Consider the following 57,671-nt stretch of genomic DNA (forward strand, 5'->3'; position numbering starts at 1 on the left):
GCGGGGTGTTTTTTTATGCGTATTATTTTTAAGTGTTTTATTATTTTTAAAGACATAAATATAAAATCTAGACCAAGAATTTTTTATCATTAAATGATAAATTAATTGCTTTACCTAACGTGAAAAAAATATAGGAATATAAAAAATGTCAGAATACACCTTGCCGCATTTTGGAACACTGAAATTAGAATCCCTAGAAGAATATTATCAAGTGGATATTGAGCTTAATGGCAAAGCCGTTCAAGTTGATTTAAATTTTGAAGCGAACACTTTGGACGTAGAAACTTTTCAACGAATTAAGTCTTTTATTGAAAATATAGAAAAATTTGATCAAAAAAACCAAGATTATATTCAGCAAGATCTTGAAAATGAAAAGGAAGGGACTGTTAAAGAATATGTGGATTTTCATATTGAAGAATTAGGCGATGATTTCTTAGAAAAAATTGGGATTGCTAATCCAATAGACAAAGCACAGCAGTTTTTAACCAAATTATATTTAACAAGAGTTGGGCTTTATCCAGATGAAAAGTATGATACATCGTATTTTGCTGTCTTTGATTACACTACAAATAGAGAGTTAACTGATCAGTTAATCGTCGTTAAAACAGATCATTACGGTAATTTGGATCATTTAAGTTGGGAAAGCTAACGATGCAGTGAAGTGAAGCAACGGTATTCAACAGTCTATAGATTTTAAAACAATGTAGGTATAAAAAAGAAAACCCCATCACGATGACGGGGGCTTCATATTGATGCGTTAGATCTAGCTTTTGTTAAATTTCACACCTTATCTTTAAAGTTTCAATCCAGCAAACTCATGACATCATCTTCAGATAATTTCACTTCATTTTCATGATCGATACTCAGAATAGATTTGGCAAGATCAGCTTTATTTTTCTGTAAGGCTAAAATCTTTTCTTCAATACTCTGGTTGGTAATCAACTTATAAACAAATACAGGTTTATCTTGACCAATACGCCATGCACGATCAGACGCTTGATCTTCAGCCGCTGGGTTCCACCAAGGATCATAATGAATCACAGTATCAGCAGCAGTGAGATTAAGCCCAACACCGCCTGCCTTTAAACTGATGAGGAAAACAGGAATATCACCTGCTTGAAATGTCGTGATCACTTCATCACGTTTCTTGGTTTGTCCAGTAAGTTTTACATTTCGAATATTTAAGGTTTTTAAATGCTCTTCAATGAGTTGTAGCATCATGGTGAATTGAGAGAAGATTAAAATCTTACGTCCTTCCTCAACCATATCTTGAACCATTTCCAATAAATGATCTAATTTTGCTGATTCAACATTTTGATTTTTGATTTGATCCAGTTGTAAAAGGCTTGGATGACAGCAAACTTGTCGAAGTTTAAGTAATGCACTTAAAATTTGAATCTGACTACGATGGAAGCCTTTAGCTGCAATCAACTCACGAATATTCTTTTGCATTGTTGCACGAACAGCTTCGTAGAGCTTAGATTGCTGTTCATTCATATCAATATTGACTTCAATCGTGGTTTTTTCAGGAAGCTCTTTCGCCACCTCTGTTTTTAAACGACGCAACATAAACGGTTTAATACGAGAAATGAGTTTGGTTTTAACCTGAAGATCTGCATATTTCTCGATAGGATTGCGATATTTTTTATTAAACAATTCCTGACTATATAAAAAACCAGGCATTAAGAAATGGAACAATGACCATAACTCACCCAAATGGTTTTCCATCGGCGTACCAGTTAAGCATAGACGATGTTTTGCTTTGATTTGTCGTACAACTTGAGAGGCTTTGGCACGTGGATTTTTAATGTTTTGTGCTTCATCCAAAATCAATAAATGATATTGATAAGGCAGTAAAAACTCTTCATCACGGCCCAAAAGTGGGTAGGTACTGAGCACAATATCTACATTTTTAATCTCTTGAAAATGCTCAACTCGATCATGCCCTTGTAAGACCAAAACTTTTAATTCAGGAGTGAACTTCTCAGCTTCTTTACGCCAGTTATGCATTAAAGATGTTGGTGCAATAATCAAGGCAGGTCGTTGATTTAATCTGCCTGCTTGCTTTTCTAATAGAATATGTGCAAGTGTTTGTGCGGTTTTACCGAGTCCCATATCATCTGCAAGGATACCACCATGTTCAGTTTCACGTAAAAACTGTAGCCATGCTAAACCTTGTTGTTGATATGGGCGTAGTTCGCCTTGGAAACCTTGTGGTGTACAGATTTGATCTTGATAACTATTTTGAAGCTTTTCAGCAAATATTTTCAGGCGTTCGTTGGTGCGCCAAGGCATGCCCAAATGATGCTGTAAGTCTAAGAATTGAGCGGCATCGTATTGATCTAATGTTGCAGATTCAGGATGTCGTAAAATTTCTTTTAAATAGATCAGGATGGGCTTAATTTCTTGATTTCTAAGTGCCAGTTGTGTTTGAGCTTCTCTTAAATGAACAATTAAGAAGCTGTCACTGTCCATTTTTTCAATATAGTCATCTTCTAAAAGATGTGGATTATGCTGTATCGCATAGCCAAGAAGATCAATCAGGTTATAGGTGTTGCCATTCATATCCTGAATCGTCGCACCGACATTAAACCAGTCTTGTTTTTTTTCAGATTCATTTAATGAGAGTTGCAGGTTTTGTGTTGCACTTAAATTGAACTGACTATCTAGGGTATGTTCAACTTTCCAGCCAAGACCTTCGATTTTATTTTCAGGAACCAGTTGCTCAACCCAAGCCATGGGATCTGCATACACAATTGAGTTTTCAGTGATGTCATCAAAAGCAGGGCGTTTGCTCTTTGGTAGCTTGCTAATCCGTTGCATGGATTTAACTGAATGAATTAATTCATCAATATGTTTCTTTTCAGCAACTAAGTCGCGTTGTTGGCGAACTGCTTTTTCATCAATATTGATAATGAAGCTGTCATCAGGGAAACCCGCTTTAATTCGTCCAGCTGAGTATTCAAATTCAATTTCAGCAATTGCATAATGATGCATATGACCAAGACGATCATATTGCGGATGTGTTCCAAAACGTAAAATAGGTGTGGGTTTGCCTTTTAATATTTCTATACTTTGTGTAAATGGCGCTTGAGGTAAATCTTCAAAAAATGCATAGGGTTGAATCACTTGCTCAAATTCAGCCATTAATTCCACAGGCATTTGTGGCATATTCAGCAATTCTTCGATCATTTCACTAGAATATAACGACTCAAGTACACCGACTTGGTTTTTAAGGGTATCGAGATAACTTAATGGATGAGAATGAATAATATAAATTTGTTCAGCATGGTCAGGTGAAATTTCTAGATGATTTTCATCAAAAAATTGTGCCTTGAGTTTTTCTGTTTGCTGTTCTGTACGCGTTTGCCAGTTGAATTCAATTTTATAAGATTGATCAGACCATGTTAAAGGTAATCTTTGTACATCTAGTGCAAAACAAGCGCTACTTTGAATAGCCGTTCTTAGATGTTCTTGATAGATTCCTGAAATATCCCATGACGCTGGATAAAAATGAACATCGCTAAAATTTAGCTTAGCGAAAAAGTACAAATGACTAAAGATTTTCTTTTCTTCTTTACTCACTTTAAGACGTTCATTTAATACATTGTCATAGCTGGTGTAGAGTGCAGTATCTCTAATTTTTCCATCTTTGTTACGACGAACTTTAAAAACACTAAGTTGTAATTTGGCGGTGTTATTTTTTGGTTGGAAAATATAAATAAGTTGGTGCTGTACTGGCGTTTCAGTGCGTTGAACTTGTGCCAATTGTTGTTTAAATTGAGCGAGCCAAGCTTTTGCCGTGGTGTGGGTAGAACTATTTGTTGTGGTTTGAGCTTGGTCTAATGGGTTTAGTTTTTGACGTGCGGCTGGGTTGGAAAGCTGTTGATCATAAAAATAACGTGCAAGTGCAGCCGAATGCTTACAATCGTAACCAACAGGGCAACTACAGTCGGTATCCACAATTTTATTGGTTAAAGGATTATAGATAACAGCCGTTTCATAATAATCCGTTCCCTGAATTTGTGCTTCGATGACTAAATTATCCCGATCAGGGTAGACCTCTAAGGATTTTAGATCAATTTTTTTGACATAACTCAAGCTTCTTTGAATGGTTGCAGGGTTAAAACGTGATAAAAATTGATTCAATGTCGCCATTATTTATAGAGCTAAAAATTAAAAGGAAATTACTAACAGTGTAACGGATTTTTGAGCATGAATCTGAAATTAATATAGGAGTTTTGATCAAAAATGACATGTTTTTAAATACAAATTGATCGTTTCTGCAACTTTAAATTAAATAAAATCTGTCAGTATAAGTTTTTCAAAATAATGCTGGGAAGCAAATCAATATGAAGCATAATCCAATTTACTATACAGATCAGCATTTTGCATTTGCAGATTCCATTCGAAAGTTTGTTCAAAAAGAATTAATGCCACATATCAATCAATGGGAAGAGGCAGAAACCTTTCCAAAAGAACTTTATAAAAAAGCCGCAGATATTGGCTTATTGGGGATAGGTTTTGACGAAAACTATGGGGGAATTCCAGAAACCGATGCTTTTCATGTGTTGTTGTCTTCGATTGAGTTAGCCAAAACAGGTTCAGGTGGTCTATGTGCTTCCTTATTGTCACATTCGATTGGCGCACCTCCAATCAACCATTTTGCTTCAGATGAGATTAAACAAACTGTACTGACTCAAATCTTGGCAGGTGAAAAAGTTTCAGCGTTGGCGATTACTGAACCTACGGGTGGTTCTGATGTGGCAGCACTTAAAACCAAAGCTGTAAGGGATGGTCAAGACTATATTGTTAGTGGTGAAAAAACCTTTATTACATCGGGCATTCGTGCGGATTATTATACCGTTGCGGTACGTACAGATCCTGATGCTAAAGGCCCGAATGGTATCTCGATGTTATTGATTGATGCACATAGTGACGGCATAAGCAAATCAAAACTCGATAAAATGGGATGGTGGGCTTCGGATACGGCTCATCTCCATTTTGATCAGGTTCGTGTTCCTGCAAGCAATTTGTTGGGGGCAGAAAATATGGGTTTCCTTGTGATTATGAATAACTTCAATATGGAGCGTTTTTTCCTTGCTGCCAGTAGTTATGGTTTTGCATTAACCTGTTATGAAGAAGCATTGGAATGGGCACGAGAACGAAAAACCTTTGGTAAACGTTTAGTTGATCATCAAGTGGTTCGGCATAAATTAGTTGATATGGCGACTCGCTTAACCACAACACTTGCTTTGTTGGAGGATACTGCTTATCGCTTAGGGAAGCCTGAAATGCAGGGCAATGAGTTAATTGCACAAATCTGTATGCTTAAAAATGTGGCCACTCAAACTATGCAGTTTTGTGCAGATGCAGCTGTACAAACTTTAGGGGGCATGGGCTTTATGCGAGGTACCAAGTCTGAACGGATTTACCGTGATGTTAAAGTCAATATGATTGGTGGTGGGGCAGAAGAAATTATGAAAGACCTCGCGAGTCGTCAATTGGGCTATTAGAATATCGAGAATGGATTAAACTAGAACTGTACACAATAAATCGCAATAAAAATAAGCAGGGAACAACAAGATATGGATCATTTAAATAACCCGATTTACTACACCGCTGAGCATCGTGTATTTGCAGAGAGTGTGAAGAAATTTGTTGAAAAAGAGATTTCTCCTTTTGTGAATGAATGGGATGAGGCTGAAACTTTTCCTCGTGCGCTTTATCAAAAGGCTGCTGCAATTGGTCTATTGGGCTTAGGCTTTGATGATGAGCATGGGGGAATCTCAGATGCAGATGCATTTCATGTGTTCTTAGCAGCAGTTGAAACAGCCAAAGCTGGCTCTGGTGGTGTACATATTTCTTTGATGATTCATACCATAGGTACACCTCCCATTCATCATTTTGCCCAGCCACATATTCGTGACAAGGTGATGCCACAAATTATTTCAGGTGAAAAAATTTCTGCACTTGCGATTACCGAACCAAGCGGCGGTTCTGATGTTGCTGCACTACAAACCAAAGCAATCCGCGAAGGTGATTTTTATTTGGTGAGTGGTGAAAAAACCTTTATTACTTCAGGTATGCGCGCAGATTATTATACGGTTGCAGTGAGAACCGATCCTGAAAATAAAGGTGCAAATGGTATTTCGATGTTATTGGTTGATGCACACAGTTCTGGCATTACTAAATCACCTTTAAAAAAAATGGGCTGGTGGGCATCGGATACTGCTCATTTGCATTTTGACCAAGTCAAAGTTCCTGTCGAAAATCTTCTTGGTGAAGAAAATGCTGGGTTTAAGGTCATTATGAAAAACTTCAATATGGAACGCTTTTGGTTGGCTTCTATGGCCTATGGTTATGCCTTGGTCTGTTATCAAGAGGCTTTAGAATGGTCTAAAGCGCGTAAGACTTTTGGAAAACGCTTAGTTGATCATCAAGTAGTACGTCATAAGTTAGTTGATATGGCGACGCGTTTAACCTCAACACGCGCATTATTGGAAGATACTGCTTATCGTATGGGGCAAGTTGAACTACAGGGCAGTGATTTAATTGCCCAAATTTGTATGTCAAAAAATGTCGCAACCCAAACTATGCAGTTCTGTGCAGATGCAGCAGTGCAAACCTTGGGGGGGATGGGCTTTATGCGAGGGACTAAATCTGAGCGTATTTATCGTGAAGTCAAAGTAAATATGATTGGTGGTGGTGCTGAGGAAATCATGAAAGATTTGATTAGTAAGCAGTTGGGGTTTTAATGAGGCATTTTTAAGTGATAAAAGCTTACAATGCTGCTTTCTGTAAAAAATAACCATAGGTGCGCTATAGACCTATTGGTTATTATCAACTTAAGGAGTTCTTATGAAAGTAACAAAGACTTTTCAATCAGGACAGAGTCAGGCCGTTCTTTTACCTACGGCATTTCATTTTAAGGGCAAAGCAGTTGTGGTTAAACACTTTGGTAATGGTGTTTTGCTATTACCTTTAAATCATCCTTGGGAAATTATGCAAGAGGCTGTGTTTGAGTTTGAAGATAGTTTTTTTGCTTGAGCGGGAAGATCAAGGTACTTAAAGTTGAGAAAAATTGTTGTAACTTCTCAAAAGTTTTCACTTTTAGAACAACTCAATGCCTAAATCTAATGCTGCTCTTATTGTGTGATTTTTAAATGATTCCGAAGTTTAATTTTACGTAGATATTGCGTTATTCTCCAACAAAGATTGTAAGCTGAATTTCCACATGCCCAATAACAAATGATCGTTGCATGAATGTCTAGATTGTCTTGTAAAATTTGAAGAATCGTCATCCATTGTCGATCTGAGCCTAGTATTTTCGATGATTCCTCAAACGATTGTAAAAGTGTTTCCATAAGTGCAAATTTTTCGTCATCGTTAAGTTCATTTGAAAGATAAGCATGCATAAATTCATCAATACGACTGGGATCTGCTACTTCGTATTGCCAATCTTGCATATAAGGATCAGTGGGTAAATTGAGACGTTGAGCTAATGCGTTAATTGCCGAAGCTATAATGTACCGTTGAGGGTATATTTTATAAATTATTTCTGTCTGTTTTATCATGCAAGCAAATGTTAAGTTATTTTGGTTCTATAGAACTTAGAACAAGTGAAGCTGAGAAATTAACCATTGCTTGTCAATCTTCGGCCCAATCCTCATTAATTATCGCCCAACGTTGATGATCCATCCATTGCTGACCACCAATCCGCAAATATTGTCGAGAAAAGCCTTCCTGAATAAAGCCAGCACCCGCAACAAGGCGAATGGAAGCAGTATTCTCAGGTTGTATATTTGCCTCTAAACGATGCAAATTTAAAACATGGAATGCTTCATTCAACAATAAATTGATGCCTAAACGCATGTAGCCATGTCCTTGAAAAGGCTCAAAAACCTCATAACCTAAATAAGCAGAATGAAAATAACCGCGAATGATATTGGAAATGTTAAAGGTACCTATAATTTGATGGGTTTCAGTCAGACAAAGGAAATATCTGCCTTCTTGTTGTAGGTAATGTTGAAAATCATTAGGAGGATATGTCCAAGGATGATGAAGTATTTGGCTTTTTTTATAGGCCTTTTCGATTTCTTCAAGATCTGAAATGTTGGGCTTGCGAAGATAAACTGTGCTCATTTCAAAGCCATTTCCAAAACGATTTCAGTCAGTTCATCTAAGCTCATTTTACCATTGGGATTATACCAAGTGACGGTCCAAGCAATCGCACCGCCCAGCAAACGGCGCCAAATAAAAGCATCATGCTGAACTTTACCGAGGTCACGTAATTTTTCAATCACAGCGAACCAGATGTCCTCATAATCATTTCGCAGTTTAAGGAGTTCTTCTTGCCGTTGTTTTGACAATGCAAACCATTCATAAACCAAAACAGCCATGGCTGAACCCGTATCTCCCGTAATCGAAATTAACTCAGCTTTGATTAAGTGTTTTAACTGTTGTTCAGCATCATCCGATTTTTGGATCGCATCAAGCATACGGGCATGATTGTAAATAATGGTTTCATGCATGACATGGGCAAGAATATCATCCTTGCTTTTAAAATGATGAAACAAACTACCTGATTGAATTCCAATAAAATTTGCTAACTCACGAACTGTGGTTTTGGCATAACCTTGCTTATGAAATAAATAGGCAGCACCAAGTAATAAACGACCTTTAGGGCTGTCATCAAAACATGCGATTGGTTGGATATCATCGATTGAGTGAGCAATCATCGGATCATTTTTTCCATAAAGTTAAGCAAATTATTCATTGTTAGAAACGCGTTTTAACACATTTGCCAATTCAGGATAACATTTTGCTCTTTACAAACCAAGCGCTTGCTTGGTAGATTGGAGTATAAATTTTATTCAGAACAATGAAAACAAGATAGGTGTGAAAATGGAAGATCAGCGTATTGTAAAAATTGGATGTGCTTCAGGTTTCTGGGGGGACACCAATACTGCAGCATTTCAGTTGGTACATTTATCTGACATCAATTATTTGGTTTTTGATTACCTTTCAGAAATTACCATGTCTATCATGGCAAAAGCGATGATGACCAATCCAGAACATGGTTATGCTTTGGATTTTGTCAGTCGGGTGATGACACCGCTGCTTAAAAAAATCAGTGATAAAAAAATAAAAGTGATTAGCAATGCTGGTGGTGTAAATCCATTGGCATGTCGTGATGCCTTACAGAAAGTGCTTGCAGCACAAAGATTGGATTTAAAAATTGCAGTGGTATTAGGGGATGACCTATTGCCACAACAAGCCGAATTAAAAACACAAAATATTAAAGAAATGTTTAGTGGCGAAGATTTACCCAGCCAATTGGCCAGTTGTAACGCATATCTAGGAGCTGTTCCAATTCGAGACGCACTTGATCAAGGTGCAGATATTGTCATCACTGGGCGAGTGGTGGATTCAGCTGTGGTGCTTGCACCTTTGTTGCATGAATATCAATGGTCCTTAGAGGATTATGACAAGCTGTCCCAAGGTTCTTTAGCAGGGCATATCATTGAGTGTGGTGCACAATGTACCGGTGGCAATTTCACGGATTGGCGCTTAGTACAAGGCTTTGACAATATGGGGTTTCCAATTGTTGAGGTGAAAGCAGATGCATCATTTATTGTAACTAAACCCAAAGGAACCGGTGGACTGGTTTCGGTTGCAACTGTTGCTGAACAAGTTGTCTATGAAATTGGCAATCCGCAAGCGTATTTACTGCCCGATGTCACTGCAGATTTTAGCCAAGTGAAATTAGAACAAGTGGGTGAGGATCGAGTTTTAGTGACTGGTGCAAAAGGTAGAGCACCGACACAACAATATAAAGTCAGTGCAACCTATCCCGATGGTTATCGTGTTTTGGTGAGCTTCCTGATTGCAGGACGCGAAGCCCCTGAAAAAGCCCAAGTCATTGCAGATGCGATATTAAATAAGTGTGAGCGTGTTTTAGCATTACGTTCAGTTCCGCCATTCTCAGAAAAATCAGTTGAAATATTGGGTATTGAAAGTACCTATGGCGCAAATGCGCAGCAGATTAATAGTCGAGAAGTAGTTGTCAAAATCGCTGTAAAGCACATGTTTAAAGAAGCATGTATGTTCTTTGCTTCTGAAATTGCCCAAGCATCTACCGGAATGGCACCTGCATTGGCTGGAATTGTTGGGGGGCGTCCCAAAGCTTCCCCTGTGATTAAGTTGTTCTCATTTTTAGTGGATAAATCAAAACTAAGTGTTGCGATTGATATCAATGGTCAGCGTCAAAATATACAGATTCCATCAGGTTGCTCAGATCAATCTTTTGATGCTGTTGCAGTGGGTGAGGTTGCTCAATTTACGGGGCAGGAGATTGAAGTTCCTTTAGTTGAAATTGCCCATGCTCGGAGCGGTGATAAAGGCAATCACAGTAATATTGGAGTGATCGCACGTCAGCCTGAATATCTACCCTGGATTCGCGCCAATTTGACTGAAGAAAAGGTCAAAGAATATATGCAGCATGTTTTAGACCCTGAAAAGTCTAAAGTGATTCGTTATGAAATCACGGGATTTAATGCCTTAAATTTTATGCTGGAAAACGCATTAGGTGGTGGAGGAATTGCCAGTTTACGTATTGATCCACAAGGTAAAGCTTTTGCACAGCAGCTTTTAGATATGTCAGTCAAAATTCCAGCGAGTTTAAAGTCCCTCTAATCCTTCTTTAAGAAAGTAGGGGGAATTCGTCGCTTTTTAAAAGGGAGCTTGGAGTGGTATTTAAGCAAGTTAAACGACAACAATTTGGATATAAAAATGCATTATCACTCAATATTTAGATCGGATGCTTTTCAGGGCCACGTCATCATTGTGACCGGTGGTGGTTCGGGTATAGGACGCTGTACTGCTCATGAACTGGCTGCTTTAGGGGCTCAAGTGGTGATTACAGGGCGGAAAATTGAAAAGCTGGAAAATGTCAGCAAAGAAATCATCGAAGATGGTGGCAAAGTTCATTTTATCGTTTGTGATAATCGCGAAGAACAAAACGTGAAAGAGATGATTGCTGAAGTGATTGAAAAATTTGGCAGACTCGATGGCCTTGTCAATAATGCTGGTGGTCAGTTTCCCTCAAATTTAGAAGGGATTTCTGCCAATGGTTTTGATGCAGTGGTGCGGAACAACCTGCATTCGACCTTCTATTTAATGAAAGAAGCCTATAACCAATGGATGGCAAAACATGGTGGCAGTATTGTCAATATGGCAGCTGATATGTGGGGTGGCATGCCGGGGATGGGACACTCTGGTGCAGCCCGTGCTGGGGTAGATAATTTAACCAAAACAGCAGCGGTGGAGTGGGGACGTTCCGGCGTACGTGTTAATTGTGTTGCACCTGGCTGGGTTGTTTCTTCAGGAATGGATAATTATACCGGTGATTTTGCCAAATTTATTATCCCAAGTTTGGCGGGAAATGTGCCATTGAAACGGATGGGCACGGAATCTGAAATTTCTTCTGCCATTTGTTATTTACTTTCAGAAGCCGCAGGTTTTATTTCTGGCATGACGATTCGTATTGATGGTGCTGCATCCTTAGGTACTCGAATGTACCCATTGGCAGATGCTTCAAATAGTGAGTCGTTTAATGGCTTCCATCGTGCCTTTATTCCAGATGTATTAAAACAACAATTGAGTGATCAAACCAATAACCAACAGACAGGAGAAAACTCATGACTGTTCTCCAATCCGAAATTACAGTTGGTAGTGAGCAATTTGAACAGAACAAGCAGGCATTACTTGCTCAAATTGCCGAAGTGCGTGCAGTACAAAATAAGAATATTGAAAAATCTTATGCAGCCAAACCTAAGTTTGACAAGAAAGGTAAAATTTTACCGCATGAACGTGTCCGTTTAGCCCTTGATGCTGATTCGCCATTTGTTGAACTGTGTGGCTTGGTGGGTTATGCCATGCATGATGACAAAGATGGGTCAGATGCAGGTGGTGGGATTATTTCAGGGATCGGTTTTGTCAGCGGTGTTCGTTGTCTGATTTCAGCAAGTAACAGTGCAATCAAAGGCGGAACAATGTCACCGATGGGGGTACAAAAAACCTTACGTTTGCAGGCGATTGCTTTTGAACAAAAATTACCGATGTTGACTCTCACTGAAAGTGGGGGTGCCAACTTAAATTACGCAGCTGAAGTATTTACTTATGGTGGAATGACCTTTGCCAATCAGGCACGACTGTCTGCCGCAGGTTTACCCCAAGTCTCTGTGGTACATGGCAATGCAACAGCGGGTGGAGCGTATCAACCGGGTCTATCTGATTATGTGATTGCAGTTCGTAAGCAAACTGAGATGTTACTCGCAGGGCCACCTTTACTTTTGGCGGCAACCGGAGAAGTGGCAACAGCAGAGGAACTCGGTGGTGCAGAGATGCATGCACAGGTTGCTGGAACAGCCGAATTCTTAGCCGAGAATGATGCTGATGGGATTCGTATTGCCCGTGAGGTTTTTGAGCATCTTAACTGGAAAGAGCAAACTCAAAAGTTAAACTTAAGCTATAAAGAGCCACGTTATCCTGCCGAGGAGCTGTTAGGGATCATTCCTGCAAGTCCGAAGCAGCCTTTTGACATGAAAGATGTGATTGCACGAATTGTTGATGACTCTGAATTCTTTGAAGTAAAACAAGAATATGATGCATTGACCGTGTGTGGCTGGGCAAAAATTGGTGGATTACATATCGGAATTATCACCAACAACGGACCGATTACCCCACAAGGCGCCACCAAAGCTACACAGTTCATTCACCTCTGTGAACAGACCAAACGCCCATTACTTTTTTTACATAACACCACAGGCTTTATGGTCGGAACTGATGCTGAACAGAACGGCATTATTAAGCATGGTTCGAAATTGATTCAGGCCGTTGCCAATACCACTGTGCCGAAAATTTCTATCGTTGTAGCGGGTTCCTATGGTGCGGGTAATTACGCCATGTGTGGACGTCCATTATCACCGCAATTTATTTTTGCATGGCCAAACTCGCATGTGGCGGTAATGGGTTCAGCTCAGGCAGGCAAGGTATTACGTATCGTGGCAGAAGGAAAGCAAAAAGCTTCAGGGATGGAACCTAACCAGCAGATGCTGGATTTCTTAGAGCAAAGTACAGCAGCAAAATTAGAACAGCAGTCAACCGCCTTATTTAATACGGCCATGTTGCATGATGATGGAATTATCGACCCGCGTGATACACGCAAAGTCCTGATCTTCTTATTAGAAACAATTTATGAAGCAGAACATCGCAAACTAAATCCAATACGATTTGGTGTATCGAGGCTTTAAAAGTCCTTCACCCTAGCGAAACTCATTATTCCTCATCTTTTAAAAGTGAGGTGTTCTCCGCTTTATTAAAGCGAGTGAGAGAAGATTAAATTTAAGGAAAAACAATGAAATTTACAACAGAGCATGAAGCACTACGTCGTACTACACGTCAGTTTGTTGAGACTGAACTCAATCCTTATATTCCGACATGGGAAGCTGAAGGACGATTTCCTATTCATGATGTGTTTAAAAAACTGTCTGATTTGGGTTTGCTGGGGATTTGTAAGCCTGAAGAAAATGGTGGATTAGGCTTAGACTATTCTTATAACCTTGTAGTTGCAGAAGAGTTAGGACGAGCCGCCTGTGGTGGAGTACCTTTGGCGATTGGTGTGCAAACGGATATGGCAACACCAGCTTTGGCACGCTTTGGTAGTCAAGAATTACGAGATGAATTTTTAACACCTGCAATTGCAGGTGAATATGTTGCTTCAATTGCTGTATCGGAAGTACATGCAGGTTCAGACGTTGCAGCCATTAAAACCACTGCAAAAAAACAGGGTGATGATTATGTGATTAATGGTAGCAAAATGTGGATTACCAACTCCCTGCAAGCTGACTTTTTTTGTTTATTGGCCAATACCTCTGACGATAAACCGCATGTCAATAAGTCCATGATTATTGTTCCTGCAAAATCCGCAGGCATCTCTTTCTCTGAACCCCTTAATAAACTGGGAATGCGTTCAACCACGACAGCAGAAGTCTATTTTGACAATGTTCGTGTACCACAACGCTACTTGGTGGGTGCAGAAGATATGGGCTTTATGATGCAAATGATGCAGTTCCAAGAAGAACGGATGTGGGCTGCTGCCAATGCAATTGGTGGTTTGGAAAATGTGATTCAACAAACCATTCAATATACCAAAGAACGAAGCACCTTTGGGCAACCGTTGATTAACAACCAATATGTACATTTCCGTTTTGCGGAGTTGATGACTGAAGTAGAAGCTTTACGTGCCTTAACCTATCGTGCCTGTGAAATCCACATTGACGGGGGGAATGCAACAGAAATTGCTTCTATGGCAAAACTTAAAGCAGGTCGTTTAACTAGAGAAGTTGCAGACAGTTGCTTACAGTTTTGGGGTGGAAATGGTTTTATGTGGGATAACCCCGCTTCTCAGCTGTATCGTGATGGCCGTTTAGGTTCGATTGGTGGTGGTGCAGATGAAATTATGCTTGGAATTATTTGTAAGTTGATGGACATTCTTCCATCTAAACGTAAATAACAAGGAGAATAAATATGGCACTTTCGCAATCTCTAACAATACAACAATTTGATCGCAGTATTGAGCTTGAGCAAGAAGGTAGCATTTTAACCCTATGGCTCAATCGACCTGAGAGTCGCAATGCTATGAGTTTGAATATGGTCAAAGCGATTCAACAGGTGTTTAAAACGATTCAAGATGACATCTCCATTCGTGCAGTCATTTTACGTGGCAAAGATAGACATTTTTGTGCAGGCGGTGACATTAAAGATATGGCTCAACTGCGTGGTGAGGCCACCAGTGTCGGTTCTAATCAGCCTTATGTTGATTTCAATCGTCAATTTGGACATATGCTGGAGCAAGTGGATCAAGCGCCACAAACCGTTGTTGCGGTTTTAGAAGGTGCGGTGTTGGGTGGTGGTTTTGGCTTGGCATGTGTTTCAGATATTGCAATCAGTCTTGCCGATGCCAAATTTGGTTTACCTGAAACTGGATTAGGGGTTATTCCCGCACAGATTGCACCATTTGTGGTAAAGCGAATTGGCTTAACTCAAGCGCGCCGTTTGGCTTTACTTGGTGCACGTTTTGAGGGGCATACCGCATTGAAGGTTGGTGTGGTACATGAAGTGGTTGAGAATGAAAAAGCACTGGAAGTTTTATTGATCGAAACCATTCAGCAGATTAAACGTACCGCTCCGCAAGCGTCTCGTGTGACTAAAGCTTTATTGCATCGTACTTTAAATGAAGCTTTGACGCCTTTATTGGATGATGCTGCGCAGCAATTTGCCAATGCTGTGGGTGGTGAAGAAGGCATAGAAGGCACAATGGCCTTTATCCAAAAGCGTCATCCAAATTGGTTTGATGCATAAGTCTGACAATGCGGATCACTGATCTTGATTGAGATCGGTGTGATTCAACCAAGATAATCAAGTGAATAAAAACCAAAAATAGGGAAAACGAGAATGGCATTTTCAAAAATATTGGTGGCGAATCGTGGTGAAATTGCTGTTCGCGTGATGAAAACAGCAAAAGCAATGGGCTATCAAACCGTGGCTGTCTATTCAGATGCAGATCGTCATGCACGTCATGTACAGCTTGCAGATGAGGCTGTGTATATTGGTGCTTCAAAAGTTTCAGCGTCCTATTTATCTATTCAAAATATTATCGAAGCATGTAAAAAAGTCGGAGCTGACGCTGTTCATCCCGGTTATGGCTTCCTTTCTGAAAATACCGATTTTGCAGCAGCTTGTAAGAAAAATGGAATTACCTTTATTGGCCCCCCTGCACCAGCAATTGAATTGATGGGCAGTAAACGACTGTCAAAAATTGCCATGATTCAGGCGGGTGTACCATGTGTGCCGGGCTATGAAGGTGATCAGCAAGATATAGAGTATTTAGAACAACAAGCCAATAAAATTGGTTATCCACTGATGGTCAAAGCTTCAGCAGGTGGTGGTGGGCGCGGTATGCGTCTGGTACAGCAATCTGCTGATATTGTTGAAGCCTTAAAAACAGCGCGTTCTGAAGCAGAAAATGCCTTTGGTTCAGGTGAGCTGATTCTTGAAAAAGCTGTGATTGCTCCACGCCATGTTGAGATACAGGTGTTTGGCGATACCCATGGCAATTATGTGTATTTATTTGAGCGTGATTGTTCGATTCAGCGTCGTCATCAAAAAGTGGTCGAGGAAGCCCCGTGTCCAGTGATGACTGAAAGCTTACGCCAACAAATGGGTGAGGCTGCTGTTGCAGCAGCGAAATCATGTGATTATGTCGGTGCAGGAACGGTGGAGTTTTTATTGGATCAATCAGGTGAGTTTTATTTCCTCGAAATGAATACACGTTTGCAAGTCGAGCATCCAGTAACGGAACTGATCACAGGTTTAGATTTGGTGGAATGGCAACTGCGTGTGGCCAATGGTGAAACCTTGCCCTTACAACAGTCTGAATTGACCTTGTCAGGACATGCAATAGAAGTTCGCTTATATGCAGAAGACCCCCGCCAAGATTTCTTGCCACAGACTGGTCAAATACAGCGCTGGCAAGCTGCTGATTTACCCAATGTTCGAATTGATCATGGTTTGTTGCAACAGGATGAAATTAGTCCGTTTTACGACCCAATGGTGGCAAAAGTCATTGCATATGGTCAAACCCGTCAGGATGCCATTCGGCTCTTGGCGCGTGCTGTAGATGATTGTGTATTGTTGGGGGTGAATAGTAATAAGCAGTTTTTAGTGAATTTATTAAGACACCCTATTATTGTTAAAGGAGACACCAATACTGCCTTTATTCAAGAACATTTCCAAACAGATGGCAGCTTACATAAACAAGCTTTGGGCTTAGAACACCTAGCTATTGCTGCGGCACTGTTGACCAATGCTTCCAGTCAAAGCAGTTGGAATACCGGAATTGCGTTATCTTTACCTTTAAAACTCAAGCATGATGATCAGTTATTACAGCTTTTGGTGAAACGTGATCAAAACCAAGTGAGCGTTGAAATTTGTGGGCAGACACTTGGGATCAGCATTGTCGAACAGCAAGCAGAAAAATTCATTTATGAGGTGGATGGTGTACGCCGTTCGATTGACTATGTCTTAGATGGAAATCAGCTGTATTTAGATGCGGTAAATGGCAATATCAGCATTGAAAATACCACCTATGCAGCACCTGAAACTTCCGATGTCGCAGGCGATGGTAACATTCGTGCACCAATGGATGGTGCGATTATCAATATCTTGGTAAATGCGGGTGATACGGTGACTAAAGGTCAAACTTTGTTGATTTTAGAAGCGATGAAGATTCAGCAACAGATTAAGTCTGATGTTGATGGGGTCGTTAATGAGATTATTGGGCAAGTTGGACAACAGGTAAAGAAACGTCAGTTGGTATTGAATATTCAGGCTTGATTGATCAGATCAAGTGCATTGTATAGTGACTTAAAAACTCCAATATTCTCGTGTATTGGAGTTTTTTTGATTGCGGAAAATAATAAAGCATGTACATGCTTGACAGCTTTTTAGTCTATTGCTATTTTTCGGCAATTCTTCTCAATATACGATCCACATGCCGATTGATGATGGCTTTGTTTATCAGCCTCCTTTAGATCCACTTGACATTATTTTTGAAGATAATGACTTTGTTGCCATCAATAAACCCGCAGGGTTACTTTCAGTTCCGGGGCGTTTGCCTGAACATCATGACAGCGCTTATTTTCGAGTATTGGCAATATATCCAAATGCCAAAATTACCCATCGTTTGGATATGGCAACCTCGGGCATTCTGTTGTTCGCCAAACATCGTGATGCGGAAGTTGCAGCAAGTAAAATGTTTCAAGCGAGAACTGTTAAAAAAAATTATATTGCTTTGGTGCAAGGGCAAATCAATAGCAATGGTCGTGTGGATGTGCCTTTGATTACCGATTGGGAAAATCGTCCACGCCAGATCGTGCATTTTGAGTTAGGCAAACCCGCTCAAACTTTATTTGAATCTGTAAGCTATGATGCTGAAAAGGATGTAAGTCGAGTGCTACTTACACCGATTACAGGACGTTCTCATCAATTACGGGTGCATATGCAACATATTGGGCATCCGATTATGCGCGATAAGCTTTACCATCCTACGCCGTTTAACACTGATTTAGCGCGTATGGCATTACATGCAAGCTATTTGTCTTTTATGCAGCCTTTTAATAATCTACTGGTTGAGATTGTATCTGAGCCTGAGTTTTAGCATTTCGCTAAATCAAAAAAGCCTGCAAAATTGCAGGCTTTGATCATTGAGAGGGTGATTAAACTTGGTTGTTAACATCATCATGTTTTGTTTCACGAATGGCCAAGAATGCTAACAGTGAAAGAATGGATGCTGCTGTCAAGTAGTAACCCACCGCTTGTAAGCCATATTTGGTTGCAAGTTCAGTTGCGATCAGAGGTGCAAAAGATGCGCCCAGAATACCTGCCAAGTTAAAGGTTAATGCAGAGCCTGTATAACGTACAGAAATCGGGAAAATTTCAGACAAGACCGTACCAATTGGACCGTATGTCATTCCCATCAATGCTAAACCTACACATAAGAACAAGAACACAATCACGGTACTGCCAGACTCAAGCATACTGGCAAATACTAAACCAAAAAGTGCAGAGGCGATACATACCCCAATAGAGGTTGCCTTACGCCCAAACTTCTCAGCAAATACAGCAGAAAGCGGAATAAACGCAGCAAAACACAGTGTTGCGACCAGTTGCATCTCTAAGAATTCTGCACGTGAGTAACCCAGTTGTTTGGTTCCCCAGTTGAGTGCAAATACTGTTGTGAGATAGAACACCACGAATGTACACACAGCAGCAATTGTGCCGAGGAAGAGCATTTTATAATGTTTGGTCACAACTTCTTTAAATGGAACATTAACTTCTTTTTGTTTGTCTAATACTTTTTGGAACGCTGGGGTTTCATGCAATTTTAAGCGAATATATAAACCCACAATCACCAATGCAGCACTTGCAAGGAATGGAATACGCCAGCCCCATTGCATAAAGTCTGCTTCAGACATCAATGCGCCAAGACCAAGGAATGAACCCGTTGCCAAGATAAAACCGATCGGTGCGCCCAGTTGTGGGAACATCCCATACCAAGCACGTTTGCCTTCAGGTGCATTTTCGGTTGCAAGCAGGACTGCGCCAGACCATTCACCACCAAGACCTAAGCCTTGACCTAAACGACAAAGTGCAAGTAATAGCGGTGCAACGATACCAATCTGTGCATAGGTTGGAAGTAGACCAATACACACTGTTGAAACACCCATGGTCAATAAAGCCGCGACGAGGGTTGCTTTACGACCAATACGATCACCTAAGTGACCAAAGATTGCTGCGCCAATAGGGCGGGCAATAAATGCGATGGCAAATGTTGCGAGTGATTGAATTGTTGCCGTCATCGGATCTGTACTTGCAGGGAAGAACAGATGCGGAAAAATGAGGACTGCAGCAGTTGCATAGATATAAAAATCGAAGAATTCGATTGTTGTACCCACAAGACTTGCGAAAAGCACACGAGTCTTTGAATTTGTTTGAATTTCTGGAGTAGCAGTAGATAATGACGCCATGGTGAACCTTACACTTTTAAAAGTAAAACGAGTCTTTAAAGCGTAATCTTTTTAAAAAAGGCGTAATTTCTTAAAAAAACAACGAGATCAACCCAAATTCACTCCATCAGGGTCACTGAATTTTGAGTGTCTATGAATTAAATGACGTAAAGATAGATTGCAAGGAAATGTGATCCTGCACCGACCAAAACAAATATATGCCAAATAGCATGAGTGTATCTTACTCTTTTTAAGGCATAAAACAATGCGCCTATTGTATATGCTAAACCACCAATGACCAATAATTTTAATGCTTCTGGTTTTAAATACTGTTGCATATCATCCATTACAAGCACGGCAAGCCAACCCATGACCAAATAAGCAATCAGTGAAATTTTTTCAAAACGATGAATGAATATTAACTTGAATAGTGTTCCAATGGCTGCGATGACCCAAAGTGCAATCAATAAATAATGTGCTTTTGCTGTTGGGATGGCAATTGCCAAAAAGGGCGTATAGGTTCCCGCAATTAAATAATAAATCGCGGTATGATCCAGCTTTTTATACCACTGGCGTTTTTTTTCGTCGACAGAAAAATGATAAATCGCTGAACTGGAAAACAGTAGAATCATACTTAGACCATAGACAAGCAATCCAAAAAATTGCCATCCATGTAGATAGTTGCCTTTAATCAGCATCAAAACAGTCGCTATCGCAGCCAAAATCGCACCAAATGCATGACTCAATGCATTAATACGTTCTTCTTGTGGTGCATAGATGTGAATCAATTTATCTGTCGACATTGGACCTTATTATCCTAAAAATACAATTGTATAGTAATGGAGTTTTACCTTTAAAGTAAGACGTCTTAAAATAGGTAACTTAATTAATACGAGTTTTGATTATGTCCAATGTGGCAAGCTTATCTGTTCAGGAACAACAATTTTTTGATAGCGTACAGCAAGCTATTGATAATCAAAGCTTAGATCGTTTGATTTTAAGTCAGTATAAAGGAGAATTGGTTGATTTAGAGAAAATGACCTTTCGCGTCATTCAGCTACAGAATGAAACGGTTCTAAGCTGTCTATATCGTTATAAAACCAATGATATTACTAAAAACTATCCACTTCCCCATGCGTTAACGACAATTCAGGGGCTGGCTGAGGATTGTAAACAAGCCAATTTATTTACCGATGAGGTTGAAACGCAGCTGAAGAAAAATAAAAAGAAAGCCTTGCTGACCATCAGTAAAAATAAGCTGGATAAAACCGCTAAAAACCAACAACAAGGGCATGATCGTACAAAACATCGTTTTGTCGACCAAGAAAGCTATTTTCTCCAACCGCTCGGCATTACCGATGCCAATGCACAAATTATTCCAAGCATGGCACGTAAGTGGAAGCAGATTAACAAATTTGTTGAAATCTTTTCAGGTGCTTTAGTGCATATTCAACAGTCAGAGACTTTAGTGCATGATGGAAAAACCAAAGAGCAGGCTTTAAAAATTGTCGATTTTGGTTCAGGAAAAGGCTATTTAACGTTTGCTTTATATGATTATTTGGCAAAACAACATCAAACCCCATTTGTAACAGGTGTTGAGCTGAATGACAAAATGGTGAAATTTTGCCAAGAGGTTGCGCAAAAGTCTGATTTTAATCAATTGGATTTTTTCCAAGGTGATGTGAGAACGTATCATCCATCTCATTTGGATATTATGATCGCCTTACATGCGTGTGATGTTGCAACAGATTTTGCGATACATACAGGTATCCGTTTAAACGCTCAAATGATTATGTGTGCACCTTGTTGCCATAAGGAATTACGCCCACAATTGAATAGTCCACAAGTGTTACAACCGATGTTGCAATTCGGTATTCATGCAGGACAACAAGCTGAAATGCTGACAGATACCATTCGAGCTCTGTTGCTGAAAGCGTATGGCTATGAAACCAAAGTCTTTGAATTTGTGGCATTAGAACATACCAGTAAAAACAAAATGATTTTGGCAACCAAGCGTAAAGATTTCACTGCACCTGATCAAACAGTCTTAGATCAAATTCGTGCTTTAAAAGAGATGTATGGGATTCAAAAACAATCCTTAGAATTATTATTGAATGATCAGTGGGACCAGCAAGACATTGGCGCTAAGTGCTAGCGCGTTGTGAGGAGAGAACGCAGGTTTAACTGCTTTCTCTCTTGGTACCATTTAGATAAATTATTTTATTGCTGATTCATTTCATCAAGCTCAGCTTCGCTTGAGCCCGTGGTTTTTTGAGAGATCGTATCTGGAAAATATTGCGGATCATCCATTTCTGGAATCAATTGTTCACCCATTTTATGAATCAAGATACTGGTTTTTAATGTTTCTGTTGGGGCTTTAATCAGTAGTTCTGTAAAAAAGTCTGTTGCTTTAGCTGCAAATTGCGCATCACTTTCTTTGTTACCACGTTCAGGCATTTGAACATTGTCTAAATTAAGCACAGGGACTTTGCAGGTTAACGGTACTTGAAAACTTTGACTATTTTCAATAATTTTACCATCCTGTTTACAGCTCTGATATGCAGCACTTTGAGCTTTCATTTGGCGTTCAAATGCTGGCGCAACAATTTTAAAATCGTTGGCATTAAATTGTTCTTTAAGTATTTCCTTCATCTTTTCAGATGCAGTGGCTTGTTTTTCGCCACTTTCATCGCGGTTTTTTTTAGCTTCAGCTTCTGAGATACCTGCAATTGCGGCACTCATTTTTAAATTAAGCTGATCTTGATTTGGGTCTTGAGAAAATAATCCAATCATGCTTTTTGTGATAATATTCACACGATCTAGCTCGGATGTTTTTGCATAAATACTTTGAGTCGTCAGTAAAATTGCGCTATAAATAAATACTTTAAATTTATGATTTAGAAACATAATTATTCTACAAGTTTAGTTAAGTTGGTGGAAGTGAGCGTATTGTCACTGTGCATTACATTAGCATAATTGCAAGAATGAAGGATCAATTTCTCAACCATTAGGATTTAAATAATGAGCCAATTTGTCATTCAATCTGGGCCGTGGAGTCAGCTTCAACATGATGCAAAACTGATTCGAAGCATGGTTTTTATCGAAGAACAAAACATCAGTGAAGCAGATGAATGGGATGAGCAGGATGCCATTTCATTACATTTTGTTGTATATGCTCAAGATCAACCCATTGCGACAGCGCGGTTATTGGAAAATAACAGTATTGGTCGAGTTGCTGTGTTGCAACAATATCGAGGTGAGGGGATTGGTAAACTGCTCATACAACAGATTATTCAAGTGGCAAAACAGCAAAATAGAGCATTTCTTCAATTATCCGCTCAAGTCTATGCAACACGCTTCTATGAAAATTTAGGCTTTCAGGTACAAGGTGAAGAATATTTAGATTGTGAGATCCCACATATCGATATGGGGTTAAGTTTAAAAAATGACTGAATTGAAATAAACCAAGAGAATCGATTTACCTATGCTCAGTATAAAAACCCCGTTAATTCAATCTTTAGTTTTAAGCCAACTGAATCAATGTCAGGTGTGGTTAAAAATGGAAGCATTACAACCGTCGGCGTCATTTAAACAACGAGGCATTAGCCATGCCTGTCAAAAATATTTTGAGCAGGGTGCTCAGCGTTTTATCAGTTCATCGGGTGGCAATGCAGGCTTAGCTGTTGCTTATACAGGTCGACAACTGGGTGTTCCGGTGACCGTCGTGGTTCCAGAAACCACAGCACAACGTGCGAGAGAATTAATTGCCCAGCAAGGTGCAGAGGTTATTGTACATGGCGCTTCATGGACCGAAGCCAATGCTTTAGCGCAGTCCTTATTAACACAGCATGATGTATTTATTCATCCTTTTGATCATCCATTGTTATGGGAAGGCATTATCCCGATGATTGATGAAGTCATTGCAGATGGCGTTACTCCAGATGCGGTGGTCTTATCTGTGGGTGGCGGAAGTTTACTTTCAGGTGTTGCAGCAGGATTAAAGAAACATAGTTTAGCCCATATTCCAATTTATGCGGTTGAAACCCAAGGTACAGCATCCTTACATGCTTCGATTGTCGCTAAGCAACATGTTGAATTGGATCAAGTGAGTGGTATAGCAACAACACTTGCAGCAAAAAAAGTTTGTCAAAATGCATTTGAAGTGAGCCAAGAACTTGAAGTTCGTAGTTTGGTTGTTTCAGATCAAGACACTGTAGATGCTTGTTTAAAATTTGTGGATGATCATCGTATTTTGGTTGAGCCAGCATGTGGCGCAACGTTGTCGGTACTTTATGATCAGACGATTCAATTTAAACCCGCTGATCAGGTCTTGGTTATTGTATGTGGTGGTGCAGGGATTACCCTAGAAACACTACAAGCATTCAATGGATAGATCGGATTGAATAGATAATCAATGATTATAATCTATTGATCCTTTAGCAAGTCTTTTCGATTTAGAGGATGGTGAGATGATTCAAGTTATACTTTTTGATTTAGATCAAACCTTACTTGATCGCACCTCCTCCCTAAAGGCTTTTTTAAATTGGCAGGTAAATTTCTTCGAGCTGGTTGCGATTCAACAGAAACCACAATTTATTCAGCGTTTTATTGAGTTGGATAATAATGGTTCTGTATGGAAAGATCAGGTGTATGCTCAACTTATTCAAGAGTTTCAAATATCCAGCTATTCGACACAAGCGCTATTAGAGAATTATATTCAAGACTTTAATAAATTTTGTCGATGCTTTAGTGGTGTTGATCTGGTTATTTATAGCTTGTTTAAGGCAAATTTTTATCTTGGATTAATCTCTAATGGAAAGACACCTTTTCAGGAAGATAATTTCAAAGCCTTAGGTTTAAGTGAGTATTTTTCGAGTGTGATTGTGTCAGAAGCTGTTGGACTGCGAAAGCCTCATCCAGAAATTTTCCAATTGGCATGTCAGCAGCTCGGTGTTATTCCTCAGCAATGCATTTTTGTTGGCGACAATGAGGTAGCAGACATTTGCGGTGCAAAAGCGTTGGACATGAAAACGATCTTATTTGACCCTCAACAAAAAGTAACATCGACACAGGCCGATCATCGTGTAAAGTCTTTTCAAGACATACTTAGTATTTTAAAAATAAAATGAAAAGATTATATAAGCACGGTAGGGTAAAGTTTCAGGTTTTATTTTTATTTGGAGTAGTATCTCAATTCAGTGTATTTGCACAAGCCGAAACAGATAAACAACAACCGTTAGCCTATGAGTTACAGGTGGAAACAAAGCCAAAAACTTATGATCCAGCGACACAGTCACGGATTCGGGTCTATCGAAAGGGTGCGACAAAAACTTTAATTCAACATTCATTTGATTGTGCTGGAAGAAAAGCTGGGATACGGGATTACTTAAGTGGAAATGGTGCATTATCTGCGCTAAAAGCGTATGCCAGAATTACCTTTAATATCGAAGAAGGGATGCCTCGTAGTGCGATTCAGAAAGAAGCTGAAAGCAATGCTATGCGGACTTACCAACTGATCTCTTATAAAGAGTTTATTTTAAATGCCGACCAACCTGTGAATTTATATGGTTTTGTATTTGGAGCGACTGATTCATCTCGGACAAAAGCACAAGTTTTTGATCAATGTGTGGATGCTGTTGCTTCGTTCAGACCACAGGCTGGACACGATTATGAAATTTTAGGTAAATATCAAAATAACCAATGCCAATTTCAAGTATTTGATCTCAAAACCAATGATCAAATCCCTGTTTCTGACAAGCTTTATACTTGCCCTGAAAAGTCATGGAAGTTTTGGAAAAAGGATCAGTAAATGAAACGTGCAATACTCGGTATTTTTTTGATGATGGGGCTTATTGTACCCAATTTGACTTGGGCATCTTATCTCAATAAATGTCTCTTAACGGTTAAAGTCTTAGAAGAAACTTCAACCATGACGATGGCAATCAATGGGCCACAAGGTGAGTTTGAAAAAAGTAAATTGACGATGTATATCAAAATATTAAAAGCTAAAAAGAATGGAAGAGCTGATAGTGGATGTCAATCACTGGTCAATCAACGTATGCGAATTACGATTGAACAGCCACCTTTGACCAGTTTAGTCAAAGGGCAAGTTGTACAAGTAGAAAGCATCACTCAGGATGCTTTTCCACAAGAAGGATATGTCACGCAATACAATCTAAAAAACTAGTCTGTTGGGAATTTCGCTTTTAGCCTTTGTGTGCGTTACTCCAGTCTTCTATGGCTTTTTGTCCGCTTTCTAAGCCAACTTCATAGGTATATTGCAACTTGCGTTTATCTTTACATAAACGGCCTGCTAACTTTTTATTGTCAGGCGGGCAGATTTCCAAAATGCTTTGTTGCGTATTTTGACGGATAAAATCGACAGTTTGGTTATAACGAGTACAACGGTTTTTCAGACTATCTGCAAAGCCAGTATGTTGATTAAGCAAATATTTTGCCAAGAATTGATCTGCTTTACTGCTGGCTTTAAAGTAATTTTGTGTACGGGTACGAATCACCAAGAGATTTTGAATATTTGCTTGTTGCGCTGCCCATTGAACAGGGAGGGCATCTGCGACACCGCCATCAAAATAAGGCTCTCCAAAAATTTCTACAGCCTGTCGTGTCAGATAGGGAATAGAACTAGAAGCACGTAATCCATCGATAATATTGTCTTTCCCAGCACGTAAATATTCAGGATAACCTGTACGAGCATGAGTCAACACCATATAAAAGTCAGGATTTTGACTAAATATGGCCTGTTGATCTAGAGGATTCTCTTTCTCGACAATATCCCACATCCACTGCATATCCAATAAATCCCCACCTTTAAAAAAGCGAGCATAACGAATAAATTCAGGTCGAAGTGAATGGTCTAAATAGAGTTCGATATTGCGACCTTGTTGTCGAGCAAGGTAATTGGCGAGGTTTGTTGAACCAGAAGACACCCCAACAAAAAGATCGAAAGGGTTAAAATTTTGTTGTAGGAAAGCGTCAAGTACACCGCAGGTAAAAGCCCCACGCATACCACCACCTTCTACGACAAGCGCATTACGTGAATCATTGATCATAGATTGTTTAGTTTGCATGTTCTGGCTGAGCTGAGGTGTGTGGCATGTTTTTCATTTCATCATTCGACATTTGCTGCGTGTCATGTGGAGGTGCTGTATCGGTATTCTCCGTCTGAGGCGTCGCTATCTGCTTATTTTGCTGACTCGGCATATAATCTGGTTCATTGGTTACAGCCATATAGAAGAATACAAGGAATAAACAGCTAAAGATTGTTGCGAAAATCACGGCTTTAGATTTCCACAACGGTTTTTTGGGAGAGTTAACATCGTTCATAGGAAAATTCCTAAAAGAATGAAATGTGTAGCTATTTTATAACATAAAGCAGTAGTAAAGTTGGCATTGCTATAAAAGACATAAATTAAATGAGGCGTATGTATATAAACACAACATGGGTTGATCAGCATATGAATACATATCAGACATAACAAGCAGGCTGAGATTAAAATTGAAATCAAGCATATAAACAAGATTATTTTGAGCTTGATTTTAGGTGTTTATGGAAATGAATAATGTTGATTTATTAGAAATATATGAATATTTAAACTACATTTTTAATGATATTATTTATTTAATTTTTCAACAATTAATCAAAAAATCTATTTGAATTTAAGTATTTTTAGTAATGAAATTGTTTTTTTTAATAGAAAAATTTTAGAATTAATTTATAATAGAGGTAATTAAAACGAATAAATTATTAAAATGAACAGCTTAGTAAATAGCATTTATAAAATATTGGATCAGCTTGGACTAAACGCACAAAAACGAGCTTTGCATATCCAATTTAGCAATACAGACTTAAACAACCAAGTCTTCTTACAACGCATCGATGGACAACATGGTCTAAACCAAGGTGTGTCTATGGAACTGATTTGCCTTGCCACTTCAGCAACGATTCCGCTTAAACAATTCATCGGTAGCCAAGTGGCCATTGACCAAGTCACAGATCATGGGCAACTGTTTCGTAGTACAGGGGTGATTACCGAAGCAGCACAAGGGCAAAGTGATGGCGCGCTGACGTTATATAAGCTCAAACTCGAAGATGCCACTTCACTGTGGCATAAACGCCGTAATAGCCGAGTGTTTATGAACAAGTCGGTTGTGCAAGTGATAGAAACGCTGTTTAAAGAATGGCAAGATAAAAGCCCACTCTTTGCATCGAGTCTAAGCCTCGATAAAAGTGGACTGAAAAAAGATTACGATATCCGACCATTCATTATGCAGAGCAACGAAAGTGACTATGCATTTTTAAGCCGCTTGATGCGCAGTGAAGGGATCAACTGGTTGATTGATGAGGCGCAATTGATTGTGCCTAGTTCTGCGACTCAAATTCAACCACAAAAACTGCGTTTGGTGGATGATAATAACGAATACAAAGCGCTAGAACGCAAAAGCATCCGCTTCCATCGTAGCAGTGCCACAGAACAACAAGACAGCATCACCAGCTTTATCGGGCAACGTGGCTTACAACCCACTGCTGTCCACGTACAACGCTGGCAAGCAGATGTGTTAGAGCAAGAAGAGGGTGCAGGCAGTGTCCAAAGCAAACACCAACACAGTCAAAACCAGAATAATGCCAGTCTTGGTTTAGAACAGGCTTGGCATATTAGTCCAGCATGGATTCAAGACCTGAATGGTGAAGATCAAGCAACCGCTTCAAATAACAATCAAATTGAAAAGATTAACCAAAACCTGAGCCATTATTACGATGCTCAATCCAAACAATTTATAGCCAACTCTACTGTACGTGATGCGCAAGTGGGGTATTGGTTTGAGTTAAACGAACACCCAGAAATAGACCAACACAATGGCTCAGACAAAGAATTTCTGATCACGTCAAAGACATTCTATAACCAGAACAACTTACCCAAAGACCTGAGCGAGCAAATCAATCGCTTGCTCCAACAAAGCAATTGGGTAAACGAAAATAAAGCAGATTCAAACAACCCAGAACGCCAAGCCAATCAATTGGTACTACAACGCCGTAATATCACCACTGTTCCTGAATACCACCCACTACAACACCGTCCTAGTACCCATCCACAACGAGCCAAAGTGGTTGGGCCAAGTGGAGAAGAAATTCATGTCGATGAATGGGGGCGCATTAAAGTTCGCTTCCTATTTACCCGTAATGAAGATCATAGTCATGATGGTGGTGCAGGGAGCAATGACAACGACACCGATTCCGCTTGGGTGGATGTACTGACCCCGTGGGCAGGTGAAGGCTATGGTGCGCGGTTCTTGCCGAGGATTGGTGAGATTGTCGTGATAGATTTCTTTGATGGCAATATTGACCGACCATTTGTGGTGGGGCGTATTCATGAAGCGCAACGAAGTCCAACGAAATTTGATGACAAAGGCCAATTGCCTGATACCAAAAAACTGGCAGGGATCAAAAGTCGAGAAGTTAAAGGCAGTGGCTATGGGCAACTTAGATTTGATGATACCACTGATCAAATCAGCAGCCAGCTACAAAGCAGTCACGGTGCGAGTCAACTTAACCTTGGTAATCTGAGTCATCCTAAAGAAACGGATACCAGTGAAGGACGAGGCGAAGGCTTTGAACTAAGAACAGACCAATGGGGAGCAGTACGTGCAGGGCAAGGCCTATTGCTGAGTACCTATAGCCAAGATTCAGCTTCAGGCAATCACCTTGATGCAACAGCCGCGAAAAGTCAGTTAGAAAGCAGCCTAAATAATTCTAAGGCTTTAAGTGAAGTTGCCAAGAATCAGCAAACTGATCCACTGGATGTATTGGAAAATCTCAAGCAATTTCTTGATCAAATCGAAAAAGGTGAAAAAGACAAAGCGGATGCATTTAAACAAGCTTTGATTATTTTAGCTGCACCGAATTCAATCGCATTGGCAAGCAATGAAGACTTACATCTTTCTGCGGATAAACAAATCAGTTATACCGCAGGTGACAGTATCAACCTGAGTACGCAAAAGAATTTAGTTGCACATGCACAATCAAAGATCAGTCTTTTTGCGGCACAAGAAGGTGCAAGACTTTTTGCTGGGAAAGGTAAGGTTGAGATCCAAGCACAAGGCGATGGTGCGGATTTGATTGCACGTAAAGGTATTCAAATCATTTCGACTGAAGAGATGATTGAGCTCAAGAGTCTCAAAGAAATTATTATCACATCTGGTGGCTCTCAATTAAAAATTAATGGTTCAGGTGTATTTGTGACCACGGCTGCTAAGTTCGAAGTGAAGGCAGGGCAACATAGTTTTATTGGTGGAGCAAAAGTCGATTATTCACTTCCATCATTCTATGAAAATATCTGTAAGCCTTGTTTGTTGGATGCAGCAAAGTTTGGAATGGCATTTGTTGATAAATAAAATGAAAAGAAAAATTGTTCCATTTAAAAATATAAAAAGTTGTATCGAAGATGATCGACATGATTTGAACATGTATTTAATCTTGGATGCGGCGCAAGTTTCAGATCAAACTTTGCACTTTATCAATACATGGCGAAATGACGCAAGGTTAGAGTTTTATTCATTATTTTCAGGTACAACGGAGGGCAATGCACCTTTTGAAGTTGCCCCTGTACTTGTCTTAATCAATGATTTAGAGGCGCTCGAAGAAGATGGATTTAGCTTTATTCATCAAACATGGAAAGACGAACAGGCTTTAAATCTGGTATTCAGTTCATTGGATTTGGCTCAGTTTGTTAAAAAAATGAAACGCTATCTCACAGTAGAATTTCCTGATGGTACACAAAAATTATTTAGATGGTTTGATCCAAGAATTGTTAAAAAAATTCATAAAATACTGACAGATCAACAAGAAGATGAGTTTTTTGAGGGTATTACAAAATGGATCATTTCAATTCGAAATTATCAGGATGTAGATTCTAATCAATTAATGGTATTGGAGAATGCATAATGTTCATACTCAGCCAAGAAAAAATATATGAATTAGATGTTGAGCAAAATAAAGAATTTTTATATGACCTTGTCTATGAAATTATAAAAGAAAACCCAGCCCTTAAACTGAATGGGCAATTTGATCAGCTATTAGAACCTGTCCAAAGCCTGATCAATCTATATGTTGAAAAAGGCATCAATCAAATTTATACACTCAAATATATGGTGAAGAGCCATGTTTATTTGGGAATAGATTATGCAAATGATCCGCAATATCTTTGGCTCCAAAATGAAATGCAGCATAACAATATTGCGGAGCAAGTGTCCTATGTAGATGCTTTTTATACACTTTTGGAAAGCTATAAAAGTGTAGTTTTAGGACATAATTTTAAATTTGTTTTTAAAGCAATAGACCAGTTAAATCAGAGTTTTAGTCATTCCAATCTTCAAGAAAATCTTTCAATTATTTATCCAGAAAAAATAGAGTTTTTAAAACAAAAAGATTTATTGGGTTCACTTCAAGAAAATTATTCCAATGATATCCAATCATATAAAGAGTATGTATTGGGAAAAGAATTTCATCATAACGTTTTTATAAAAAATTTGATTAATTTGGCGATTTAAGATGGGTGTTGGTGGTGCAAGTCCTACAGCGGGTGCTTCATGTGCAACGTGTTTAAGGAAGTTTACGGTTCATTTTCGGAGACCTCAAGACTATAGTGGTAATTATGGATTTGATTGGTTAAGAGATGATTATCTTTATGCTAATAAATTTGTTGCAGAAGCGGGTAATACAAAAAGCCCATTTTGCATTGATGTGGAAAAATTAAAAAATGAGTACAAAACTGATGTTAAGAATCCAATAGCACCCTATGGGAAAGAATATTTTCCTGCATGGTTGAGTTTATTTTCTTATATTAATGGTTCTAATATTCCTCATATCTCTACAATGACAAAAGATGGGGTAAAATTAGATTTATATATAGAAGAAATTGAGCCTTTAAGCAACGATGGGACAGAGTTAATTTTTCAATGTCAAAATAAATTTATTCAGATATCTCCTAAAAATATTCCTTTAGAAAGTGCATTTAAAAAGAAAGTATTAGATTTTGATGGGAAAAAACAATTTTATCATTTAGCTCGCAGTATTTTAATTAAGTGTGAAGGTGGTTGGTTAACTAATCATGAAGAGATTAAGGTTTTTGCAAAGAAGGGAAGTGTGAAGGTTGAAGTTGGAAAGTTAATGCTTTATAAGAATGATATTATAAAGCATGCAGATATTATATTAATACCAGTAGTTACTGAATATAGAGGTGGAAAACCCGTTTTACCAGATCGTGTTGATGCTTATGAATACCTAATAAAACGTATAGCATTTAATCAAGCTTTAATTCGTGCGGAAATTAAAAGAGAAGCCATATTAGACTTAACAAAATATCAAACAGATCCTTTGGTAAATATTATTCAAGGTTCAACAAGCAATACGCAAGCATCAAATTTTGCACGAGCATTACGAGAATTATATAATAAGTATGGTCCAATACAAGTCAATGGAGGAATTGATCAAAATGGTAATGGGACTTCAAATAGTAAAAAGACATTTGTATTTTTGACTACAAAGCAGACAGCTGCTGGAGGAGTTTGTACTTTAGATGGTCATGTCTGGGGGGATATGGTTATTGTTTTTAAATCAAATTTGAATCATGCACATTCTTATCCTCACGAGCTTGGGCATTCTTTTTCATTACCTCATACTTTCCAAAAAGGAAGTATGGCAAAACATACTTTTTATCGTGGTTTTACTGAAAATTATATGGATTATATGACAGATAGTTTAGGCAATAACAATCCTTTTCATACCGGGAAAAAGCCATTTACTTTTTTTAAATGGCAATGGGATATTATGCGTCAAGATAAAAGCATGAACTAATAAATGGTGGATAGTAGTTATGAATATTTTTTTAAAAATTAATTTTTTAATATTTTCTTTTTTAATTTCATCGTGTAGTTCTGGGAATAATGTAGAAAAGAGTAGTAATAAGTTGGACGAAAGGATATATGTTTTTGAAAAAAAATCAAATTTAGAATCATCTTCTGAAATAAATTACTCAAGGTTTGCACCAGTAAATCAGCTTAATTTAAAAGGGATGCCTGTGGATTTTAGAAAGATAATAAATATTCTTGAAAAAAAAGGATATATTAATACTGATAAAGTCTCTAGTATTAAGCGCTATGAAGTTATATCGTATAATTCAACTACAAAAAAAATATATTTTTTTAATAATGGCAATGAAAAACCAGACCTTTTTTCTGAAATCTATGCAACGAGCTCAAAATTTAATCAACTTGAAAGTATTCGTTTAGGGTTGAGCGCTGGATATGATGGAGAAAAATTTAAACAAATGAGTACTGATACAACTATTCCTACAAGCTTTATTTCTGCTTTAAACGTGATTGATGAAAAAAAAGCGAAAGAAATATATGGTTCACTTATAAACCAGCATATTTTGAATATAAAAAAAAATGTGAATGAGTATTGTGGGTTTTTAGTGACAACAAGAGTGAAAGTACAAGATTATTGGTTTGAGTTAAATACAGAACAAATAAAAAATAATACTTATTTTAATATTTATCAAAGTGACGAGATCCCCAAGAAATGTGATTTTTGATTTTATTGTTATATGTTTTATACAGTAAATTAGTTGAAATTATTTTAAAATATAGGTGTTTAAGTTGATATGGGTGAAAATTAAAATATATATTGGATTCTTATTTTTAATATTTACGATCGGTTGTGATGGAAAAGTAATATCATCTGGTGATAAAAATGATGAGGTAATAAATAAATTTTGCCTTACTCCTGAGCCTAATGTTAGTTTGGATATAAATAAATATTTACCATTTGAAAGTTCAATGGAGAGTCCTATAGAAAAGAACTTAGGAGTAAATGTTATTGATTTTTATAATAAAATTCAAAAATCCACTTCCTTGAATAATATGGATGTATATGAAAATCAAGGTTATATCGATATTGTTGATGATAACTACGATGTAGTAGGCAAAATTCTAATTATTTCAGCAGGCACTTATGTTAAATATATTAATTTTGAAGTTAGATCTGATCCCCAAATTTTTAAAGGAAAACTTATAAAAAGTGCACTTATAGATGTGATTTCTGCAGTAAGTGATACCGATTCTGAATTAATCTATGACAAAGTTTTAAGTAATTTAATTAACAATATTAAGGATGGTAAATTTAATCCTCGAACTGGTATATATTCAGGTTCTTTTGATGAGAATGAAGTTGTATATGAAGTATCTACAATTAATAAAAAATTTATTGCAGCTAAAGTTGCTAGCGGCGAAATTAGAGATATCGATTGCAAAACTAAAAAATACAATGAGTATAAAGATTTGGAATTATCACTTTTTTCAATATTCAAACATTAATCTTAATGATTTTAGACATCAGGTATAATTATTTATTAGGTTATTAGAGATGGTGGTGTTATGAAATCTTTCATTTTGGTGATAGCTTTAATAAATCTATCAGCTTGCTCATTTGACTCAAATAAGGATGATTATAGTTTAAAAAATAGTGAAAATTCAGATGTTGGAAATAGTTATGATATTAAAGTTGGAAAAAATATTTCTAGTTTTGTAGATGAAAATAGAATTTTTTTAAATTATGATCAAAAAGAAATAATTAACAGATATAAAAAATTAAATAGCAATTACATGGTTTTAAAGGTTTTAGATAAACTTCCTGCTGAAATAGGGTTTGCAGATGGTACTGTCGGTAATAATGTTGAAGAAAATAAGCATTATATGTCTAATCTAGATACACATATAAACTTTAAGACAAATTACATATTTTTTAAAAGTACGAATTATGTACCTTACGATGATAAAATTTTCAATACTATTGCTAAAATGTTGGGTGATCAAATTTATGTGATCAATGGAAATAAAGTAGATTATAAAGATTTAGATAAAAATATTAATCTTTTTATTAAAAGGCTCGAGTGCAGCACTTCGTCACAAGAAGAAGTGCTAGAGTGGAATGTAAATGATATTCATATTATTTTAGAAGCATCAGGAAATAAAAATGAAAAATTAACCAGTCTTTTTTTTACAGCTTATTTTACAAAGAAAACGGATAAAAAATATGAAACATCAATATATTAGTTTTCTATATCTATGGTATTGAAAATTATCTAGAAATTTTATACCTTTGATAAGGCTGAATGAGTTATGAGGAAAATTTTAACTATTTTTATATACTCTTTTTTTCTATTTGCATGTGTTCCTAATGAGCCATTAGATCATCTATGCCAGATAAATAACAAAACTAAGAAAAGCGATACTCAAAGTGATGTAAAGGAAATATCGAGAGATATTAATTTATTTGTTGTTAATCATGATTTGTATTTGGACTATAATTTTAAAAAAATATATAGCAAATACAAGGGAATGAATTCAAATTATTTGAAGTTAAAAGTTATAGATCGATTATCTGCTACTCAAGGTTTTGATAATGGAATAGTTCACAATGAAAATTTTGAAGATAATTATCATCATATGTCTACATTAGAAGTACGAACTACAGGACAAGGTCCAAATACAAATTATTATGCTAGTGATAATTTCGTTCCATTTGATGAAAATATCCATAAAAATATCTATCAATCAATTTATGATCAAATTTTTTTAATAAATTCAGCAGCTTTAGATAAAAGTAGTCTTGATAACTTCATAGAAAATTTTTTAACTAAAGGGCGATGTCAAGGTGGGGATCAGTACAGAAAGGTGATTACTGAAAAGAATTTTAATGGTGTACATATTATCTTGGAATCTGAACCTGAATGGTTTGTAGGGAAAGGTCAAGTCAATAGTTTTGCTTATACTGTATACTATACAAAAATCACAGATAAAAATTATGAAAAATCATTATATTATTAAACTTAAAATAATAATTTTGATATGCTTTTTTATAACATCCTATAGTTTTGGTAGGAGTATTGAAGATCATACAAATTATTATATTTTTAAAAATAATAGTGAACGTCTAATCGCCCCAGAAGTGGATTTTAGTAAAAATGCCCCTGTGAATCAGCTTAAATTGGAAGCTATTTCTATTGATTTTTATAAAATTAAAAATGAAATTTTAAAATCAGGATACTTTGAGCATAAGGAAAATGCTCCCTTGAGTAAGAAACGTTATGAAATTGAACCAAACTCATATGGTATAAATAAGATATTCTTTTTTGGTCGTGATGATGAACTACCTGAAATCTCATCTACAATATATTCAACTGGAGAGAATCTTAAGTCTCAACGTAAAATAGTTATCTATTTAGGTCATGATTATGATGAAGTTGCTGGAAGATATAAGAAAATTAATTTGGATCCAGAAGTTCCAATGATCTTTGCAAATATCTTAGGATTGAATGAAAAAGATTTAACGAACGTTTATGAAAAACTATTGCATCAGCACATAACAGATATTGAGAATAGAGTACATAAGTATGGAGAATTCTTAGTCACAAATAGAATTAAAGTTTCAGATTTTTGGTTTGAGTTTAATACTGATCAAACAAGTAATTATACTGCCTTTTATATTTATAAGAGTAATGGTGTACCAAAAGTAAATGCTAGTGATTAATACATTAGTCAATAACGGAAAAAGGTTGGAATGAAAAAAATATTTTTAGTACTACTTTTTGTTTCTCTTGTATTTTATGTTTCTAAGAATAAATCTGATATTCATTTTGAGAGTATGGAGGTAAGTGAAAACAGAGTAAATGACCCATGCGCTAATGCGGATTGTACGCCTAGAAGCTTGTCTACGCCATACCATAGCGTTGCACACCAAGATAGGAAACGAATAGATAATGTTTTATTTAAAAATTTGGTTGATGGCTTATTTTATAAAAAAATCATAAGTGAAAATGACTACAAAAAAGTAAATTTTAATGACAATGCGAATCCTTTGATTTTTGAAATTGGAAGTTCTATTTTAATTATTGGTCCTGAGGAAAATGGTTTTGGTGTTAAAACGATTGAATATAGGTTTGATGATTGTAATAAAATTTCAGATCTAGATAAGAATAATGTTAAATCTATTTTGAGCTTAATTGGATTTGATGGTAATTATGATAATTTCTATAAATTTAACAGGAATAAAGATGAAATAATGGTTAATAACTATAATTATAAAAGATTTAGTTTAGAAGTGAATTGTGATCCAATTAATAATTCTGGTCAATTTAATATATATAGTAAATAAAAGAATGAGTGTGAACTTTAAAATTTTTTAAGATGAAAATTATGAAAAATCATTGTTTTATTAAATTTGAAATTCGAGGCTTAAGGATATCCAATTGAGCACTCAGATCAATTCCATATCTACCGTGAATAAGCTATATTAATGGCACCAAAAATAGACAATCAACAACATGCAAAATTTACAACAACTCTTTATCAACACCCAAGAAAACTACGAATTGATCCCTGATTTTATCGATCTGCTTTTAGCATCGGATATTTATTGTTTGGGAACACAAGATCAGCATAAAAAAATTCAATTCCGTATTCTAGAAACACCCGAAGGTGATCAAGCAATACCATTCTTCATAGAGCTAGAAACCATTCAAAATGATATTGGAGTCGATGCCCAATATATCACTTTAAATACACGGCAGTTTTTTGAAATGACTCAGGGGGCAACATTGGTATTGAATCCAACTTCTGAATTATCAAAAGAATTTCAACCTGAAGAAATTAAAGCAATTTTAGAGATTGATGAAGCAATTTAAAAATGTGCAGGATTCAATTTCTCCAGCACTTCATCAATTTTTTTCAACCGTTTGATTTCATCCCATAAGGCTTTGGCTTCGGGGTAATGCTTAGACATCATCCCAATCCATTGTTTATAACGGCCGACCATGTTCAGCTCTTTTTTATATGGACCATTTAAAAAACGAATTTGTAAATTTAATAGTTCAGACCAAGTGATAAGTGGTTCATCTGTATTTTTACGAATACATTGTGTGAGATCTGGTGTAGTCACAGCACCACGACCAATCATCAAATCTTGGCAACCTGATTCAAGTTGGCATTGCTTCGCATCAGCATTGGTCCAGATTTCACCATTGGCAATCACATTGATCTTGAGTGCTTCACGAATCGGCTGTAGCTGATCCCAAAATGCTGGAGGGGTGTACCCATCAGCTTTGGTCCGAGCATGGACAGTGACCCAAGCTGCGCCAGCATCTTCAATGGCATGCGCATTTTCAAGGGTAAAATTTCGGTCCATATAACCTAAACGCATTTTTGCAGATACAGGAATATGTTTGGGTACTGCATCACGTACAGCCTTGACCAACTCATGTACAACCTCAGGCTCATCGAGAAGTACTGAACCGCCTCTATGACGGTTTACTGTTTTAGCAGGACAACCAAAATTCATATCGATTACAGGAGCACCTAATTCAGCAGCGCGTACCGCATTGGCTGCGAGCATTTCAGGATTATTTCCTAAAAACTGAACATGTACTGGTGTGCCAGCAGCTGTTTTGCCTTGATTGTTTAGTTCTGGACAATAGCTATGGTAAACATGGTCAGGTAAGACCGAATCCGTTACACGGATAAACTCAGTCACGCACCAGTCAAAGCTACCGACATGTGTGAGAACGTCACGCATGATAGGGTCGGTTAAGCCTTCCATTGGGGCGAGTATAAGTTTCACGATTGTTACCTGATGAGATGAAAACAGCGTTATACGCATTTTTGTAGGAGATGTCTACTGATGCAAATATATTCTAGATCAGTGCTAAATGGAGTGTTATTGAAAAGTTGATCCATAAATTTTCATTATCGAAACCTCTATATAAAGTCGAGTTTTTTGCTGTGTATACATGTTTTTAGAACCTAAATGTGATTCACAATCCTTCTCATTGGCTAAACTATGAAATCCTTTGCCATATTTAACGATCACCCTTTGAGGGTAGAAACACAAGATCTCGGTTTCAATGTTTTGCCCAATGTAAAATTTGTTCGTTAATTCATCCAATCACTTAAATATTTAGAGATCGATTGATTCTAAAAATTTAAAAACTTACCATTTTCAATGGGAATAATTTCGTCTAAAACGTCAGAAAAACTTCTTTCAGCTAAGAGAAAATGCGCTTGTTCTATGTTTAAATTTGTATTGGATGCTGAGTTAAGCTGTCACCAGAATTGATCTAAGGCAGTAATATTCCAGATCTAACTCATATAAAACAATTTCTTCTGCTTCTGTATTAATATACTTATAGTAAGAATACAAAATACTGCCCATTTTTGTTCAGTGCTGCGTTTATCAACGATGCAAAATCATTTCCAAAACAAATTTAGAACCAATAAAGCCAACTGCCAATAAAAAGAATCCAATCATGGTAAAGCGAATGGCTTTCTGACCACGCCAGCCAAACTTATAGTGACCAATTAACAACGCACCGTAAACAAACCAAGACACAATACTAAACACAGTCTTATGTGCTAGGTGCTGTGCAAAGAAGTCATCAATGGTAAAGAAACCAAAAGATAAAGCGACAGTTAATAAAACAAAACCAGTAATGAGCATATCAAAAAGTAAGGATTCCATGGCTTGATATGATGGTAAGAAGTTGACCCAAATACGTTTTTTTTGTTTCTTTTTGAGTTCGCGGTTTTGAAACCAAATCAAAACGGCTTGTATGGTTGCCATGAGTAAAACGGCATAAGCAGATAAAGACAGAATGATATGGATGTCTAAACCGATAGAATGCTGTTCAATAAATTGATCTGGTTTACTAAAACAAAATCCTAAAATCAGACCAAAGGCTGCAACCGGAATGCCAATCAAATTTAGTGAAATAACAGGACGATAGGTACTATAAAGCATACTTAGAACCAACATTAACGCCGAGGTAAAAGACATCAAGTTAAAGACGTCGTAATTAATCCCTAGTGGTGTAAGTATGTCGTTATGCAGTACACTTGCATGTAATATCAGCCCTAAACCTGACATGATGCCAATAAACCATGGGTTTGCGGAACGTTTAGCCATTAAGTGCATGAACAAATACCAAAATGAAGAGGTATAGGCAATTAATGCTAAAATCGTATAAACCAAGGGGAGGCTAATCATGTCAAACCTTTTTCAGGATGATGAATATTCATGTTATAAGATATAAATTCCATGTGAACTACAGTATCCTATAGCATCTTGAGCATAAATTTTCTATTTTAAGAAAGATTTTTTTGCTACTAGCTATTTTAAGCGGATTTTGCAATGTTTGATACCTTAACAGAACGACTCACGCAGAGTCTCAGAAATGTTACTGGCTCTGGGCAGCTAACCGAAGATAATATTAAAGATACCTTACGTGAAGTGCGTATGGCACTTCTTGAAGCCGATGTTGCTTTGCCTGTAACTCGTGAGTTTATTGCGAAAGTTAAGGAAGAAGCATTGGGTCAAGAAGTCATGACTCAGCTTTCACCAGGTCAAGCTTTCGTTAAAATTGTGTATGACGAACTCACCAAAATGATGGGTGAGGCAAACGAAAGTCTAGACTTAGCTGCAAAACCTCCTGTTGTGATTCTTCTCGCAGGTTTACAAGGTGCCGGTAAAACCACGACAGCTGCAAAACTTGGACGTTTCTTAAAAGAGCGTCAAAAGAAAAAAGTGGCGATGGTTTCTGCCGATGTTTACCGTCCAGCTGCGATCAAGCAACTGCAAACAGTTGCTGCTGAAGTGGGTGTTGATTTTATTGAATCGGATGCTTCTGAAGATCCGATTAAAATTGCACAACGTGCAATTGGTCAAGCCAAAATTAACTTTAATGATGTTTTGATTGTCGATACGGCAGGTCGTTTGCATGTTGATGATGACATGATGGACGAAATTAAAGCATTACACGCCGCAATTGGCCCAACCGAAACCCTATTTGTTGTTGATGCAATGACAGGTCAGGATGCGGCAAATACTGCCAAAGCCTTTAATGATGCATTACCATTAACGGGTGTTATCCTCACCAAAACCGATGGTGATGCACGTGGTGGTGCGGCGCTTTCGGTACGTGCAATTACTGGTAAGCCAATTAAATTTTTAGGTATGGGTGAAAAACTCGATGCCTTAGAGCCATTCCATCCTGAGCGTGTTGCACAACGTATCTTAGGTATGGGTGACGTACTTTCTTTAGTCGAAGAAGTTGAACGTAAAATCGACAAAGAAAAAGCCGAAAAAATGGCGAAAAAATTGCAAAAGGGTGGGAGCTTCAACTTTGAAGACATGCTGATGCAATTTGAACAAATGAATAAAATGGGCGGTATGATGGGCTTCTTGGATAAGTTGCCTGGCATGAGCAATTCAGGCATTCAAGATGCGATTGCGCAAGCAAATCCTGAAAAGCAAGTGAAAAAGATGGAAGCGATTATTCAATCGATGACCATCAAAGAACGTCGTAATCCAGACTTAATGAATCCGAGCCGTAAAAAGCGTATCGCAGCAGGCTGTGGTATGGATGTGGTTGAAGTCAATAAACTGATCAAACAACATGCGCAAATGGCGAAAATGATGAAGAAATTTGCCAATCCATCGGGTATGGCAAAAATGATGCGCTCATTGGGCGGGATGCAAAAACAGTTTGGCGGTGGTGGCGGTATGGGACCATTGTTTGGTAATAACGATAAAAAATAAGCCTCATTTATTTTATAAAAAGCGCCTTCGGGCGCTTTTTTGTTAAATAAAAATAACATACTTTTATTGGTTGTTTAGATATTCTAAGCACATTATTTGAATATGATTTAAACAATAATTGATAAGTAGTCTATTTATGAAAAAAGTATTTATCGTACACAGTTATAAAGACTCCCCTGAACAGCATTGGTATCCTTGGTTGAAGCAGCAAGTATTGGCTATAGGGCATACATGTGAAATTATTCATCTAGAACATGCAGAACAACCTCGCTATGAGGTGTGGAAGCATAATATTACTCAGCAAATTAAGTCACTCAATGAAGATACCATCATTGTGGCACATGGCTTAGGTGGTATTGCCACTCTGGATTTCCTTTCAAGTGAAATATTGGGGCGAAAATTAGGTGCTTTGTTTTTAGTAGCAGGATTTAGTAAAAATTTATCCGTTGTACCTGAACTTAATTCATTTTTACAACAAGCCGAGGTTGACGATGCATTGTTAAGAATGAATATTCTCAATCGTTTTGTCTTTTTCTCCAACAATGATCCTTTTGTTCCAGCACCGATCAGTATTCAACAGGGTTATTCTCTGAATTCACAAATGATTGAAGTGAAAGATGCTGGGCATTTTATGGCAGCTGAGGGATATACTCGCTTAAACGTACTTTGGGAAAAGTTAGCGGTTTTATTACAACCTGAATCTCAATCTCGCACTCAAGTCGTATACTAGATTTATCTCGATTTTCTTTTGTTTTATTGATTTAGTTTTTGATAAAGCTCGTCAAGAATCTCCTGAGCGCGTTGCTCATCTTGAATCAAATTGCCTTGTTGATCCCAAACTTTACTGTCTAGAATCGAATAATCTTCACTTGGGCTTAATTTTAGTTCTGCTGCAGGTTTGCCATCTTCATACCATACCTTTTGAACGATGGGCTGAGCATCAAGATATTCTTCCTGTAGCCCAAGTTGACCATTTGAATAGTACGTTTCAGTTTTTCCAACTAATCTCTGGTCTTGGCTGGTCGATTTAAAGCTGACTTTTCCATTTTCAAAATAGCCCACAACTTCACCATCGACATATTTACTATCAAAGCTATTTAAGCCTTGAGGGGCTTTAATCCAAAAGGGATCAGATTGTTTTTTACGACTATTTTGATAGAAGTCCTGAACTAAGAAACGGCCATCTTTATCACGACCTAATAATTTTCTGAAATATCCATTTTCTACGGGTGTGAGTGAATAACCCTGATCCATGATTAAACCGCAGTCACAGGCTTCTTCACCTGCATCTGGAGCAAAGTAAGCAATAACGGGTTCAGTTGTTGCCATGGTTGTTGAAGATGAGTGCGTAGTTTGTAAACTGGTACACCCCATCATTGTGAAGCTCATTAAACAGGCACTAAGCAGTAAGGGTATCGTTTTCATAATGATTGCTCTTTTATCGTGTTTATGGTTGTATTTATTAAAAATGGAAGATTGCTGATCTTCCATTAAATTGTATTTGGGTTTAAGCGGTTTGTCGATCTATATAGAACTGTAAGCCTTTAAGTAATAAATCTGATTCAATTCTTGGTTGATATTTCTCAAGAAATTGTGCAAATAGATTGGCATCACCGCCTGTTAAAATAAGCTTGCGTGGTTGTTGCTCAAGCACTTTTTCAATGGTGCTTAACAGCCCTAAGAAAATGCCATGATGTACTGCATCTATGGTATTCCGACCAGGACTCAGCTCTGAAAAAGCCGCATCTGGAATTTTAATACCTTTGGTTTTTTGAATTAAAGAATCGCGTTGTAAATAGAGGTTAGGCAGAATATAACCGCCTAAATGTTGTAAGCCTTGGGTTAAATCAATTGTTAAAGCTGTACCACAGCTAATCACACACAAGTCATCATCAGCTTTCGCCACGGCCAAAACTTGTAACCAACGATCGATTCCAAGTTGTTCTATATGGTCATAGCCACAACGTAATCCTGCATATTCAGCATGCACTTTGGCAAAAGTCACCGGAATATCGAGTAATTTTAAAATCTGGACAATGCGTTCGTTGTTCTTTTTATCTTGGACTGAGGAGATTCCAATTTTGTCTAAGCCTAAACCACGAAAATGTTGAATTAAACCCAGTAGCAGATCCGCAGGGGATTGGAGATGTAATTCTGCTGCCTGTTGGATAATTTGATTATTTTCAGTAATCCAATATTTTAGACGGGTATTTCCTATATCTAACCAAAGTGCTTTCATGATTTTGCCTAATTGAAACTGAACACAATCTGCATAATTATTTTATTTGAAAATATTGAACGACTTAGAGAGCCTCTCAATCTGATCAATCAAATAGGGCAAATAACCTGCGGTTCATTTTGCTGAACGTTGTTCCGTACTGTTAGTAACTGTTTGCTATGATCTTTGGATCAATACGATTACTGCGCAATATATAGCGAAATGTATAGCGAAAAAAGCCCTGTTTTAAATAGGGTCTGTTGATAATTCGTCTATGTTTGCGACTACGTGTGTTTTTTAGGCGATACTAGGCGCGAAATACGAAATTTAGTTATTCTAAATCAGTAGTTCGTAACAACGTAGCGGCAAAAAACACGCTAGTCCCCCGCTGCGCCTTGCGCTGCAAACAAAGCAGTGCTTTGCTCTTGCTCAGGGTTGTGGCTAAAATTATCTCAGCCTTCGTTATGAAACTCGAAAATAGTCTCGCTATTCTCTTCGTTTCATGCCTTGCCTGCTCAATTTTAACCTACAACGCAAGCCATTTATGAAATGTCAACAGCCCCTAATTGCTGATCACTTTTTCACGATACATCTGATCAATCCATCTCATTTTAGAAAACAGATCACCTCGTTATTTATGCTTCAGCTAAGCGTAAACGCCCCTGATAGACATTGACTAAACCTTGAGCCGTCAATAAATTCAGTGCACCATCATCAGAAATCCCTTTGAAAATACCTTCAATTGAATTTTGAATTTGTTCAAAATAAACCTGCTGATCCATAAAGGCAGCATAGTGATTAAATCGTGCTGAGAGGTTATAGCAACCATGATCAAACCATTGTCCAGCTTGTTGAATTGCCAAATACATTTCTGCAATGATTTGGATTCGATTTGGAAATTGTAGGCCTAATTGCATTAGCGAGGTAGCTTGTTGAGTCACATTTTCTTTAGGGATCGGAAATAAGTTGATCCCGATTCCAACAATGGCTTGATGTGGTGAAATGGGCTCAACCAAAATTCCGCCCCATTTTCCTTGAGGGCTATATAGGTCATTGGGCCATTTAATTTGTAATGCTGGTAAATTCTTAAGTGTTGGCATTTGTAAGATATTTAAAGCAATTTCCAATGCTAAACGCCCATCTAAGGGTGTTCGTGTTTCAAGCAATGTGCTTAAATAAATATTACCAATTGGCGAAACCCATTCCCGTTGGTGCTGACCTCGTCCTTGAGTCTGAGTTTCACTACAGACCAAAACTGTCTTGACGCCGCTGAGCGCAATTTCACGCACATCATCATTGGTCGATGCTGTAGTCTGCTTTAAAAGCAGCACTTCAGGGAGCTCATTTGCTTGTGTAAGAAGTTGTCTAAGATGACGAGTCTCTAAATCCATGTTGAATCTGAGAAGAGTGAAGGAACATTTATGGAGTTAATCATATATTTAGGTATTGGTGCAATCGCAGGATTTGCTGCTGGGCTATTTGGTGTTGGCGGTGGCTTAATTATTGTACCAATTCTCTATGTGGTCTTTACCAAAATGGGCTATGATCCTTCGGTCATTATGCACATGGCATTGGGAACTTCACTTGCAACTATTATTGTAACTTCAATTAGTTCTGTAACAGCGCATCATAAAAAAGGTGCAGTACTTTGGAGTGTTTTTAAAAACTTAGCTCCAGGTTTGGTGATTGGCTCATTTATTGGTGCTGGCATTGCAGATATTTTATCAGGTCAGCATTTACAATTGATTATTGGGGCATTTGCAATTTGGGTGGCATTTAAAATGTTTAAAGGGGCCAATGTCAAAGTCGATGAATCTAAACAATTGCCGACTGCACCTATGCAAATGCTGGCTGGTGGGGGAATCGGGGTCGCATCGGCAATTTTTGGTATTGGTGGCGGAAGTTTAACTGTTCCATATCTCAACAAAAATGGTGTGGTGATGCAAAAAGCCGTTGCAACATCAGCAGCTTGTGGGTTACCGATTGCAATCGCAGGGGCATTAGGCTTCATGTTCTTCGGCGCGCAAGAACCAATTGAAATTAAAAATTCAATTGGTTATGTCCATATCTATGCCTTTATTGGGATCAGTGTGATGAGTTTTATCACCGCCAAATTCGGCGCAAAGGTTGCGCATGCGCTTTCTCCAGCCATGTTGAAAAAATGTTTTGCATGTTTACTTACAGTTGTTGGTCTTTATTTTATTTATCAAGGAATTACTAAGTAGATTCCGATCAAAGGTACTTTTTCTAAACACTAAATTGACTTAAAATGCATTAAAATTGTCGGACAATGTCATGGTTTCAATTGAATTAAATCAGGTAAAACTAAAATAATGACAATTGACATTGTCTGAGAAAGAATAATAAACCCAAGATAGGAATTATATGCATTCGGAAGAAGTGGATAGCCTTTCAGAACAAATTGCCAAACATATTAGTGAACAAATTATTAGTGGCGAGTTGGTTGAAGGAGAAAGAATACAAGAACTACGTATTGCCAAAGAACTGGATGTCAGTCGTGGCTCAGTACGAGAAGCCCTTTTGCTTTTAGAAAGAACCCACTTGATTGAAATTTATCCTCGCCGTGGTGCTATTGTCTCAGAAATGTCAGCTCAACAAGTACGCGCATTATTTGATACCAGTGCACTGTTATTAGGTCAAATCGTGCAACGTATGAGTGAAACATGGCGTAATCATGAGGCTGAAGCGATCCAGCAGATGATGAATCATTTGGTTGAGCAAGTGAAGCAAGGCAATACTGAAAAGTTTTATGATGGTATTTTTCAATTTTTATCGGGGCAACAAGACATGGTGGGGAATCCCTACCTGATGAAATTTTATAAAGAGTTGTTACCCTCACTCCGAAGAAGTTATTTTTTAACCTTAAATACTTCAAGACGCGAGCTTCAAGAAGCTTTAGAATTGCTTAAGTTGGTGATTGACGCAATTTTAATCCGAAAATCACAACAAGCTACTTTATTTATGGAAGATTTTTGTCGACACTTACGTAATCTGGTGTTGGAATCTCTGACACGGATGAAACAAATCGAACTCGCTTGGGCGCGGAGATCGCGTCGGTAATTACTAGGACATTATGCGTTTAAGCAGCTTAAAACTTTCAGGCTTCAAATCTTTTGCCGATAGTACAACACTACAATTCAAAGATAACCGTACAGCGGTGGTTGGTCCTAATGGTTGTGGTAAATCCAATGTGATTGATGCTATCCGTTGGGTGATGGGGGAATCCAGTGCACGCCAGCTCCGTGGTGGCAGTATGCAGGATGTTATTTTTACAGGAACGGCAAAACGTAAACCTGTAGGTATGGCAAGTGTAGAACTGCGCTTTGAAAACACCTATGGCAAATTAGGTGGGGCCTATAACGCGTATACTGAACTTGCTGTTCGCCGTCAAGTGAATCGTGATGGAAAATCTGAATACTTTCTCAATGGGACGAAGTGCCGACGTCGTGATATTACCGACATTTTCTTGGGTACAGGCTTAGGTCCTCGTTCCTACGCAATCATCGAACAGGGAATGATTAACCGTTTGGTTGATGCCAAACCTGAAGAAATGCGTATTTTTCTTGAAGAGGCTGCTGGGGTTTCTCGTTATCAGGCTCGTCGTCGTGAAACACTACAACACTTAGAACATACCACGCAGAACTTAGACCGTCTCGAAGATATTGCTTCAGAACTCAAATCACAGCTTAAAACCTTAAAACGTCAGTCTGAAACTGCGGTTCAATATAAGACTTTAGAAACTGAAATTCGTACATTAAAGATAGAAATTCTATCTTTTCAGTGTGATCGTAGTTCCCGTTTACAAGAACAATATACGGTTGAAATGAACGAATTGGGGGAGCACTTTAAATTGGTGCGCTCTGATATGAGTACCTTGGAGCATGATCTGACTTCAACCAATGAGTTGTTCCAACGTCTGATTCAACAGTCCACGCCTTTGCAAAATGAGTGGCAACAAGCTGAGAAAAAACTCTCTGAGTTGAAAATGACTTTGGAACAGAAACAAAGTTTATTTCAACAAAACTCAGAAGCTTTGGGAAGTTTTGAACAGCAAAAAGCTCAAACCAAAGAAAAAATTCAGTTGATGGAATTGCAATTGGAAACCTTGCACAGTCAATTGGAGCAGCAGACTGAACATTTACAACATGCTGAGGCTGATACACAACAACGTAGCCAAGCATTTACCGATTTAAAAGCGCAGCAATTGCAAGCACAACAACAATATGAACAGGTCAAAGTTCAAGTTGAAAAGCAACAGCAGCAAAAAGCACAAATGCAGGCGCAAATTGAACAACTTGCAAAAAATGTTGCACGTATTGAGCAGCAGAAAGACACCTTAAAAACCCAAGCAGTTCAGGTTCAAAGTCAATTTAAAACTGAAGATGTTCAACAACTTGAGCAAGAAAAATTAGCAATACAAGCTGCGATTGTTGAATTAGAACAAAAAATTAATCAAGCAAAGCAGCAGTTTGAACAGCTACACGAGCGCATTAATCAGCAAAAAGCTCAGATTTCAGCTTTAAAATCTGATGTACAAGTGTTGCAATCTGAACAGAAAAACCTCACCCAATTAATGGCGAAGAGTGCTGTAAATAGTAAGGCTGATACTGTGCAATTGATGCAGGTATTAATGCTGAATGAACATGGCAAAGCACATGCACAGCTGGTTGAAAAATTTTTAGCCAAATGGTTGTCAGCCCATATTGTTGATCAAAATGCTGATTTTTCTGAAAGTATGGCACGCCAGCTTAAAGCATCAGGCTCACAAGATAAAATTCAAATGAATGGAGTGGCGTGTCTAGCAGATTGGATTGAATCTCCACAGTATTCACTGTGGAGTCAAGTTGCTGTAATTGAAAACCTTGCTCAAGCTTTAACGGAAAAAGCACAGTTAAAAGTAGGGCAAAGCATATTGACGCTGGATGGTTATCATGTCGGTCAAGATTGGGTGATTGGTTTGTTCTTTGATGAGTCGAGTCAGGCTGCACAGGGTGCACTCAGTCATCGTATTCGCCTTGAAGAAATTGAAACACAACTTACGCAGCTACAACCACAGTTGATTGAAGCTGAAACTATATTGCTGAGTTTAAATCAGCAATTGCAGGATCTGCAAAAACAGATTCAAATAGAGCAAGATACGCTAAAACATCAGCAAAAACAGCTACAACTGTTTGATGTGCAAATTGCTAAGCAGCAAAGTGCTTCACAAGCATTTGAGTTGCAGAAAGTTCAGCTCAATAGTCAATTGCAACAGCTAGATGAGCAACTTGAAGAAGATGCAATGCAGAAAGATGATCTTGAAATCGATATGCACTCGGTCATCCTCAAGCTTGAACAAAATCTTCCTGAGTTTAAAACCTTGCAATTCAAATTGGACGAGCTCAATGAGCACGTTGAAGAACAACAACAGCAATTACAGCTTAAACAACAAGATTCCGAAACCACACGTCGTCTAGCTGAACAAAATAAACAGCAAATTGAATTATTAGACAAAGACCTATCTTTCTCTAAAACGCAATATCAACAAATTATTGCGCAAATGGAGCAAGCCAAGAAGTTTGTAGATCCAATTCAATTGGAATTACCAAGTCTAGAATCGCAATATGCTGAGCAGGCACAACAAACTGAAAAACTGCAAAGAACTTGGAGTGAGTGGCAAGTTGAATTGAATAATATTCAATCTAAACAGCAACAACTTACAGAAATGCGCCATTTGCATCAGCAAAATGATGAGCAATTGCGTACAAAACTGGAAGAGCGACGTTTAGCTTGGCAAGCGGCAAAATCAGATTTCCAGCATTATTCAGATCAACTCAAAGAGATGAATGCTGAAGTTAAGCAAGGTGTATTGATTGATTTACCTGCACATCAAGAAAAATTTGAGAAAGCACAGCGTCAGTTTGAGAAATTAGGCGCGGTCAATTTAGCAGCTTCAGAAGAATATGAAGAAGTTTCTAAGCGTTTTGAAGATCTAACCCATCAAATGCAAGATTTGGAAAATACTGTTGGGCAATTGAAAGATGCCATGAAGACCATTGACCAAGAAACCAAAAAATTATTTATGGGGACTTTTGATCAGGTTAATGCTGAATTAAAAGTACTATTTCCAAAAGTCTTCAATGGTGGTGAAGCCAGTTTAAGCCTTGAGGATGATTGGCAGTCTGGCGTAAAGCTGATGGCACGCCCACCGGGTAAGAAAAATAGTTCATTGGCCTTGTTATCTGGTGGTGAAAAAGCATTAACGGCATTGGCTTTGGTATTTGCTATTTTCCGTTTGAATCCTGCACCTTTCTGTGTTTTGGATGAAGTTGATGCGCCTTTAGACGATGCTAACGTTGGTCGTTTTTGTAATTTAGTAAAAGAGCTTTCTGATCAAGTCCAATTCATTTACATTACACATAATAAAGTTGCAATGACGATGGCAACCGATTTGCTGGGTGTGACGATGCCTGAACCAGGCACATCAAAGCTCGTCACTGTGAATTTGGAAGAGGCAAGAGAATACGGTTTAGCCGCGGAGTCATAGTATGGAAGTCACCACAATTATTGGAATTGTTGTTGCAGTAATCATCATTCTGGTGGGTTTAAGGATGGTGCTACGAAAGCCCAATGATGCCGCACCTTCTTTAGAGTCTGAATTGCATATCAATGAAGATTGTAAGCAACCCGTGATTCCTCGTCATGTACGAGATCAATTGCGAACAGATCGTGAGTCTCAAGAGCAAGTGCGTGTTGAACCGAATTTAACTGCTTTAGACTCGGTCGAAGTTGTAGATGAAAAACAGCAAAAGATTGAGGATGCAGCAGCGGAGTCGAATGTTGTTCAGTCAACTGAGCTTGAGCATGCAGCAATTACACAACAAACTGAAAAGACGGATACAGTGGCAAGTGCTGAATCCGCAACAGAATCTGAAAAAGCACTTAATGTGCAAACAGAACCGACGACTCAAACTAATGATTCTGCCAAAGTCGTAATCAGTCAGGACAAAGAGGAAGCTTTTCAGTTTAATGCCAATGTTGAAACAGCTGAAATCAAAGAGTTTGATGAGGAAAGCAGTATTTTAGATGTTCATTTAAACGAGCAACAAAAATATGATGATGAAAGCGTATTGTCTACGGCTGAAACCATTATTGCACTGAATGTTTATCCGAATCCACGTAAAGCATTGTCCGGGGATAAAACCTTAAAAATGTTGTTAAAATATGGTTTACGTTTTGGTGAACTCTCTTGCTTCCATCGTTATGAGAATCCAGAGGAAGAAAGCCATTTACTGTTTTCTGTATTACGTGTCACCGACAACGGTCCAGATGGTTTTGATTTAGAAACCTTATCGACTGAACAAGTTCAAGGTTTGGCTTTTTTCTTGGCACTCCCTCATTCAGATGTGCAAAAAGGCTTTGATACCATGGTCAGTATTGCTGGCTTAATTGCTCGTGAAATAGACGGTACGGTCTATGATGAGAACAATCTTGAATTTACCCCACAACTGAAAGAGCATTGGCGCCATAAAGCGATCGATTATCGTTCAGGGCATGACGCTTAGCATAACGTCATATTTACTTTATAATTGGTATTCAGAATTTTGGGCGGAGTATTCCGCCTTTTTATGGTGAAAAAAATTTATGGAAAATAATCCTGTCGTAACGCAAATGCGTCAATTGATTCAACTCATTGCGAAACATAATCATGCTTATTATGTGATGGATCAGCCGAGTATTGAAGACAGTGAATATGATCAGTTATTTCACCAACTCAAAGCCTTAGAGCAACAACACCCAGAATTGGTTCAGGCAGATAGCCCAATCAATAAAGTGGGTGGAAAACCACTGTCTAAATTTGAAACCATTACCCATACTGTACCGATGTTGTCCTTGGGCAATGTATTTAATCAGGACGAATTATTTGCCTTTGCTCGCCGTATCGAAGAACGATTGCCCAATCAAAAGATTCAATATGATGTTGAGCTAAAATTTGACGGATTGGCGATTTCGCTCTGGTATGAAAATGGTGTCTTGACACGTGGTGTAACCCGTGGTGATGGTGAAACAGGCGAAGTAATTACGCAAAATGTAAAAACCATTCGTAATTTACCGAAAGTCTTGTCTTCGGATAAAGTGGCAGTGCCACGCTTGTTGGAAGTTCGTGGTGAAGTATTGATGCCAAAAGCTGGCTTTGAGCGACTCAATGCTGAAAATGAAGCGAAAGGCGAAAAGACCTTTGCCAATCCTCGAAATGCTGCGGCTGGTAGTCTACGTCAACTTGATCCAAGTATTGCAGCATCTCGCCCGTTGGCTTTTTATGCTTATGGTATTGCACAATGTGAACCGCATCATGGCATTGAGTCAATGTCAGCGAGTCTTGAATGGTTGACTAACTTTGGCTTTGCTGTGGGAGAACGTCATTTTATTTGTGAAAGTATTCAAGAAGTGCAAGAAAAATATCAGCAAATCAACCAAGAGCGCCCGAACTTAGCGGTTGAAATTGATGGCATGGTGATCAAAGTTGATGATCTTCAACAACAACAAAAGCTGGGCTTTTTAAGTCGTGAACCGCGTTGGGCAACGGCGTATAAGTTTCCTGCAGTTGCAGCATTAACAACAGTTGAAAATATTGATTGGCAAGTCGGACGTACTGGGACTTTAACCCCTGTAGCACGCTTAAATCCCGTGGCTGTGGGGGGGGTAACCGTTTCTAATGTGACTTTGCACAATATTGGTGAAATTCACCGTTTGGACGTTCGTATTGGCGATACGGTCAGTGTCTATCGTAGTGGTGATGTGATTCCCAAAGTTGAAAAAGTATGGTTAGAATTCCGGCCAAATGACGTGACAGAAGTACATTTACCTGAAAATTGTCCAGTATGTTCTTCTCCAGTGGTCATGCCAGAAGGCGAGGCTTTAGCACGTTGCTCAGGTGGTCTATATTGTTCTGCACAACGTATTGAAGCCATTCGTCACTTTGTTTCTCGTAAAGCAATGGATATTGAAGGTCTCGGTGATCGCTGGGTAGAGTCATTATTACATCTTGATTTATTAAAGGATGTCGCCGATATTTACCATTTACATGAGCATCGTGAACAGTTACTGACCATTGAAAAAATGGGTGAAAAATCTGTCCAAAATTTATTGGATGCGATTGAGAACAGTAAGAAAACCACACTTGCTGCATTTATTTATGCCTTGGGTATTCGTGGTGTAGGTGAAACGACAGCACGTATGCTGGCCAACACTTTCCAAACGCTTGATGCGATCCGTCATGCTGATCTTGAAGCATTGAAGAAAACTCCAGATGTTGGTGATATTACGGCTGAGTGGATTGTTGATTTTTTCCAAGCACCACATAATCTTGAAGTGATTGATCGTTTGCTTGCAGCTGGGATTCATTGGGATGCACCAGTTGCACCCACCCGCCAGCCTTTAAATGGTGAGAGTTGGGTGATTACAGGTACATTGGCTACCATGGGGCGTGATGATGCGACTCAAATGCTACAAGCTCTTGGTGCGCGTGTCAGTGGCAGTGTGTCGAGCAAAACCAAATGTGTGGTTGCGGGTGAAAAAGCAGGTTCTAAGCTTGAAAAAGCAGAGAAACTTGGTGTCGCTGTACTGAATGAACAGGAGTTTTTAGCATTAATGGCTGAGTATGGACAGGCATAGATTCGTTTAAATTATCTCTAAAATTACTGTAAAGATACAGGTGTTGTATCTTTACAGTTTTCAAAAATTAAAATCATCAATTCAAGATTGATGTGATAACAAATCAACAAGTCATCATTTTTTAATAAAACTTTGAGTTCTGTATTTACCGATGTATTTCAGAAGTTTGCTTGATCTATCATTAGCATGCTACATGATAATAATTCTTATTCATTTGAATTTTCCATTAAACTTAACTTTAGATGAAAAATTACAATTCTTAACAATAGTGAAAGTGTATATAATAATCATTATCATCTAAAAAGTGTCTTATTATTTATATGAAAAATTTTTCTCGAACATTTCTAGTCAATTCTATTTCAATCGTGCTTTTTGGTGGGGGACTTACACAAACAATCTGGGCAAATAATGAAATTACTGCTTTGCCTACGATTAAAGTCGCTGCTGAAAAGGAACAAGAAAAACCAACATTTGCCAACGGTGCTTTGCAAAAAAATACAGATTTGGGGTCATTGGGAAATAAGAAAATTATAGACACGCCGTTTAGTATCACGTCTTATTCAGCACAATTGATTGAAAATCAACAAGCAAGCACAGCGGGGGAAGTGTTAAAAAATGATGTCAGTATTCGCACCACAACCAATCAAGGACATTTAAATGAAAACTTTAAAATCCGTGGTTTCGATGTCAATCATGAAGATTTAAATTATAACGGCTTTTATGGCGTTGCACCTTATGGTCGGATGCCTACGGAATTTTTAGAGTCAGTGACTGTGCTTAAGGGTCCAAATGCATTGGTTGCAGGTGTTGCACCTACAGGCAGTGTAGGCGGTATTGTGATGGGGCATTCTAAACAGGCAGATCAAGAACTCACTCGAGTTTCTGCATCGTTTCAAGATGAAGGATATTATCAATCAGGCTTTGATGTATCTCGTCGTTTTGGTGAGAACAAAGAGTTTGGTCTGCGTGTGAATGGTGCTTATGCAGATGGTGAACATATCATTGATGGAATGAATGATCGTCAAGCTTTGGGGGCAATTGCTGCGGATTACACCACGGATAAACTAAAGATTAATTTAGATGCTTATGCGGTCAAAGGAAATCGTAAAGGCGGTTCACCTGCAATGGTTGCCATGGGTGGTAAGGGCAGTGTTAATCATGTACTTGCAGCACCTAAAGGGGATTTAAACTACTTTTCAAACTTAGAAGGCAATACCGACAGTCAATTTGTAGGTTTGTCAGGTGAATATAAATTTACCCCTGATATCAAAGCATTTGCAGGCATTGGATATGTAGAAAAATCATATGATGGTCATCTTTTTGGCACACGTATGATTGTCAATAATTTAAATGGAAATGCAACCTCACAATATTATCGAGTGGGATCAAAAGAACATAACACTGCTGCTAATGCAGGCTTTGAAGCAAAATTTGATACAGGGGCGATCAAGCATACTTTGGGATTGCGCACTGATTATTTAACCCGCAAATATTCACAACATAGATCCGCAACCAGTTCAGGGTTTACGACCAATTTATATGAGCCATCAAATACAGGTACAATGCCAACAACTTACCCAGAAATTGTTCCTTATGGTGATAATGAGTATATGAGTTATACCTTAACGGATCAGCTTTCAATGTTGGATGATAAATTACAACTTATTTTAGGTGGACGTTATCAAGATATCGATACTAAGAATCTTGTCAAAAAATCAGCTTATAGTGCAGACAAGCTATCACCAAGTTTGGGGGTTGTCGTCAAACCATTTGGTGAGGATTTATCTTTTTATGCAAGCTATGTCGAGGGTTTAGCTGAGGGGGTAACGGTCTCTGAAATGACCTATCCAACAGCAACAAATAGGGGCGAAACACTTGCACCTTATCAAACCAAGCAATATGAGTTAGGTGTAAAATATCAGTTGGGTTCGTGGTTAAATACTTTGGCACTTTATCAGATTAAAAAGCCTGAGGCTTATCAGGACACCATAAGTAATAAAGTCAAAGATGATGCTGAAACGCGTTCTCGTGGGGTAGAATGGTCATTCTCTGGCAATGTTACAGATACTTTATCTGTGATGGGGAATTTGGCCTATATCGATGCTGAATACGTGAAATCAGCTAAGGTCGCTTTCGAAGGTAATAAAGTATATGGTGTACCCGATTTTACTGCTTCGTTAGGGCTTGATTATGCCATTCCTAATGTTGAGGGACTTCATATTAATACTCGTGTGAGTTATGTGAGTGAGCAATATTTGAATGAAGAGAATACGTTAGAGCTACCTGACTATACGATTGTTGACTTAGGCGCCCGCTATAAAACCAAACTTGGTGGGGTAAATACCACCTTCCTCGCCAATGTTGATAATGTCGCCAATAAAAAATATTGGGAAGGTGTGTTTAATTCAAACTATGCTTTAGTCGGTGGTGCAAGAACTTATAAAGTCGGTGTAACTTTTGATTTCTAAGCCTTAGCTGATATTGAGCGCTATAAGCCAAAAAGCCTTTTTCATGATTGAAAAAGGCTTTTTTGATTTAATAATCATTTGAGCTGTTATTAAATATATTTCTTTACCACACCGTCATCAAGAAGCTGCTGGAAATGCTCGACTAAACTGGTTTCAATATTACGATAACTCATCCCCAATTCTTGTTTGCTTTTATCAGCATTAAAAAAGATAGGGTAGCCCATATTCTTTTCAATAAAATCACGTGAATAGCCAAATACAGGTCCAATGAATTTAAACGCTTTTTTCGGGACTTGGTTGCGTGGAAAAGGAAATTTTTGTCCAAAATTTTGACGTAAAATTTTACCCATTTCCAAGAGGCTGAGTGAACCACCACTAATAACGTAACGTCCAGCTGCATTTTCCTTGAATGCTGCCAAAAGATGTGCATCGGCAACATCACGCACATCTACAATACCATTCCACATCGGTGGGACACCGAGTAAGGTCATGCCGTTGGCAAACTGCTCTAAAACTTCCACACTCCCTGACTGTGTATTTGCGGTCAGTGATGGACCAAGTACCAATGCAGGGTTGACACAGATCAGCGTCCAACGATTTTGTGCTTCCGCCATTTCCCATGCTTTACGCTCTGCCATAACTTTCGAATAAGGGTACGGTTGGTGCGTGGTTGAACTGGTGGTATTCCAGTGAGATTCATCAAACTGATTATGCTGTGTTTTTAAAATATCAATTGCATCGCCATAAGTAGAGGCGATACTTGAGGTCACAATAACGCGTTTGACAGAATCTATTTTATTGACACTATTTAAGACATTTTCCGTGCCTAAAATTGCCGGTTCAATAATATCTTTAACGGCATCTTTATAATTGGTTACAACAAATGGTGAAGCCATATGTAACACAACTTCACAGCCTTGCATGGCTTCATCAAAAGAACCATTTTCTAAAAGGTTAGCTTTAAATAGTTTTAGTGTACCAGAGCTTGCTTGTGCGATTTTCTCTAAATGTGCAAAGCTTTGTTTTTTATTCAGATCACGTACTGTCGCATGCACGGTATAACCTTGCTCAAGTAATTTTTTAATCACCCAACTGGCGATATAGCCTGTTGCACCTGTAACTAGAATAGGTGCTGATGTGTTTCCCTGAGACATTATTTTTTTCCTGCTAATTGTTAATATTCAATATCATAAATATTAAAGTTAAAATTGTCTTGAAATATTAGTATTAAAAAAAGCCAATAAGATAAAGGGATGGGGCTGTCATTGAAAATGAACAGAAAATAGAATAATGAGGATGAATAAGAAGCATTTTTAATGGTTACAAAATAAATCATTTAGAATTTGAAAGAAAAAAATACCAATCAACCATCAGTGCAAGATTGTAAGCAGTTATTTTATATATGGAAAAATGCTTATTCAAATTGCAAATGCGTATGCTTATCATTTTAATTTTATAAAAATCATAAACTTACACATTTTGTCTTTTGCAAATCTTGTGGAATTTGTCCATACTATTGCAAAAGAATGTGGAGTAAGTGAAATGCGTGGCAATCCAGAAGTCATAGACTATCTAAACATGTTGATCGGTGGCGAACTGGCTGCTCGTGATCAGTATCTTATTCATTCACGTATGTATGAAGATTGGGGCTTAAGCAAAATTTATGAACGTATTGATCATGAAATGCAAGAAGAAGCTTCACATGCAGATTCTTTAATTCGCCGCGTACTTTTCCTTGAAGGTACGCCGAACATGAATCGTGACGATATTGTCACCGGTGAAGATGTTGTAACTTGTTTAAAAGCCGATTTGGCATTGGAATATCATGTGCGTGAAAAACTGGCGCAAGGCGTAAAGCTATGTGAAGAAAAAGGCGATTACGTGACCCGTGATATGCTTCGTCAACAAATGAACGATACTGAAGAAGATCATACTTACTGGCTTGAAAAACAATTAGGTTTGATTGAGCTAATTGGTTTACAGAATTATATTCAATCTCAAATGTAAGACACACT

52 protein-coding genes are annotated in these 57,671 nt (G+C 38.0%); 37 read left to right on the forward strand and 15 right to left on the reverse strand.

All coding sequences use genetic code 11. The features are described 5' to 3' along the window. Positions 1 to 145: 145 nt before the first annotated feature. Positions 146 to 649: a DUF2004 domain-containing protein gene (locus AC4CVF_RS00005; protein ID WP_490788720.1), complete on the forward strand. Its 504-nt coding sequence runs from the start codon at positions 146 to 148 to the stop codon at positions 647 to 649. Positions 650 to 801: 152 nt separating this feature from the next. Here the strand turns inward: AC4CVF_RS00005 and AC4CVF_RS00010 are convergent, their stop codons facing one another. Further along, the gene (locus AC4CVF_RS00010) at positions 802 to 4,158 is read right to left on the reverse strand and encodes a DEAD/DEAH box helicase (RefSeq protein ID WP_490788721.1); all 3,357 of its coding nucleotides are present in this window, start codon (positions 4,156 to 4,158) and stop codon (positions 802 to 804) included. 194 nt (positions 4,159 to 4,352) lie between these two features. On the opposite strand from AC4CVF_RS00010, the gene AC4CVF_RS00015 reads away from it, so the two are divergent. The 3 genes from AC4CVF_RS00015 (at position 4,353) to AC4CVF_RS00025 (ending at position 7,050) form a co-directional block, all read left to right on the forward strand. After that, entirely contained in the window at positions 4,353 to 5,516 is a 1,164-nt protein-coding gene (locus AC4CVF_RS00015; protein WP_336954295.1) for an acyl-CoA dehydrogenase family protein, read from the forward strand. A gap of 72 nt (positions 5,517 to 5,588) precedes the next feature. After that, complete coding sequence (locus tag AC4CVF_RS00020) at positions 5,589 to 6,758, forward strand: acyl-CoA dehydrogenase family protein (RefSeq protein WP_483770631.1); 1,170 nt, start codon at positions 5,589 to 5,591, stop codon at positions 6,756 to 6,758. Between the two features lie 103 nt (positions 6,759 to 6,861). Further along, entirely contained in the window at positions 6,862 to 7,050 is a 189-nt protein-coding gene (locus AC4CVF_RS00025) for an antitoxin (RefSeq protein WP_490788722.1), read from the forward strand. Positions 7,051 to 7,148: 98 nt separating this feature from the next. Here the strand turns inward: AC4CVF_RS00025 and AC4CVF_RS00030 are convergent, their stop codons facing one another. The 3 genes from AC4CVF_RS00030 to AC4CVF_RS00040 all read right to left on the reverse strand — a co-directional run bounded on the left by AC4CVF_RS00030 (position 7,149) and on the right by AC4CVF_RS00040 (position 8,741). Continuing rightward, complete coding sequence (locus AC4CVF_RS00030; RefSeq protein WP_490788723.1) at positions 7,149 to 7,577, reverse strand: hypothetical protein; 429 nt, start codon at positions 7,575 to 7,577, stop codon at positions 7,149 to 7,151. 73 nt (positions 7,578 to 7,650) lie between these two features. Then, on the reverse strand, positions 7,651 to 8,145 hold the full coding sequence (locus AC4CVF_RS00035; RefSeq protein WP_419360618.1) for a GNAT family N-acetyltransferase: 495 nt from the start codon (positions 8,143 to 8,145) through the stop codon (positions 7,651 to 7,653). Then, positions 8,142 to 8,741, reverse strand: coding sequence for a TetR/AcrR family transcriptional regulator (locus AC4CVF_RS00040; RefSeq protein WP_336954300.1), 600 nt, complete (start codon positions 8,739 to 8,741; stop codon positions 8,142 to 8,144). Before AC4CVF_RS00040 ends, AC4CVF_RS00035 begins: the two co-directional genes overlap by 4 nt. A 166-nt stretch (positions 8,742 to 8,907) precedes the next feature. On the opposite strand from AC4CVF_RS00040, the gene AC4CVF_RS00045 reads away from it, so the two are divergent. The 7 genes from AC4CVF_RS00045 to AC4CVF_RS00075 all read left to right on the forward strand — a co-directional run bounded on the left by AC4CVF_RS00045 (position 8,908) and on the right by AC4CVF_RS00075 (position 18,283). Continuing rightward, a complete protein-coding gene (locus AC4CVF_RS00045; protein ID WP_490788724.1) occupies positions 8,908 to 10,698 on the forward strand; it encodes an acyclic terpene utilization AtuA family protein in 1,791 nt (596 codons plus the stop codon). Between the two features lie 96 nt (positions 10,699 to 10,794). Next, on the forward strand, positions 10,795 to 11,706 hold the full coding sequence (locus AC4CVF_RS00050; protein WP_336954302.1) for an SDR family oxidoreductase: 912 nt from the start codon (positions 10,795 to 10,797) through the stop codon (positions 11,704 to 11,706). Continuing rightward, a complete protein-coding gene (locus tag AC4CVF_RS00055) occupies positions 11,703 to 13,316 on the forward strand; it encodes an acyl-CoA carboxylase subunit beta (RefSeq protein WP_419360623.1) in 1,614 nt (537 codons plus the stop codon). The genes AC4CVF_RS00050 and AC4CVF_RS00055 overlap by 4 nt, the downstream gene beginning before the upstream one ends. Positions 13,317 to 13,420: 104 nt before the next feature. Beyond that, positions 13,421 to 14,578, forward strand: coding sequence for an acyl-CoA dehydrogenase family protein (locus AC4CVF_RS00060; RefSeq protein WP_490788725.1), 1,158 nt, complete (start codon positions 13,421 to 13,423; stop codon positions 14,576 to 14,578). 14 nt (positions 14,579 to 14,592) lie between these two features. Then, a complete protein-coding gene (locus tag AC4CVF_RS00065) occupies positions 14,593 to 15,426 on the forward strand; it encodes an enoyl-CoA hydratase/isomerase family protein (RefSeq protein WP_490788726.1) in 834 nt (277 codons plus the stop codon). Between the two features lie 93 nt (positions 15,427 to 15,519). Beyond that, positions 15,520 to 17,460 carry an acetyl-CoA carboxylase biotin carboxylase subunit gene (locus AC4CVF_RS00070; RefSeq protein WP_419328355.1) on the forward strand — a complete coding sequence of 647 codons (1,941 nt, stop codon included), beginning with the start codon at positions 15,520 to 15,522 and terminating at the stop codon, positions 17,458 to 17,460. Positions 17,461 to 17,617: 157 nt separating this feature from the next. Next, positions 17,618 to 18,283: an RluA family pseudouridine synthase gene (locus AC4CVF_RS00075; RefSeq protein ID WP_336954310.1), complete on the forward strand. Its 666-nt coding sequence runs from the start codon at positions 17,618 to 17,620 to the stop codon at positions 18,281 to 18,283. 58 nt (positions 18,284 to 18,341) lie between these two features. Here AC4CVF_RS00075 and AC4CVF_RS00080 read toward each other — a convergent pair whose 3' ends face one another. Both AC4CVF_RS00080 and trhA read right to left on the reverse strand, forming a co-directional pair. Continuing rightward, the gene (locus tag AC4CVF_RS00080; RefSeq protein ID WP_004817867.1) at positions 18,342 to 19,652 is read right to left on the reverse strand and encodes an MFS transporter; all 1,311 of its coding nucleotides are present in this window, start codon (positions 19,650 to 19,652) and stop codon (positions 18,342 to 18,344) included. 137 nt (positions 19,653 to 19,789) lie between these two features. Further along, positions 19,790 to 20,434 (reverse strand): PAQR family membrane homeostasis protein TrhA, encoded by a 645-nt coding sequence (gene trhA / locus AC4CVF_RS00085; protein ID WP_151957606.1) that lies wholly within the window; start codon positions 20,432 to 20,434, stop codon positions 19,790 to 19,792. A 101-nt stretch (positions 20,435 to 20,535) separates the two neighbouring features. Here trhA and AC4CVF_RS00090 point away from each other — a divergent pair, with 101 nt between their 5' ends. Beyond that, a complete protein-coding gene (locus tag AC4CVF_RS00090; protein WP_419328357.1) occupies positions 20,536 to 21,786 on the forward strand; it encodes a class I SAM-dependent methyltransferase in 1,251 nt (416 codons plus the stop codon). Positions 21,787 to 21,851: 65 nt separating this feature from the next. Here the strand turns inward: AC4CVF_RS00090 and AC4CVF_RS00095 are convergent, their stop codons facing one another. Next, positions 21,852 to 22,538: a hypothetical protein gene (locus AC4CVF_RS00095; protein ID WP_419328359.1), complete on the reverse strand. Its 687-nt coding sequence runs from the start codon at positions 22,536 to 22,538 to the stop codon at positions 21,852 to 21,854. Between the two features lie 114 nt (positions 22,539 to 22,652). On the opposite strand from AC4CVF_RS00095, the gene AC4CVF_RS00100 reads away from it, so the two are divergent. The 5 genes from AC4CVF_RS00100 to AC4CVF_RS00120 all read left to right on the forward strand — a co-directional run bounded on the left by AC4CVF_RS00100 (position 22,653) and on the right by AC4CVF_RS00120 (position 25,818). Continuing rightward, complete coding sequence (locus AC4CVF_RS00100) at positions 22,653 to 23,084, forward strand: GNAT family N-acetyltransferase (protein WP_490788727.1); 432 nt, start codon at positions 22,653 to 22,655, stop codon at positions 23,082 to 23,084. A gap of 31 nt (positions 23,085 to 23,115) precedes the next feature. Next, positions 23,116 to 24,024, forward strand: coding sequence for a pyridoxal-phosphate dependent enzyme (locus tag AC4CVF_RS00105; protein ID WP_490788728.1), 909 nt, complete (start codon positions 23,116 to 23,118; stop codon positions 24,022 to 24,024). 76 nt (positions 24,025 to 24,100) lie between these two features. Then, the gene (locus AC4CVF_RS00110; RefSeq protein WP_490788729.1) at positions 24,101 to 24,760 is read left to right on the forward strand and encodes an HAD family hydrolase; all 660 of its coding nucleotides are present in this window, start codon (positions 24,101 to 24,103) and stop codon (positions 24,758 to 24,760) included. Continuing rightward, positions 24,757 to 25,440 carry a hypothetical protein gene (locus AC4CVF_RS00115; RefSeq protein ID WP_490788730.1) on the forward strand — a complete coding sequence of 228 codons (684 nt, stop codon included), beginning with the start codon at positions 24,757 to 24,759 and terminating at the stop codon, positions 25,438 to 25,440. Before AC4CVF_RS00110 ends, AC4CVF_RS00115 begins: the two co-directional genes overlap by 4 nt. Further along, entirely contained in the window at positions 25,441 to 25,818 is a 378-nt protein-coding gene (locus tag AC4CVF_RS00120) for a hypothetical protein (protein WP_419328363.1), read from the forward strand. A 19-nt stretch (positions 25,819 to 25,837) separates the two neighbouring features. On the opposite strand, the gene AC4CVF_RS00125 is transcribed toward AC4CVF_RS00120, so the two are convergent. Continuing rightward, positions 25,838 to 26,701: a patatin-like phospholipase family protein gene (locus tag AC4CVF_RS00125; RefSeq protein ID WP_419328407.1), complete on the reverse strand. Its 864-nt coding sequence runs from the start codon at positions 26,699 to 26,701 to the stop codon at positions 25,838 to 25,840. Positions 26,702 to 26,708: 7 nt separating this feature from the next. Continuing rightward, entirely contained in the window at positions 26,709 to 26,975 is a 267-nt protein-coding gene (locus AC4CVF_RS00130; RefSeq protein ID WP_490788731.1) for a hypothetical protein, read from the reverse strand. Positions 26,976 to 27,401: 426 nt separating this feature from the next. On the opposite strand from AC4CVF_RS00130, the gene AC4CVF_RS00135 reads away from it, so the two are divergent. From AC4CVF_RS00135 to AC4CVF_RS00185, 11 genes are all read left to right on the forward strand, one after another. Next, entirely contained in the window at positions 27,402 to 30,041 is a 2,640-nt protein-coding gene (locus AC4CVF_RS00135; RefSeq protein WP_490788732.1) for a type VI secretion system Vgr family protein, read from the forward strand. Position 30,042: 1 nt separating this feature from the next. Next, on the forward strand, positions 30,043 to 30,591 hold the full coding sequence (locus tag AC4CVF_RS00140) for a DUF4123 domain-containing protein (protein WP_483770639.1): 549 nt from the start codon (positions 30,043 to 30,045) through the stop codon (positions 30,589 to 30,591). Next, positions 30,591 to 31,196: a hypothetical protein gene (locus tag AC4CVF_RS00145; RefSeq protein ID WP_490788733.1), complete on the forward strand. Its 606-nt coding sequence runs from the start codon at positions 30,591 to 30,593 to the stop codon at positions 31,194 to 31,196. Before AC4CVF_RS00140 ends, AC4CVF_RS00145 begins: the two co-directional genes overlap by 1 nt. Position 31,197: 1 nt before the next feature. Continuing rightward, on the forward strand, positions 31,198 to 32,502 hold the full coding sequence (locus AC4CVF_RS00150) for a hypothetical protein (protein ID WP_490788734.1): 1,305 nt from the start codon (positions 31,198 to 31,200) through the stop codon (positions 32,500 to 32,502). Positions 32,503 to 32,521: 19 nt separating this feature from the next. Next, positions 32,522 to 33,241, forward strand: a complete 720-nt coding sequence (locus AC4CVF_RS00155; protein WP_056513911.1) for a hypothetical protein — start codon at positions 32,522 to 32,524, stop codon at positions 33,239 to 33,241. Between the two features lie 73 nt (positions 33,242 to 33,314). Next, positions 33,315 to 34,022, forward strand: a complete 708-nt coding sequence (locus AC4CVF_RS00160) for a hypothetical protein (protein WP_227515126.1) — start codon at positions 33,315 to 33,317, stop codon at positions 34,020 to 34,022. Between the two features lie 60 nt (positions 34,023 to 34,082). Continuing rightward, positions 34,083 to 34,760, forward strand: coding sequence for a hypothetical protein (locus AC4CVF_RS00165; RefSeq protein WP_490788735.1), 678 nt, complete (start codon positions 34,083 to 34,085; stop codon positions 34,758 to 34,760). A 66-nt stretch (positions 34,761 to 34,826) separates the two neighbouring features. Next, positions 34,827 to 35,534, forward strand: coding sequence for a hypothetical protein (locus tag AC4CVF_RS00170; protein WP_490788736.1), 708 nt, complete (start codon positions 34,827 to 34,829; stop codon positions 35,532 to 35,534). Continuing rightward, positions 35,512 to 36,237 carry a hypothetical protein gene (locus AC4CVF_RS00175; protein WP_490788737.1) on the forward strand — a complete coding sequence of 242 codons (726 nt, stop codon included), beginning with the start codon at positions 35,512 to 35,514 and terminating at the stop codon, positions 36,235 to 36,237. Before AC4CVF_RS00170 ends, AC4CVF_RS00175 begins: the two co-directional genes overlap by 23 nt. 30 nt (positions 36,238 to 36,267) lie before the next feature. After that, positions 36,268 to 36,861, forward strand: a complete 594-nt coding sequence (locus AC4CVF_RS00180) for a hypothetical protein (RefSeq protein ID WP_419819999.1) — start codon at positions 36,268 to 36,270, stop codon at positions 36,859 to 36,861. A 169-nt stretch (positions 36,862 to 37,030) separates the two neighbouring features. Next, positions 37,031 to 37,390, forward strand: coding sequence for an SseB family protein (locus AC4CVF_RS00185; protein WP_224964275.1), 360 nt, complete (start codon positions 37,031 to 37,033; stop codon positions 37,388 to 37,390). Here the strand turns inward: AC4CVF_RS00185 and AC4CVF_RS00190 are convergent. Then, positions 37,387 to 38,322, reverse strand: coding sequence for a tRNA dihydrouridine synthase (locus tag AC4CVF_RS00190; protein WP_419360653.1), 936 nt, complete (start codon positions 38,320 to 38,322; stop codon positions 37,387 to 37,389). The genes AC4CVF_RS00185 and AC4CVF_RS00190 overlap by 4 nt on opposite strands. A 612-nt stretch (positions 38,323 to 38,934) precedes the next feature. Then, on the reverse strand, positions 38,935 to 39,744 hold the full coding sequence (locus AC4CVF_RS00195) for a cytochrome C assembly family protein (RefSeq protein ID WP_336954330.1): 810 nt from the start codon (positions 39,742 to 39,744) through the stop codon (positions 38,935 to 38,937). Positions 39,745 to 39,888: 144 nt separating this feature from the next. Here AC4CVF_RS00195 and ffh point away from each other — a divergent pair, with 144 nt between their 5' ends. Both ffh and AC4CVF_RS00205 read left to right on the forward strand, forming a co-directional pair. Then, complete coding sequence (gene ffh / locus AC4CVF_RS00200; protein ID WP_004817818.1) at positions 39,889 to 41,295, forward strand: signal recognition particle protein; 1,407 nt, start codon at positions 39,889 to 39,891, stop codon at positions 41,293 to 41,295. Positions 41,296 to 41,431: 136 nt separating this feature from the next. Then, positions 41,432 to 42,025: an RBBP9/YdeN family alpha/beta hydrolase gene (locus AC4CVF_RS00205; RefSeq protein WP_419360655.1), complete on the forward strand. Its 594-nt coding sequence runs from the start codon at positions 41,432 to 41,434 to the stop codon at positions 42,023 to 42,025. Between the two features lie 23 nt (positions 42,026 to 42,048). Here the strand turns inward: AC4CVF_RS00205 and AC4CVF_RS00210 are convergent, their stop codons facing one another. The 3 genes from AC4CVF_RS00210 to AC4CVF_RS00220 form a co-directional block, all read right to left on the reverse strand. Further along, the gene (locus tag AC4CVF_RS00210; protein WP_490788738.1) at positions 42,049 to 42,720 is read right to left on the reverse strand and encodes a toxin-antitoxin system YwqK family antitoxin; all 672 of its coding nucleotides are present in this window, start codon (positions 42,718 to 42,720) and stop codon (positions 42,049 to 42,051) included. Positions 42,721 to 42,802: 82 nt separating this feature from the next. Then, complete coding sequence (locus AC4CVF_RS00215; RefSeq protein WP_004724053.1) at positions 42,803 to 43,534, reverse strand: type III pantothenate kinase; 732 nt, start codon at positions 43,532 to 43,534, stop codon at positions 42,803 to 42,805. Positions 43,535 to 44,148: 614 nt separating this feature from the next. Further along, positions 44,149 to 44,904 (reverse strand): biotin--[acetyl-CoA-carboxylase] ligase, encoded by a 756-nt coding sequence (locus AC4CVF_RS00220; RefSeq protein WP_490788739.1) that lies wholly within the window; start codon positions 44,902 to 44,904, stop codon positions 44,149 to 44,151. Positions 44,905 to 44,934: 30 nt separating this feature from the next. Between AC4CVF_RS00220 and AC4CVF_RS00225 the strand changes: the two genes are divergently transcribed. The 6 genes from AC4CVF_RS00225 (at position 44,935) to AC4CVF_RS00250 (ending at position 55,656) form a co-directional block, all read left to right on the forward strand. Then, positions 44,935 to 45,738 carry a sulfite exporter TauE/SafE family protein gene (locus AC4CVF_RS00225; RefSeq protein ID WP_336954335.1) on the forward strand — a complete coding sequence of 268 codons (804 nt, stop codon included), beginning with the start codon at positions 44,935 to 44,937 and terminating at the stop codon, positions 45,736 to 45,738. A 160-nt stretch (positions 45,739 to 45,898) separates the two neighbouring features. Then, on the forward strand, positions 45,899 to 46,594 hold the full coding sequence (locus tag AC4CVF_RS00230; RefSeq protein ID WP_004724049.1) for a GntR family transcriptional regulator: 696 nt from the start codon (positions 45,899 to 45,901) through the stop codon (positions 46,592 to 46,594). Positions 46,595 to 46,607: 13 nt separating this feature from the next. Further along, entirely contained in the window at positions 46,608 to 50,060 is a 3,453-nt protein-coding gene (gene smc / locus AC4CVF_RS00235; protein ID WP_490788740.1) for a chromosome segregation protein SMC, read from the forward strand. Position 50,061: 1 nt separating this feature from the next. Continuing rightward, a complete protein-coding gene (locus AC4CVF_RS00240; RefSeq protein WP_336954338.1) occupies positions 50,062 to 51,078 on the forward strand; it encodes a cell division protein ZipA C-terminal FtsZ-binding domain-containing protein in 1,017 nt (338 codons plus the stop codon). 79 nt (positions 51,079 to 51,157) lie between these two features. Next, the gene (gene ligA, locus AC4CVF_RS00245; RefSeq protein ID WP_035370689.1) at positions 51,158 to 53,188 is read left to right on the forward strand and encodes an NAD-dependent DNA ligase LigA; all 2,031 of its coding nucleotides are present in this window, start codon (positions 51,158 to 51,160) and stop codon (positions 53,186 to 53,188) included. 320 nt (positions 53,189 to 53,508) lie between these two features. Continuing rightward, positions 53,509 to 55,656 carry a TonB-dependent receptor gene (locus tag AC4CVF_RS00250; protein ID WP_490788741.1) on the forward strand — a complete coding sequence of 716 codons (2,148 nt, stop codon included), beginning with the start codon at positions 53,509 to 53,511 and terminating at the stop codon, positions 55,654 to 55,656. Between the two features lie 89 nt (positions 55,657 to 55,745). Here the strand turns inward: AC4CVF_RS00250 and AC4CVF_RS00255 are convergent, their stop codons facing one another. Then, positions 55,746 to 56,810: an SDR family oxidoreductase gene (locus AC4CVF_RS00255; protein ID WP_490788742.1), complete on the reverse strand. Its 1,065-nt coding sequence runs from the start codon at positions 56,808 to 56,810 to the stop codon at positions 55,746 to 55,748. A 388-nt stretch (positions 56,811 to 57,198) separates the two neighbouring features. Between AC4CVF_RS00255 and ftn the strand changes: the two genes are divergently transcribed. Further along, positions 57,199 to 57,663 (forward strand): heteropolymeric bacterioferritin subunit Ftn, encoded by a 465-nt coding sequence (ftn, locus tag AC4CVF_RS00260; RefSeq protein ID WP_336954344.1) that lies wholly within the window; start codon positions 57,199 to 57,201, stop codon positions 57,661 to 57,663. The last annotated feature ends 8 nt before the right edge of the window (positions 57,664 to 57,671 follow it).

This window comes from Acinetobacter sp. LipI_19, from assembly GCF_058242925.1.

Excerpts from the sequence above, each read along its gene's own strand:
- AC4CVF_RS00155 (WP_056513911.1), top strand. The coding sequence starts at position 32,522 with ATGAATATTTTTTTAAAAATTAATTTTTTAATATTTTCTTTTTTAATT.
- AC4CVF_RS00080 (WP_004817867.1), bottom strand. The coding sequence starts at position 19,652 with ATGGCGTCATTATCTACTGCTACTCCAGAAATTCAAACAAATTCAAAG.
- ftn (WP_336954344.1), top strand. The coding sequence starts at position 57,199 with ATGCGTGGCAATCCAGAAGTCATAGACTATCTAAACATGTTGATCGGT.
- smc (WP_490788740.1), top strand. The coding sequence starts at position 46,608 with ATGCGTTTAAGCAGCTTAAAACTTTCAGGCTTCAAATCTTTTGCCGAT.
- AC4CVF_RS00030 (WP_490788723.1), bottom strand. The coding sequence starts at position 7,577 with ATGATAAAACAGACAGAAATAATTTATAAAATATACCCTCAACGGTAC.
- AC4CVF_RS00055 (WP_419360623.1), top strand. The coding sequence starts at position 11,703 with ATGACTGTTCTCCAATCCGAAATTACAGTTGGTAGTGAGCAATTTGAA.
- AC4CVF_RS00070 (WP_419328355.1), top strand. The coding sequence starts at position 15,520 with ATGGCATTTTCAAAAATATTGGTGGCGAATCGTGGTGAAATTGCTGTT.
- AC4CVF_RS00195 (WP_336954330.1), bottom strand. The coding sequence starts at position 39,744 with ATGATTAGCCTCCCCTTGGTTTATACGATTTTAGCATTAATTGCCTAT.
- trhA (WP_151957606.1), bottom strand. The coding sequence starts at position 20,434 with ATGTCGACAGATAAATTGATTCACATCTATGCACCACAAGAAGAACGT.
- ffh (WP_004817818.1), top strand. The coding sequence starts at position 39,889 with ATGTTTGATACCTTAACAGAACGACTCACGCAGAGTCTCAGAAATGTT.
- AC4CVF_RS00105 (WP_490788728.1), top strand. The coding sequence starts at position 23,116 with ATGCTCAGTATAAAAACCCCGTTAATTCAATCTTTAGTTTTAAGCCAA.
- AC4CVF_RS00115 (WP_490788730.1), top strand. The coding sequence starts at position 24,757 with ATGAAAAGATTATATAAGCACGGTAGGGTAAAGTTTCAGGTTTTATTT.
- AC4CVF_RS00170 (WP_490788736.1), top strand. The coding sequence starts at position 34,827 with ATGAGGAAAATTTTAACTATTTTTATATACTCTTTTTTTCTATTTGCA.
- ligA (WP_035370689.1), top strand. The coding sequence starts at position 51,158 with ATGGAAAATAATCCTGTCGTAACGCAAATGCGTCAATTGATTCAACTC.
- AC4CVF_RS00110 (WP_490788729.1), top strand. The coding sequence starts at position 24,101 with ATGATTCAAGTTATACTTTTTGATTTAGATCAAACCTTACTTGATCGC.
- AC4CVF_RS00165 (WP_490788735.1), top strand. The coding sequence starts at position 34,083 with ATGAAATCTTTCATTTTGGTGATAGCTTTAATAAATCTATCAGCTTGC.
- AC4CVF_RS00060 (WP_490788725.1), top strand. The coding sequence starts at position 13,421 with ATGAAATTTACAACAGAGCATGAAGCACTACGTCGTACTACACGTCAG.
- AC4CVF_RS00150 (WP_490788734.1), top strand. The coding sequence starts at position 31,198 with ATGGGTGTTGGTGGTGCAAGTCCTACAGCGGGTGCTTCATGTGCAACG.
- AC4CVF_RS00135 (WP_490788732.1), top strand. The coding sequence starts at position 27,402 with ATGAACAGCTTAGTAAATAGCATTTATAAAATATTGGATCAGCTTGGA.
- AC4CVF_RS00095 (WP_419328359.1), bottom strand. The coding sequence starts at position 22,538 with ATGTTTCTAAATCATAAATTTAAAGTATTTATTTATAGCGCAATTTTA.
- AC4CVF_RS00205 (WP_419360655.1), top strand. The coding sequence starts at position 41,432 with ATGAAAAAAGTATTTATCGTACACAGTTATAAAGACTCCCCTGAACAG.
- AC4CVF_RS00220 (WP_490788739.1), bottom strand. The coding sequence starts at position 44,904 with ATGGATTTAGAGACTCGTCATCTTAGACAACTTCTTACACAAGCAAAT.
- AC4CVF_RS00180 (WP_419819999.1), top strand. The coding sequence starts at position 36,268 with ATGAAAAAAATATTTTTAGTACTACTTTTTGTTTCTCTTGTATTTTAT.
- AC4CVF_RS00140 (WP_483770639.1), top strand. The coding sequence starts at position 30,043 with ATGAAAAGAAAAATTGTTCCATTTAAAAATATAAAAAGTTGTATCGAA.
- AC4CVF_RS00075 (WP_336954310.1), top strand. The coding sequence starts at position 17,618 with ATGCCGATTGATGATGGCTTTGTTTATCAGCCTCCTTTAGATCCACTT.
- AC4CVF_RS00020 (WP_483770631.1), top strand. The coding sequence starts at position 5,589 with ATGGATCATTTAAATAACCCGATTTACTACACCGCTGAGCATCGTGTA.
- AC4CVF_RS00065 (WP_490788726.1), top strand. The coding sequence starts at position 14,593 with ATGGCACTTTCGCAATCTCTAACAATACAACAATTTGATCGCAGTATT.
- AC4CVF_RS00015 (WP_336954295.1), top strand. The coding sequence starts at position 4,353 with ATGAAGCATAATCCAATTTACTATACAGATCAGCATTTTGCATTTGCA.
- AC4CVF_RS00010 (WP_490788721.1), bottom strand. The coding sequence starts at position 4,158 with ATGGCGACATTGAATCAATTTTTATCACGTTTTAACCCTGCAACCATT.
- AC4CVF_RS00215 (WP_004724053.1), bottom strand. The coding sequence starts at position 43,534 with ATGAAAGCACTTTGGTTAGATATAGGAAATACCCGTCTAAAATATTGG.
- AC4CVF_RS00005 (WP_490788720.1), top strand. The coding sequence starts at position 146 with ATGTCAGAATACACCTTGCCGCATTTTGGAACACTGAAATTAGAATCC.
- AC4CVF_RS00100 (WP_490788727.1), top strand. The coding sequence starts at position 22,653 with ATGAGCCAATTTGTCATTCAATCTGGGCCGTGGAGTCAGCTTCAACAT.
- AC4CVF_RS00090 (WP_419328357.1), top strand. The coding sequence starts at position 20,536 with ATGTCCAATGTGGCAAGCTTATCTGTTCAGGAACAACAATTTTTTGAT.
- AC4CVF_RS00025 (WP_490788722.1), top strand. The coding sequence starts at position 6,862 with ATGAAAGTAACAAAGACTTTTCAATCAGGACAGAGTCAGGCCGTTCTT.
- AC4CVF_RS00225 (WP_336954335.1), top strand. The coding sequence starts at position 44,935 with ATGGAGTTAATCATATATTTAGGTATTGGTGCAATCGCAGGATTTGCT.
- AC4CVF_RS00230 (WP_004724049.1), top strand. The coding sequence starts at position 45,899 with ATGCATTCGGAAGAAGTGGATAGCCTTTCAGAACAAATTGCCAAACAT.
- AC4CVF_RS00210 (WP_490788738.1), bottom strand. The coding sequence starts at position 42,720 with ATGAAAACGATACCCTTACTGCTTAGTGCCTGTTTAATGAGCTTCACA.
- AC4CVF_RS00125 (WP_419328407.1), bottom strand. The coding sequence starts at position 26,701 with ATGATCAATGATTCACGTAATGCGCTTGTCGTAGAAGGTGGTGGTATG.
- AC4CVF_RS00250 (WP_490788741.1), top strand. The coding sequence starts at position 53,509 with ATGAAAAATTTTTCTCGAACATTTCTAGTCAATTCTATTTCAATCGTG.
- AC4CVF_RS00185 (WP_224964275.1), top strand. The coding sequence starts at position 37,031 with ATGCAAAATTTACAACAACTCTTTATCAACACCCAAGAAAACTACGAA.
- AC4CVF_RS00255 (WP_490788742.1), bottom strand. The coding sequence starts at position 56,810 with ATGTCTCAGGGAAACACATCAGCACCTATTCTAGTTACAGGTGCAACA.
- AC4CVF_RS00120 (WP_419328363.1), top strand. The coding sequence starts at position 25,441 with ATGAAACGTGCAATACTCGGTATTTTTTTGATGATGGGGCTTATTGTA.
- AC4CVF_RS00050 (WP_336954302.1), top strand. The coding sequence starts at position 10,795 with ATGCATTATCACTCAATATTTAGATCGGATGCTTTTCAGGGCCACGTC.
- AC4CVF_RS00040 (WP_336954300.1), bottom strand. The coding sequence starts at position 8,741 with ATGATTGCTCACTCAATCGATGATATCCAACCAATCGCATGTTTTGAT.
- AC4CVF_RS00240 (WP_336954338.1), top strand. The coding sequence starts at position 50,062 with ATGGAAGTCACCACAATTATTGGAATTGTTGTTGCAGTAATCATCATT.
- AC4CVF_RS00035 (WP_419360618.1), bottom strand. The coding sequence starts at position 8,145 with ATGAGCACAGTTTATCTTCGCAAGCCCAACATTTCAGATCTTGAAGAA.
- AC4CVF_RS00175 (WP_490788737.1), top strand. The coding sequence starts at position 35,512 with ATGAAAAATCATTATATTATTAAACTTAAAATAATAATTTTGATATGC.
- AC4CVF_RS00130 (WP_490788731.1), bottom strand. The coding sequence starts at position 26,975 with ATGAACGATGTTAACTCTCCCAAAAAACCGTTGTGGAAATCTAAAGCC.
- AC4CVF_RS00045 (WP_490788724.1), top strand. The coding sequence starts at position 8,908 with ATGGAAGATCAGCGTATTGTAAAAATTGGATGTGCTTCAGGTTTCTGG.
- AC4CVF_RS00145 (WP_490788733.1), top strand. The coding sequence starts at position 30,591 with ATGTTCATACTCAGCCAAGAAAAAATATATGAATTAGATGTTGAGCAA.